Raw genomic sequence first — 57,671 nt, forward strand, 5'->3', positions numbered from 1 at the left:
GGAATCACGAGCGCCTACACGAGGCACTCGGATACAGAACTCCCAACGAGATAATCACCAGCTATAATCAAACACGGGTCAACGAACTGACCCCCGTATAAGAAGCGGAACAAAACCCAGTACGGTTCACATCTACTTCTTTTTTCATCGCTCTTACGGCAGCTAGCACTCTAATATCCGCTCGTTGCCTAAAATAACCGACAACTACCTCTAGTACCCAACTAGCATCCCGGGAAGCGCGGGGGATAGATTTTATCCGAGTAGGCGCGGTGGGCATAAGAATTTGGAAAACGTCGCTACGTTTTCCAACTCCTTGGGCGGGAGGAAAAACTTTTCCCTCGCGTCCTCAAGATATAGGAACTGTTACCCGAGGCGGGTGCTGGTTTGCTTGGCACCAATATCGTAGATAGCGATGCGAGCGGGATGCGCCTTTGCCCCTTGGCGCTCGCCCTCGGCAGGCTCTAACATCACCATCCGCGAGCCAACCGGCACCCCTAGGAATTGTGGGGTGGTCTGCACAGTAGAGGGAGTAGAAACCATTTTGCCGCTGAGCCACGAACTGGACACTTTTGACCATTGACCTTGCTCGAAGGTGGCGGCAGTCAAATGTACCCCGGGAAAGTCATCTGGCTCCAGGTTTTCCCCTTTACCTTGATACAGCATTATTACCTGTTTCGTTTTCGGGGCAGGCAGCGCAGGATCGATAGTTACCCGTGGCTGGCTGCCGGGAGCCCCGCTAATCTTTAACCCTTTAGGTAACTTGTCAAAAGATTTATCTATTTTCTTGGCCTGTTTCAGCGCGGAAACATTACTTAGATCCATGGCGCTAATCAGGTCGATCACGAACACCATCGTGGAGTTGGCGGGAATGCGTTTCGCGGCTTCGCCTTGGAATCCCAGTTGCGGAGGCACCGTGATCTGTACCCGGGAACCGAGCTTCTTGCCGATTAATGCCTGTTTCCAGCCCGGGATAACTTCGCTCATCGCGTATCCTTGGGCGGAGTCACCGACTCGGAAGGTACTCATCACGGTCTTGCCGTCCCACAAGTTACCTAAAGTATCCATGAGTACTTGGTCTTTGGCGGTCACGCTGCGCCCTTCGCCCTCGTATAGTACCCGTACCTGCAAACTGGTTGGTGCTTTCCCCGCACCGGACTCCATCTGGGGGGCTTGGCCTAACTCCCCGGTTACTGCCGGGAATTTTCCTTTTACCTCAGGAGCCGAGGCGTCGGAAGCGCTAGATGAACATCCGGAAAGTAGGGATATCGCTAAGGCAGCGACCAACGCCAAGACTATTACCCGAGCTGACCGTATCCGCTTCGGTTGGGAAGGAATGTTTTGAGTTTGCATGGCGGTGTCTACCAGCTCTTAGAGGGTACCCACGATATCCATTACTAGGGCGACCGCCTGCCCATCTTGCATCGTGCTTAAAGCCAGGCGGGAACCGACGTTTTTACCGACTAGTTCTTTGTCCAACTTCAATTCTGCCAGAGTTTTTTCTCCCTGCAGCGTCATCGGGGTGTTACTATCCCAGGTGGACACAGTCTTTCCTTGCTGATCTAGCCAACTTTGATGCACAATCACCACGTCATCGGCTTTCAGCGCGGCCCCGTTTCCGGTAGCAAGCACGCTCACGGCACGGTCTTTGGCGAGCTGCCCAGCGTTAACCTTCAATACGGGTTTCTCCCCCAATTTTCCGCTAACTTCTAGGCCGGGGAGAGTCTTTCCGGTAGCTTTGGCCTGTGCCAGCTGCTCTTCACCTTTCTTCATTTGCGAGGCAGAGAAACATTTCAAGGTATCGACCACGAACACCAGGGTTGATCCAGCAGGAATATCACCCATTGCCTGCTCCCCGTACCCCAATTCGGGTGGAATAACCAGGAGGGTGCGCGATCCCGGCTTGGCATTTTTAAGTCCCTGTCCCCAACCGGGAACTACTTGTTTTAACGAGAAAATAGCGGGATTTCCCCGGTCGAAACTGGAATCAAATTTCTTCCCGTCCCACAACTGGCCGTGATAGTTGACTTTCAGCACTGCGTCGGCACCGCAAGCCTCGCCCTCGCCAGCTTTAACGGTGCCAACTTTCAATTCTTTCGGTGCAGTCCCCTCTCCCGCACTGACTGTGGGGGTTTTCCCGTATTCGCCCTCAACTTTGACTCCGAAATCTGAGAAGGAACCATCGCTACTGCAGCCGGTGAGCCCTGCACCTAATAATGCACCTAGCAGGGCAATAGCAGCAACAGATGTAGAAAGTCTACGTTTCACAGCAAGATCCTAACTGTTTTTAGTGGAACGATTGGCCGCAGGCGCAAGAACCTACCGCATTCGGATTATCGATCGTGAAGCCTTGGCGTTCAATGGTGTCGGAAAAATCAATCGAGGCTCCGTCTAAGTAGGGGTTGGACATTTTATCTACCACTACCTCCACCCCGGGGGCGAACTCGACTACTGCGTCGCCGTCTAAGAGGCGCTCATCAAAATAAAGCTGATAGATCAGTCCCGAGCATCCTCCCGGCTGCACCGCTATCCGCAGGCGCAGATCATCGCGCCCTTCCTGGTCTAGCAGTGATTTCACTTTTTCAGTGGCGGCATCGGTCAAAGTTACTTTGTGGGTAGCTGTCTTTTCAGCCTGTTGTTCACTCATATCTGTTCCTCAAAATTTTCTAGATCAACTAAGTTAGTCCTTAGCCTAGTCCAAGGTGGCTCTAGTGGCTATTGCGACCAGGTACGCGCTAAGCGAAGTCCGGCCTCTTCCATACCGCCAGTATCGGTAGGGAATTGGTAGACGCCATCTATTCCCCGCTCGGCAATCTCGCCTCTACTCAGATTATTTTCACTGGTAACTACCACTATCGGCACCCCGAAGCGGTTGGCGAGGTCGCATAAATGCTCCAAGGGAGAGCCGGGAAGATTCCAGGGGGATAGCTCTTCAGTATTCGCCACTAGCAAATCTGTGGTTTCTAAAACTTGCGGCAGACTGGTTTGCTGATCCAGGAAATCTGCCGCAAAATCCAGGCGGGCTCCCAGCCTGCCTAATAGTTCTCCCACTCCCCAAGCGCATCCTCCTGTGGGCAGAACCCCCACTTGGGTACCTGGTGCAGGTTTTTTGCCTGAAAAATCCGAAATCTCAAGGTAGCGGCGGGTTCCGTATTTTTCGGCTTCTTTAAGCACGCTTTCCCAGTTTTCTTTAGTTTGTTGCGCAATCTTCGGGCTAGTTTTAGCGATCTGAGCTAGCACCCCGGAATTTGTTAGCAACGGTTTCTGGCTGCCGGTAACTACCGTCGCCCCAGCCAGATCCCGCGCTAAAGATTCCCAAACCTGTGGGCTCATTTGACCCGCGCCGTAAGTGGCCGCCACTCCCGTTAAGAATTGCCCAGGAAACGCCGGTAAATCCTCTAGATCCCCGGGAGGAAGCGCCCCCAGCGGCGAGTACTCACTTTGCAGGTTTTCTTTCCCGCAGACGGCGGGCAGATAGAGGCCTTTACCCGCTTTAAGTAGCATCGGTAAGGTGCTACCTGCCTTAGCAGGATCACTCGTCCTCGAAAATAGATCCGCTAGCGGATAGCCAGCGGCAACTTCCGGATACGCCCACGAATAGGGGACAACCTGCAGCTGGTCGCGACTTTTATGCTTTAGCCAGCCTGTCTTAAAGGCTTGCCCCCCTTTGCGGGCGCTGGTCTGCAGCGTGCTGGCTACTGCCAGAAGTATCTGCACTTAAATCTTTCCACCTAAACGAGCCAGGAACAGCGCCTCGGCGGTAATAGCATTCTTCAGGTCGCCTAAATCCTGGGATTCATTTTCTGAATGTGCGTTAGTGGCAGGATCTTCCACTCCGGTGATTAAGATATCGGCCTGCGGGAAAACCTGTGCCAGGTCAGCGGTCATGGGGATTGCTCCCCCGCACCCAATATCTACCGCGTCCTTATCCCAAGCACTTGATAGCGCCCATTTCATATCTTTTTCCGCCGCCGATGCTTGGGCTTGGTAGGACGGACCGCATTCGAGAATCTCGGTTTCTACCTCCGCTCCGAAGGGGGCATTTTCTTTCAAGAACCTGCTTAATGCTTGGGCACATTCGGCGCTATCGGTTCCGGGAGCAGTGCGCAAGGACAGCCGCAAACAGGTTTCCGGCACCAGGGCATTAGCGCTTTCGGCGCGAGAACGCTGATCCCAACCGATAACGCAAAGTGCCGGTTGGTTCCATAAACGCGCGGCCACATCCCCCTTTCCAGCTAGCTCAAAGCTCTCCACTACCTGGGCATCCGCCTTGAACAAGTCTTCCGGATAGTGAACATCAGCACTGGTAGATCCCCCAAGACCGGGTACTGCCAAGCTGCCATCGGGATTAAAGCATTTCGCGAGCAACAGGCTAGCAACCGTGACTGCATCTAGCACCGGGCCTCCAAAAGCTCCCGAATGCAGGGCAGTGTTCATTACTTTAACTTTCACATCCATACTGGCGACTCCCCGCAAAGTTGCGGTCAGAGCGGGTTCGCCTACCCGCCAGTTATCGGAATCGCAAACAATGATGGCATCAGCGGCTAAATCTTCCCGATATTTTTCAATAAAGTTCCGGAACGAGGGCGAGCCGATCTCTTCTTCGCCCTCAATAAAGCAAGTTACGTTAACCGGGCAGTTATCTGCCAAAGCGAGGAGCGTCCCGTAGTGCACCATTACCCCCGCTCCATCATCGGAGGTACCGCGCCCATACAGGCGGCCATTCTTTTCGGTAGCTACAAAGGGCTCAGTATTCCAGCGCTCGGCAGGTCCGGCCGGTTGGACATCATGGTGAGCATAAAGCAATACCGTTTTGGCCTGCGGATCTACAATCTTGCGGGCAATAACTGCCGGCATTCCTTCCTCACCAGTGGGGGTTGGTGCGGTTTTTACTTCCGTTTCCATCCCCAGGTTTGAAAATAACTGCGCCACATGCCGAGCCGATTTTTCTACTTCCGCGCGGGATGCAGAAGAAACTGAAGGAATCGCTACCAGTTTGGTTAGCTCACTCTTAACATCATCAAAAATACGGTCAGAAGCCGCTTTATAATCCGAAATATCACTCATGCTTGCCAGGTTACCCCGATACGCCCTCTTGAGGGAAAGGACAGCCACTACCGGCAAACTATCCCTGCAAACTAGGACAGATTTCCCCTGCCCGTCCTCGGCCGATAACCTGGACAGGTGAAACTTTTTGGACGTAACGAAGATGAAGAGATTGAGGCTCCGCTTGATAAGGGAGAGGGCAAAGGCCGCCCTACCCCAAAACGTAAAGAAGCGGAGGCAAAGAATCGCCGCCCCCTGATTGTAGACAAGAAAGAAGCCCGCAAGCGTCGCCGCGAGCAACGCGATAAGCTCTACAAGAAACAGCAAGCCGCCTTGGATGGCAAGGGAGATGAACGTTACCTTCCCTACAATGACCAAGGCCCGGTGCGCCGTTATATTCGCGATTTTGTAGATTCCCGTTTTGCTATCGGCGAGCTATTCATGCCGATAGTACTAGCCTTCCTAATCCTTTCGATCGCGTTTTCTCGCAACCAACAGTTGAACGCGATTTTGCTGTTTTCCATGTGGGCCTTACTGCTATTGGCGATTATCGAAGCCGTGGTCACCACCATGATAATTAATCGGGCGCTCCTGGGGGTTACCGGGGGGGATAAACGGGTAAAGAAAGGAAACGGGCGTTATATTCTGATGCGCCTGGCAAGTCCGCGCAGAATGCGTCGGCCGCGCCCTTCTGGCCCGCGCGGTCCGCGTCCCGATATTAATGAATACGCTGGTGATATTCGCTCCTATATGCGTTCTCGCGTCTAACGGGTTTTCCGCATCGGCAGAGCGGGAAGCTCTCTAGAAAGCTGTTTATTTAGCTTTCCCGCAAAGGAGGGCCCCTTATAGATCATGGCGGTAAACGCCTCTAGTAAGTCAGCTCCCGCGTCCAGGAACTGACGGGCACTGGTCTCGTCCTCAATTCCCCCGCACCCGATAACCAGGTAGTCATCTCCCAGTTCCTGGCGCAATAAACGCACCACTTCTAGGGCACGTTCTTTTAAGGGGGGTCCTGACAGCCCGCCCTCACCAAAATCGTGGTTAATGGTGGTGTTAGTGGCAATCACTCCCGCCAGTCCCACTTCTTTAACGATTTGCGCTAGTTCTTTTAACTGATCATTCCCTAAATCGGGAGCCAGCTTTACCAGCACCGGGACTTGCCTGCCCGCACTCTGCCTTCCCGCGGCAACTACCGCTTGCCCGATCTGCCGCAGTTGCTCGCTAGCTTGCAGGCTACGAAGTCCCGGCGTATTGGGAGAAGAAACGTTAATCACTAAATAGTCCGCATATTTCGCCAATTGCCACGCGCTGACGCGGTAATCTTCGGCTGCGTCAGCCAGCTCGGTAGTCTTATTCTTCCCTAGATTTACCCCCAAAATTAGGGATCTACCTGCCGCGCCACTTCTGAGCTTCTGCAGGCGATGCGCCATTTCCCGGGCACCCTGGTTATTGAAACCCATCCGGTTCCGCACTGCCCGCAGCGGTAATATCCTCCACAGGCGCGGCTTATCGTTTCCGGGTTGAGGACGCGGAGTTACCGTCCCAACCTCAACGAATGCGAACCCGAACGCTCCGAACTGCAGCGGAGCTAAGGCATCTTTGTCCATCCCCGCTGCCAGACCCAAATATCCGGGAACAGGCCTGGCCAGGGATTTCAATCCCCGCTCATCGCCTACCCAACCGCCTTTCAAGGTTCCTACTGATCCGGAGAAAAATATCCTGATCAATCCGGTTAGGCCGGGAACTCGAGAGATTAGATACAGGGCTTTCATCGTGGCGTTGTGACATTTTTCGGCATCGAAGCGCGCAATCAGGTGTTTGTATAAAAATCGGTACAGCACGCTTTCAATTGTACTGAAAAGCTGACGCCTCTACTTACGCGTAGCCGGGCTAGGTGCTTCACCTTTGCTGACTTTGGTGCTTTTGCGGACTAATCCCACCACAGGCACCAGCCAGGATGAGCCCACCGCGGATCCGCGCTATAGAGCTCATCGGGAGCACAAGCCTTGCCTAAAGCTAGTTTTTCCTGGTAGGTTTGCCAGATTTTTCGCTTCTGCTGGGATGCCGGCTCGCTCGCTCCTTCGGCTAAAGCTTCCACTACAAACATGGTGTCGACACTAACGCGTTCGTCCCAACGCGAAGAGCCGATCATATATCCCGAAAGATAAACCCGTCCCGGATTGGCAATACAGGCATTTAAGAAAGCTAGCAAAGTAGGGGCATCGTTTTGCCTATCGGCTAATGCGACTCGAGGAAGCGCGGCTCTAAGTTTTGCTGCCCCCTCAGCATCTAAACCGTGGAAACGCTGGTAGTCTCCGATTCCCTGTCCGGTAGCTAAATAGTTCTTTAAAATATTGGGAATCTTAGTCTCAGCTAACCAGCCGAGCGGCCCGTAAAGGCCGGAGGGTAGCTCCGGGTCGTCGTCCAACATATCTAGGACAATCTTGTCGCCATCCTCCCCCAAAAATTCCGGGGTAGACAGGGCGAAAAAATCGGATCCTTCCAGGCGTTCCCCCAGGACCGGTTTTTCGGATTTGCGGGTAGGTGGCGAAGTGGTGGTCATGGTTACTCCTTGTTAGTTGGTGGTTGAAAACAACTTTGGCGCGAACCTTAATACGGATGTAAATAAGAAATAACCAGACCAGGAAAACTTTTCGGGCTAAAAAATGTGGAAATCTTTCTGGCGGATTTAAGGTTCTAAACTAGTATCGTGTTGATTCCGCTTGCAGATTTGTCAGATCCTCGGGTACGTGATTTTACCCAGTTAAAAGATGTGAACCTGCGCAAGAGTTTAGAGGCCAAACACGGCCTGTATTTAGCGGAGAGTTTCTCCGTGATTTCCCGGGCGCTTGCTGCCGGACATAGGCCTCGCTCTGTACTAACCAGTGAGCATTGGTTGGATCGCTTGCAGGAGACCCTGGGAGAACGCGCTAGCGACATCCCTATTTTTGTGGCTGAAGATAAACAGATAGTCCGCCTTACGGGGTTCAGTATGCATCGCGGAGCTATCGCCGCGATGGAACGTCCTGCCCTGCCGGAACTGGGAACGGTATTGGAGGGGGCACGAGCAGTGTTGATCTTAGAAGATTTAGTAGACCATACTAATGTCGGCGCCGCGATTCGCTCGGCCGCTGCGATGGGATTTGATGCCATCCTGACCAGCCCTCATTGCGCTGACCCGCTCTATCGGCGAGCGGTTAGGGTTTCCATGGGAACTGTGTTTTCGCTACCTTGGACCCGGATTGATCAATGGCCCGATACTTCTGCTCTAAAAGAGCACGGTTTTACTGTCGCGGGACTAGCGCTGTCTGAACAGGCGATTTCCCTGCCAGATTTTTGCGCCTACCTACAAGGCGAGGTCGCGCAGGGGCTGAAACCGAAAGTGGCGCTAGTACTGGGCACGGAAGGCCCAGGCATGAGCGAGCCGGCGCTGAACCAGTGTGACCAGCTAGTGAAAATCCCGCTTAGTCATGGAGTAGATTCTTTGAATGTGGCTGCCGCGGGGGCAGTTGCTTGTTACGCAGTCAGCCAGGCATTAGCGGCAAAACCTGATAGGTTTACTCCTCCTAGCAGCGTTAGCTAATTAGCTGCCTCCTTGTCACGATGCCCTGCGGGGCGCCTTCCGCGCAAACCGCCGGCATATCAGCAAACATCCCCATCCCAATAGCCGGCGTATACGCCATAATTATCCGTATTGTGTCCTCCATGACTGTCGACTGCTCTGATTAGACGCAGTAGGCTGCGAAACCTTTCAGATATCTCAACTCCTTATTGATGGGACAAAACAATTGTTAAATCTCAATTGCTTAGAGCCAAAGTAATCCCGCCCACCAATTTTTAGACGAAAACATTCACATCGTGAGAGTGCCTTTAGGTGCGGAGCAACGATAAAAACATTTTTCTCCCGCTAACCGGGCAGGTCAGCGGGAGAAAACCCGGATATTATGCGCTATTTAGGCAGTTACTGCGGCGTGACGTCGAGGGGGCTGCTCACCTGGCTCCTCATCGGAATCTGTTTTCTTTTCCCAGGTGGGGCTACTCGCCCCTAACTGTTCTAAACTCACGCTCTTGGCAGCCCCACTGCTGGGAATCGTCATCACTGCGCCCTCGGAAGCAGGGGTAACCGTGCCGGAGGTGGCTGCTGCTCGAGTTTGCCCATTAGCGCCCTGTTTGGCTTTCTTATGTACCTTTTTGGCGCCAGCTGTCTTTGAGCCAGCTTTAGTTGCCGGCTTCTCAGCTGCGGCCGCGTCCTTGTTGTCGCGTTCTTTAGGCGCTGTAACCGCGTCCTGCTGATTTGCAGGTTCTTTAGCTTCCCTCTCCCCCAGATTCTGAGAGTGATGCTTGTCAGCTGGAGAAGCTGGCTGCTCTTCCAACTTAGAGCGATCCATATCTGGTTGCTCCTGGTGAGCCTTACTGGCAGCCGCCGCTACTTTAGCCATAGAGGCGCGGTTCTTCGAATCTGTTTTTGAGCGTTTCTCCTCCTTGCGCTCGCGTTTCTGCCCCTGAGCGCGCAGATTTTCATCGCTATTTGCCCCGTTTTCTACCGGGTGAGTGTGCACAATAAACCCGCGGCCTTCACAATGCTCACAAGGAGTCGAAAAGGCTTCTACCAGGCCTTCCCCTACCCGCTTGCGGGTCATTTGCACCAATCCCAGAGAGGTGACTTCGGTGACCTGATGGCGAGTACGATCCCGACCCAAGCATTCCACTAGGCGGCGCAGCACCAGATCTCGATTAGATTCCAGCACCATATCCACAAAGTCAATGACTACGATTCCGCCGATATCGCGAAGTCTCAGCTGCCGTACTATTTCCTCAGCAGATTCTAAGTTATTGCGGGTGACAGTCTCCTCTAAAGTCCCCCCGGAACCAGTGTATTTACCGGTGTTAACGTCAATAACCGTCATTGCTTCGGTACGATCAATAATCAGGTAGCCACCCGAAGGCAGCCACACCTTCCGATCCATCCCCTTCGCGAGTTGTTCATCAACGCGATGCGCCGCGAAAATATCGTCCGCACCCACCCATTGTTCAACTCGATCCCGCAGATCAGGGGCAAACTCTTTCACATAGGAATCAACCTGACCAAACGTTTCCTTGCCCTGCACAATCAGTTTTTGGAAATCTTCATTGAAAACGTCACGCACTACCCGCAAAGCTAGCTCAGGTTCACCATGCAGCAGGTAAGGAGCCGATTTTGAGGACGCCGCGTTCTTTTCAATTTTCTCCCACTGTTTTTGCAGGCGCTCCACGTCTTGGCGCAGTTGCTCTTCACTAGCCCCCTCAGCGGCGGTGCGGATAATTACCCCAAAATCCTTGGGGACAATAACTTTTAAGAGTTTTTTAAGCCGGCGCCGTTCTACCTCGGGTAATTTGCGGGAAATACCGGTCATCGACCCGCCTGGCACCAAAACCAGGAAACGCCCCGGCAAAGTTACTTGGGAGGTAAGCCGGGCTCCTTTATGTCCGATCGGATCTTTAGTTACCTGCACGGTAATCGAATCGCCGGATTTCAAAGCCTCCTCGATCCGCCGCGGCCGGCCTTTCATTCCCGCAACGTCCCAATTGACTTCCCCGGCATAGAGCACTGCGTTACGCCCGCGCCCTAAATCAACGAATGCCGCCTCCATAGAGGGCAACACGTTTTGCACTTTGCCGCGGTAAACCGACCCGACCATAGTGGTTTGAGTGTGGCGGGAAACATAGTGTTCCACTAACACGTTATCTTCCAGCACTGCTATTTGATTTAGCCCATCCTTAGAGCGGATCAGCATGGTGCGATCAACTGCTTCTCGCCGCGCCAAATACTCCGACTCGGTAATAACTTTGGGTCGGCGCCCTTCTTTGCGCCCCTCCCGGCGCCGCTGTTTCTTGGCCTCTAAACGGGTTGAACCTTTAACCTGTTCGATCTGGTCACTAGCATCTGCTGTTCCCCGGCTACGGCGCCGCCGGCGACGACGGCTGCTACCGTTATCGTCCTCGTCCGCCCCGCTGGGAGTGTTATTGGAGCGAGCGTTCTCGTCCCCTTCTTGCTTCGACTCTGATTGATCTGTGCGATTATCTTTGCCTTTGCCTGAGGACGCGGTCTCACTTTCGGAATTGTCGCTCTTACGAGACTTTTTCGTCCCGCGCGTCTTTTTGTCAGCTTTTGAGCTGTTAGACTGCGCGTTTTTCTCCCCTTGGTTATCGGCCTTTTTCTTGCTGTGCCGTTGCGGCTTAGCATCCTTTTCTATGTCCGCTTCTTCTGAGACACTCGGCTCAAAAGTAGGAGCGGCCGCGAACATGGGAGCCCCGAAAGCCGGAGCCGCCGGGAGCTGAGCGGGAGCTGGCGGAGCGGACTCAATCTTCTTGGGGGCAGAAAAAGTAGGCCCAGAAAAAAGCGTAGCTCCACTATTTTGAAAAGATTCTGTTTCGTTATTATTAGGGTTCTTCACCACTGATCTCACCTGGACGCGCCCGCATCAACGAATCCTATTTATTACGCCGCCCTCTAGGACGGAAGCCCTTGTTTACGCGAGGACATTCACCCCACGCCAAAGAGTTTTCCTAGGAAAATAGTCCCTCTGGGGTGACTCCCCCCGCGATGCGACGACAGAAATCAACCAAGATCATTATTCCATATTTCTTAATTCTGTCGTAAAACTGAGCTAATTCTTAGGGAATCCTGAAAAATGCTTAGCGACCGCCTGAAAAACAAGCTAATCTAAGTGACAACGTTGTCACTATGGACTTTGGTATCAGCAAGCTCATATCGGGCAACGACTTCTAAACCGACTAGAAACGGAAAGGCGAGCAGAATGACTATTGCTTCAACAGCATTAGATGCCACTATGTTGGCGCGATGGCAGTTCGGTATTACTACCGTCTACCATTTCATCCTGGTTCCGTTCACCATCGGCATGTCCCTCCTTGTTGCCATTATGCAAACGAAATGGCACAAAACCGGTGAGGAATATTGGCTGAAGGCGACACGGTTCTTCGGGAAACTGTTCCTAATTAACTTTGCACTCGGTGTGGCTACCGGTATCGTGCAAGAATTCCAGTTCGGTATGAACTGGTCTGAGTACTCCCGCTTCGTGGGCGACATCTTTGGTGCGCCGCTAGCGTGTGAGGCTCTAATCTCTTTCTTTATGGAGTCCACCTTCCTCGGATTGTGGATCTTCGGTTGGGGTCGACTATCAAAGAAAGCCCACCTCACCTGCGCCTGGCTAGTATTCGTAGGGGTAAACACTTCTGCCCTCTGGATTATCGGGGCAAACTCCTGGATGCAGCATCCGGTAGGCGCAACTTTCGATCCGGAAACCGGCCGTGCACAGCTGGACGGCCTATCCGGCTTCTTCCAGGTACTGCTTAACCCGGTACTATGGGCGGCCTACACTCACGTCCTGACTACCTCCTGGTTGCTGGTCGGTACCTTCGTTGCCGGCATTGCTATCTGGTGGATGGTTCGCTCGGCCAATGCCGGCGCCGAAACCGAGGCTCGGGATATTTGGCGTCCGATTGCTCGCTTCGGCATGGTGGTCATGATCGTTGGTGGCCTGTTAACTGCAGTCACCGGACACATTCAAGGCCAGCTAGTTGCCAAGGATCAGCCTGCAAAGATGGCTGCCGCCGAGGCTCTATGTGAGACTCCGAATGCCGGGCAGGGCGCACCCTTTACTATTGCTGCTTTTGGGCCACTGGACGCCACTTGTAAGGACATCACCAAGATTGGTGAAGTTCCCGGAGTCTACTCCTTCATGGCTACCAATAGCTTTACCGGCAAGGTAGAGGGTCTGGACACCCTGAACCAGAAGTACGGATCCATGTTCTCTGAGATCCTCAGCCAGCGCGGATACGATATGCACTCACAGCCGGTTGATTTCAGCCCGAACATTATCTTCAGCTTCTGGAGCTTCCGCTTGATGATGCTATTCGGCATCTTCTCGGCGGTTCTGGCGATTTGGGGTCTGGTTGCTACCAAGAACGGCAAGATTTCCAAGTCCACCGGATTGGGCAAGTTCGCAATCTGGTGTTTGCCGATGCCCTACCTCGCCACCACCTTTGGCTGGCTATTTACCGAATGGGGTCGTCAGCCCTTCATCGTGCATCCAGTCGATATGGAAGTCGATGGATCCTCGGTATTTATGCTTACCGAACATGGGCTCTCGTTCGCAGTCCCCGCATGGCAGGTACTGGTTACCCTGCTGGGCTTCACGCTTATCTACCTGGCACTAGGCATCGTCTGGTTCCTGTTGATTAAGCGTTACGTTAAGGAAGGTGTCCACGTCACTGCCAATGAAAAAGCAGTACATGGTGAGGACGCCGGCAAGAACCTCAGCTTCGCTTACTAAGTCAGATAGGAGATCAAAGAGATGACTATTCTTCAAGTTATTTGGTTCATCCTGATCGCCGTCCTGTGGACTGGCTATCTGGTATTGGAAGGGTTCGGCGTAGGCGCCGGTATGGTAATGCCGATGGTGGCCAAGACCGACCGGGAACGCACTCAGGTACAGAAAACCTTCGGCCCAGTTTGGGATGGTAACGAGGTTTGGTTGCTGACCGCTGGAGGCGCGACTTTCGCGGCCTTCCCGGAATGGTACGCCACCATGTTCTCTGGCATGTACCTGGCTCTGTTCCTCATCCTGTTCTGCTTAATCGTTCGTATCTGTGCGATTGAGTGGCGCACTAAGGTATCCTCGGCTGCCTGGCGTGGCCGCTGGGATAGCTGGCAGTCCATCGTAGCCTGGCTAGTTCCGATTCTGTTCGGGGTAGCATTTGCCAACCTGGTGCAGGGGATGAATATTGCGGTCACCCAGTTCAACACCCCAGGTGAAGCCGTGGCGGGAGCTGCTGACCTCAGCAAGCACGTACATAACTTCACTTCCCAGGGCGCTCCCCTAGGTAGCGTATTCCTATCGCTGCTCACCCCCTACACCATTGCGGGTGGGGTCATGCTAGCGTTGGTCTTCGCTACTCAGGGCTTGGCTTTCTTGGCGCTGCGCACTACCGGTGAAGTTCAGAACCGCGCTAAGAACCTGCTCGGAAAATTCGCGATTGCGGACACCGTGCTGGTAGCGATTGCCGCGCTATGGGGACAGTTCCTATACGCCTCCCAGGCTATGGCTTGGATCCCGCTGATCATTGCGGCTCTGGCTTTCATCGTTACCGTTATGATGGCGCTTCGCGGCTCCGAATGGGGTACTTTGCTCGCCCACTCCGTCGGGATCGCGGGAGCAGTAGCGTGGATCTTTACCGCGATGGCACCTAATGCGATGAAGTCTTCCATTAAGCCAGAGTTCTCTCTGACTATCTGGGATGCTTCCTCCTCGCAGTCCACTTTGGCGATTATGCTAGTGATCGCCCTGGTAGTAGTGCCCATCGTTTTGGGTTACACCTACTGGAGCTACACGCGGATGCCGCTGAAAGTTACCCTTGAGGAACTCGATGAAAACCCGGGCTTGCCTTGGGACAAGATTCGTCAGGGTGCTTCTTTCCTCGCGGAAAGCTAAACAAGTTATCAGTACCTATCAGGTAACTCCCAACTAGGTGCTCATCGATAAAACTAAATAAATAGTGCTGGTCTTGGCTATTTAGCCAAGACCAGCACTATTTTTACCTCCTGGAGACTATCGACCGCATAGAGGGGCTGGGGTAGAAAAAGCACTCGGAAAGAAGGCGCGGGGGTTAGGTTTTTCCTCCCGCCCAAGAATTCAGAAAACGTAGCGACGTTTTCTGAATTCTTATGCCCACCGCACCCACTCGGATAAAACCTAGCCCCCACACCCGGGTAACCGGTCTGGGTGAAAAAAGATGCGAGAGGGGACAAGCTATAAATCATTACCTTCAGAATCGGATACGTTCCTCTTTAGATGGCTTTCTATTCTGCCCTTGTCTTATATCTTGCAAGGCTCACCGGGGTCCCCCGAGCGCTTTTTTCACCCAGACCCGGAATGAGCGTGGGAGGAGAAAACCCTCTCCCGCGCACAACCTCAGCCTAGATTGGGATGCGTTTAGAGTTTTCAGGTTCGTGTGGGAAAATAGTCCCATTAAATGCACGGAGGATACTTGCCTTGAAACCACTTGATCCGAAACTGCTGAAATATGCTCGGTCAGCGCGTCTAGCCATCGCCATCACCGCAGTCACCGGCATTATGCAAGCAGGATTAGTTATCGCCCAATGTTTCCTAATTTCTGCCTTAATTTCTCCGGTAATATCTTTACGCCAGTCCTGGGATCAGGTTGCTCATTTCGCTTTTTGGCTGGCGATTGTTTCCCTGGCACGGGTAGGACTTACCTATTTTCGCTCCAATCATCAGCATAGAGCGGCTAAGAAAGCGATTCGCGAGCTGCGATCCCAAGTACTTGCCCACTGTCTGAAACTGGGGCCGCGTTGGCTGGCACGTAAAGGTACCGACACGGTAACGCTAGCTACCCGCGGCCTAGAAAAACTGGGGCCATATTTTATCGACTATATTCCGCAATTGATTTTGGCGGTTACAGTCACTCCCCTGGTTTTAGTAGTCATGGCGGTCATGGATTTTTGGTCAGCTCTGGTGGCGCTGATAACTATCCCCTTGATACCGGTTTTTATGGTGATTATCGGGATGATGACGCAAACTGCTTCGGATCGCCGCCTGGCCACAATGCAGCATTTAGGGCGGCAACTACTGGATCTTATTGCCGGTCTTGCCACTTTGAAAAGCCTGGGCAGGCACCGCGGACCGGAAAAACAGATTTCCTCCATTGGGAAAACCTATACCCAAACTACAATGGCGACTCTACGAATCGCGTTCTTGTCAGGAGCAGTACTGGAGTTTATTTCTATCCTGTCAGTAGCAATTGTGGCAGTTACCGTAGGTTTGCGGATGGTCAGTGGCGGCCTCGATCTGTATACCGGATTAATCGCAATTATGCTGGCTCCCGAGGTGTATGCGCCGGTACGAGAAGTTGGTAAATTCTTCCACGCTTCAGCTGATGGGCTGGCAGCTTCCCAATCGGCCTTTGAAATTCTGGAAACCCCGCCTGCTACCGGGGGCGACCAGCCGGCTCCTAATTTAAAAGAAACCACTATTACCTTGAGTGATCTGGGGATGCGCGCGCGGGGAGCCTGGGCGCCTAATGCCGTGAACTTGGTGATTGAACCGGCGACTATCACGGCCTTGGTAGGTAAATCCGGGGAAGGTAAAACCACTACCGTGATGGCGTTATTAAAACAGCTCTCTGCTGATCGCGGTCAGATTACCTTGACCACTTCTTCAGGTGAAACCATGGATTTAGCTGAGGTTACTGCGGATTCTTGGTGGGAGCAAACTTCCTGGCTACCCCAGATGCCGCTGCTATTGCCGGGAACGTTAGCCCAAAATATTGCGGAGAGTCCCACCCACTTGAAGGAACTATTTCCAAATGGGGAACCAGGTGAACAGGTGCGCCGTGCCGCTAGTCTTGCCGGCTTTGCAGAGGTAGTAGCAAAACTACCTGAAGGCTGGAACACGTTCTTGCGCGCTGGGGGCGAAGGCCTTTCGGTAGGTCAACGCCAGCGCCTAGCTTTGGTGCGCGCCCTGCTGTCCACCAAGCAGTTAATCGCCCTCGATGAGCCTTCTGCCCACCTAGATGCCCACTTGGTTTCCCAGGTGGCACAAGTAGTTGAGCAACTAAAAGATGCGGGTAAAACCGTGGTTTTAATTGCCCACCGCAAAGAACTAGCCCAGATAGCAGACCAGGTAGTACGGATATCCTCGGCGGCCTTTACCGCTGCGGAGACCGAGAAATATCAGGATAGCGAGCCGCAGGCAGCACGTGCCAGTGAAGCGGAGATTCCTGAATTCTTAGGATCGACCCGGGGGTTGGAATAAATGAAGACTTGGTTTATTACTGCCGAAGAACGCCAAGCACTCAAGCGGTCAATCAAACTATTGGAGCTTAAACCGCGAACTTTGTTCCTCGCCTGTTTCTTAGGTGCCGCGGGATTGGGTGCCTCGATTGCCCTGGGTGCTACCGCCGCCTGGTTGATTGCGCGTGCCTCGCAGATGCCTCCCGTCCTCTACCTAGAGGTTGCAGTAGTATCGGTGCGTTTCTTTGGGATTTCTAAAGCAGTTTTCCGCTATTTAGAGCGCTTGGCCTCCCACCAGTTGGGGGTCTCGGGGATGACTACTTTGCGCACTAATCTCTATAAGACCCTGTCCCACTCTGATACTGCCCGGATCGCAAGTTTGCGGCGCGGAGATATTCTTGACCGGATGGGAACCGATGTTGATAATATCGGCGATTTTGTGGTCAAAAGCCTGCTGCCAGCAATGGTAGCCACTATCGTGGGGGTAATTACGGTAGTGGGGATCTCGCTAGTAGATTGGCGCGCCGGCCTATTTTTGGCTCTGGGGCTGTTGCTTTCGGGAGTGGTAGGACCCCTATTTACTATTCGTTCTACCCGGATTGCCCAGCGCCAGGAAACTGAAAGCCGCTCCCGTATCTCCGAAGTGGCAATGACTATTGTTGATGGTGCCGCTCAAATCACGGTTGATGGGCAAACCCAGCAGGTACTGTCGGGATTATCCGAGCTTGAAGATCAGCTTTATGACGCTAAAGATGCTAGCGCAAAACCAGCAGCTTGGGCGGCTGCTATAGATGTGTTTGGCATGCTCATGGCGGTGATCATGGCCGCTTATTTCGGGATTTTTGCGGTCAATGAGCAAGCGATCCCCGAAGTTATGTTGGCGGTGCTGGCGCTTACTCCCCTGTCTGCTTTCGAGGGAACCGCCCAGTTGGGGCCGGCCGCTCAGCAGCTTGTTATCTCGGCAACTTCGGCGGTGAGAATCATGAATATGCTGCCGGCGGAAGCAGAAATAAAGGCGGAACAAGAGGAAGAAGAAAACGCTAATACCACTCTCGATCCCAGTGCAGCCCACATTTTAGAGGCTAAAGATCTTGCTATCGGCTGGCCTGGCGGCCCGGTGGTGGCTACTGATATCAATCTGCGTTTGGCTCCCGGGGATCACTTGGCAATTGTCGGCCAGTCGGGCATTGGGAAAACTACTTTGCTTTATACCCTGGCTGGCCTGTTGAAACCAGTTTCTGGCAGCGTAAAAATTGATGGGGTTGATGTTTTCTTGCTGCCCCGTCTGCAAGCGGCCGGAAGTTTCGTGATTACTCCCGAGGATGCCCATATTTTCGAGACCACCATTTTAGAAAACCTGCGGGTAGCCAATGGGGAGCTTACTGCTGCCGAGGGCGAAGAACTGCTCAAAGAAGCAGGCTTAGGCGAATGGCTAGCTTCTCTACCGGCAGGTATAGAAACCGAGTTAGGATCCGGAGCTACTACTATTTCGGGTGGAGAACGACGCCGTATTCTCTTGGCTCGCGCCTTGGCAGCGAAAGCACCGCTATTGGCGCTTGATGAGCCCGGAGAACACTTGGACCCCGAAACCGCTGATGCCTTGCTGCGAGATTTACTTACTGCCGGAAGTGAGGAACATAAACGCGGAGTCATCCTGGTAACCCATCGTCTCACCCCGCTCGACCAAGCTGACCAGGTGTTTATCATGGATAAACCGCATGGACGCCTAGATGAACCGGCTGCTTTCGTAGCTCAGGGAACCCATCGGGAGTTGGCCAAAAACCACCCCGGATATGCTTGGAGCCTACGTCAGGAGCAAGTCGATGCCTTCTAAGCAATCATCTTTCCCGGATCCCTCCTTAGAGCCAGAACCAAGGGAGACGCTTTCGTCTTCACAGCCAGATTCTTCTGCTGGGGAAAACCTTGATCTAGCACACCGCTCTCCCCTACCAGAAGATAGCACCCGTCTAATTTCCTCCGTGCTGCAAATGATGGGCAACCTGGAGCAAGATAAAGTCTTGCAGTCTTTTGTAGACCAAGCTTGTGAAGTTACTTCCTCTCCCTATGGCGCATTGTCTATTTTGGGTTCTCGCGGCGAAACTAGTGCTTTCTATACTCATGGGGTCAGTAAGCAGCAGCGCGAATCACTTGGTGAGCCTCCGGTAGGTCGCGGGATCATCGGGGACATTCCCCTGGATAACGGCATTATTTCCAATAATTTGCACTCCAATCCTCATTTCACTGGTTACCCGCCCACTCACCCGGAGATGACCAATTTTTTGGGAGTACCCCTGCGGATCCATGAACAGGTTTATGGACGCCTCTATTTGTGTAACCGTCCGGGCGGCTATAGCCAGCAAGACTTAGCTTATGTGTCGGGATTAGCGATCTTGGCGGCGGTAGCAGTAGAGAATTCGCGTCTCTACGAAGTCTCGCGATCCCGCGAACGTTGGACCCGAGTTTCTCAACAGCTCACTACGATCCTATTAGAGGGAACCGAAGAAGAGGACGCGCTCCAGTTCATTGCGAAATCTGTCCGGGAAGTAGCGGAGGCCGACACCGCGTTATTGATACTCCCTTCAGTGGGAGATTCCTGGGTGTGCGAAATTGCGTCTGGTTATGGTTCCGCAGACCTAATTGGAGTCACCTTTCCCCCGCATGGGCGGGCGCGCACGGTATTAGCAGAAGGTCAGGGTTTAATCGTCGATTCCTTAGCGCGAGCCACCACCCTACGGGTAAAGGAGTTATCTCGATTTGGGGCGGCGCTATATGCTCCCCTCCTGGCGGGTTCCCACGCGATTGGCGTTTTATTGCTGCTGCGTCTGCCGGATAAACCCGAGTTCGATCCGGCAGTATTAGAAATGGCGGAGCAGGTCGCGACCCAGGCAGCTTTAGCTTTGGAGATCGCCGGTGCCAAGCACGCTGCCAATATTGCCACATTGTTAGATGAGCGCGCCAAGATTGGTGAAGACCTGCATGATCTGGCAATTCAACAGCTTTTTGCAACTGGTATGCAATTGGAACGCATCCGAGCCGACTTCGCTAGGGGAGCCGATCTGGATGCGGAACGCGCTGAATCTTTGATGCAAGATGCTTTAGCTAGCGTTGATGATTCGGTTAAACAGATCCGCGCAATTGTCCACAACCTGCGAGAACCTGATGCGGCAGTGGATTTAGTGGAGCGGTTGCGCCGTGAAGCATCCTTGGCGCGTCGCCTGTTGGGGTTCGCGCCCTCTTTCGTTTTAAATATTGATGGCGAGACTCTCTCTGCCTCCGGTCCTTCCCATGAGGAAATATTGATTGCAGAGGCCGATCAACGGGTGGGACACGATATTTCTGATGACGTGGTGGCGGTGGTTCGCGAAACTTTATCTAATACCGCCCGCCATGCGGGCGCATCCTCGGCGCAAGTAGTGGTGAGCATTAACGGTATTGGCGCCAACGGCTGCGTACGGGTGGTGGTAACCGATGATGGTCACGGCCTAGATCCGGCAGTTACCAGACGCTCGGGCCTCGATAACCTGAAAAGTCGTGCCCGCCGCCATGGAGGCATCTGTTTTACCCAGCCCGCGTCTCCGCATGGCTTACAGGTAGTCTGGGAAGTGCCCCTAGGTTAGGGGCACTTCCCGCAAACTGACTGCTTCTAGAGTCCTACAGTTTTAGCGACCTCGGCGAGTTTTTCGGCGCTACGGGTCAGCGCGTCACGTTCGTCGAGGGTGATGGGCGGATCTAACACCCGCCCTACCCCGGAGCGCCCCACCAGGGTGGGAGCTGCCATACATACTCCAGAAATCCCATTCCAGTTATCTAGCAGTGACGATACCGTCAGCACCCGATCCTCATCACGCATAACTGCAGAAATAATATTGGTAACTGCCAAACCGATCGCGAAGTTAGTTACCCCTTTACCGTCGATAATCCGATAGGCCGATTCTACGACGTCTTTGGAGATCCGTTTACGCAACTTATCATCGAAGATTCCGCCGTTGATTGTGGCTCCCCAACGCGACAGCGGCACGTTCCCAATCTCAGCGCTGGACCACAAAGGTACCTCTGAGTCTCCATGTTCACCGGCGATATAGGCGTGAACATTTTGGACGGCCACTCCCGTTTCTTGGGAGATCAGGTAGCGCATCCGGGAAGTATCGAGCACGGTACCGGATCCAAATACCTGGTGCGAGGGCAAACCGCTCATCTTTAAGGCCATATAGGTGGCGATGTCTACCGGGTTAGAAACCAGAATATAGATGGCATCGGGCGCCACGTTTAACACTTTAGGCAGGATCGAGTTCATGATGTTCGCCATTGCCTGCACCATATCCAGGCGTGACTGTCCAGGTTTTTGCTGGGGACCGGCGGTAATCACGATGACGTCGGAGTCGCGGAGCACTTCCACATCATCGGATCCAGAGATTGAAGCTGCGGGGGTGAATTGGATCCCGTGGGCAAGGTCTAGCGCCTCCGCCTCAACTTTGGCTCTATTAATATCAAAGAGGGCGATTTCGCGCGCCGCGCCCTTGATTTGGCAGGCGTAAGCCAGTGCGGTTCCCACGAATCCGGCCCCTACAATCCCGACTTTTGAGCGGCGAGTAAGCATCGACGCGGGATAGAGGGAATTGGCACGTTCTTTGGACATTTTTTCTCCTTGGGGCGAATTAACTCTCACCTCATATTTTATCGTCGATGCCCTGCTGCTGTCGCCATATAAAGTCCTGGTGGCGAGGTGATATTGGATTCATTTCTTTCGCCAGGTCTGTCTTTGACAGTTTTACTATCCCTTTTCTTTCAGGCGCTTTAGTGCTCCGATAACTGTGCGATGATCAGTGGTGCGCCAAAATGGGGGCAGAGATTTTAGTAGATAGCCCGCATAGCGGGCACTAGTTAGACGTTGATCTAGCACGGCTACCACGCCTTTATCGCTGCGGGTACGGATTAATCTGCCGGCTCCCTGCGCCAATAGTAAGGCCGCGTGAGACAGAGATACCTCGGCAAATCCGCTGCGCCCAGCGGCCTCAGCCGCTCGGGTGCGGGCAGAAATATAGGGGTCATTTGGACGAGGGAAAGGGATACGATCGATGAGGACGAGCCGGCATTTATCGCCCGGTAAATCTACCCCCTGCCACAGGGAAAGAGTACCGAATAGGCAAGAGTTTTTACTGTCCGCAAAATCGGATATTAGCTGGTTTATTGGCGCTTCTCCCTGCAGAAAAACCTGTAAATCACTTTCTTGGGCGAAATATTCGGCGGCTTGCTCGGCAGCTTTAAGGGAAGAAAACAGCCCTAAAACCCCACCACCGGCGGCTTCAGCCAGTTCTAGGGCTCTTTCTAGCGCCGCTTCGCTGATCCCGGAGCGCCCTGGTCGCGGTAAATCTGCGGCCACATACAGTATTCCTTGCTTCCGATAGTTAAAGGGACTGCCCAGGTCACTTCCTTGCCAAACGTTCTTATCCCGGAATCCTAAACGAGTCGCAATCGCCTCAAAAGATCCCCCTAGTTGCATTGTGGCTGAGGTGAGCACGCAGGAATGCCCCTTAAATAGGTGGGCATAAAGATCCCCGCCCACATCCAAAGGGCCGCTATAGAGGCGGCGACTTCCAGATTTTTCTTCCGCAATCCAGGCGGCCGATTTTTCCGGGTCAAAGGCGGCAATAATCTCGCAAGCATCTAAGGCTTCTTCAATCTGCGCGAGGACGATGCGCTGCTTTACTCGTTTTTCATCCTCCTCGGCGCTGCTGGTTACTTCCGCGGAAATATCGGATAGCTCTATTTGCGCAGCGGTCAAGGTAGTTTCTAGTTTCTTTGGTAATTCGCTTAGTTCGCCCTCGTCAAGTCCCTCTATGATTTTCGTAAAATCCTTGGCCACTTGTTCTAAGGCAGTTACCGGTAGCTGGAAATGTTTACTGACTCCGCGCGCTACTTTTTCCATGGTGCTAGCTGCGAGGCTTACGCAGGCTTGAGAGCGGGCGCGAGAGGGCAGCTCGTGGGCTTCATCTACGATCAAGAGGTCAAACTCTGGTAGTAGCTCCGCGTGGGTAAGAGCCTCGATGGATAGCAATGCATGGTTGGTGATGATGATATCGGCGTCTTGGGCTTTCAGGCGGGCGTCGCGGGGGAAACAGTCCGTATAGAAACGGCAGGTTTTCCCTTGACATTGATTCGGGGAAATCGAGGCTTGCTGCCAGGCCGCTAGGGACACTCCGCGATCGAGTTCATCACGGTCACCACTTTCGGTTTCCTCTGCCCAGTCTCGCAGCCGCTGTAGCTGTTTACCGATATTGCTGGGTGAATATTCGGCGGCCTCATAACTGGGAAACAGCCCTTCGATTTCCTCGGGAGCCGCTAATTTCCAGCGGCAAATATAGTTTGACCAGCCCTTTAATACTGCTACCGTAGGGGGTGGATAACCGAGTTCGCGGCAGGCACCCACTACCGTGGGGATATCGCAGGTAAGCAGTTGCCGCTGCAAAGCCAGGGTGGCAGTAGAGATTACTACCCGGTCTCCGTGTTCGATTGCCCGTTGGAAGGCAGCCGCCAGGTAGGCGAGAGATTTTCCGGTACCGGTTCCTGCCCCCACCAATTGGCTGCCAGGAAGGGAAAACGAGCGGGCAACCAGGTTACACATCTGTACCTGTTCTGCCCTTTCACTGCCGCCAATCTGGTTAATGCAAGTACTGAGGATTCGCCGCGCCGCCTGGGCGTCTTTACCGCCGCCACCTTTGCCTTTATCAGCGGTGGCAACTAACGGGGAGGCTCCGGGACTGTCCATCTAGTTAGCCGCCTCAAGGATGGCTTGGGCGAGGGCGGGACCGGCGCGTCCTACTATGTGAGTACCGTTTTCTAAGTATTCCACTTTGTCTACGATTCCTTCCTCATGGAGCCTCGCCACCAGCGCTGATTGGTCATAGGGGATCACATAATCGATAGGTTTTGCTGGAGATGGTAAGGCGTTAGCGATTGCTTCGCGCAACTGAGCAATTCCCTGCCCGGTGCGAGTAGATAGCGGGATTCCCCCACCAATCGCAGACTGCAGGGCTCGCAGGTGCAGGGCGTCTACCAGGTCGGCTTTATTGAGGACGATAATCTCGGGGATCTGGGAAACCTGGGGTAGATCCGCTAACACTTCATGTACGGTTTCAACCTGTTGGACGGGATTGTGGTGACTGGCATCCACCACATGCACAATCAAATCGGCGTATTCGACTTCTTCCAAAGTGGAGCGGAAGGCTTCTACCAGTTCGTGCGGAAGTTCATCGATGAAACCTACGGTATCGGACAAAGTGTAGGCACGGCCATCAGGAGTTTCTGCTTGCCGTACCGTGGGATCCAGGGTGGCAAATAGAGCATCTTGCACCATTACATCCGCGTCTACCAGTACGTTTAACAGGGAAGATTTTCCGGCGTTAGTGTATCCCACGATCACTACCGAAGCCAGGGAGCTACTAAGACGCCCTTCACGTTTAGTGTCTCGGGATTTTTTCATCTGCTTGATTTCGCGGCGGAGTTTCGCGATTCGCTTGGTAATCCGGCGCCGGTCGGTTTCCAATTTGGTTTCGCCCGGGCCGCGCGCACCAATTCCCGCACCCCCGGATACGCGCCCTCCGGCTTGGCGAGACATTGACTGTCCCCAGCCGCGCAGACGCGGCAGTAAGTATTGCAGCTGCGCCAGTTCCACTTGGGCTTTACCTTCACGGGAGGAGGCATGCTGGGCGAAGATATCCAAGATTACCGCGGTACGGTCAATGACTTTCACTTTGACTTGGTCTTCTAGTCCCCGCCGTTGCGAGGGCTGTAACTGCGCATTTACGATCACAGTATCGGCTTCAAGCGCTGCTACCTGCTCAGCTAGTTCCTTGGCTTTCCCGCGCCCTACGAAAGTTGCAGCATCAGGGGAACTGCGTCGCTGCAGAGCCGCGCCTACTAGCTCGGCACCTGCAGTTTGGGCAAGCGCCGCCAGTTCCGATAGAGAATGTTGCGCCTTACGGCGATCGGAATCATAAATACCTACTAGGAATACTTTTTCGAGCTGTACCCGCCGATATTCGACTTCGGAAATATCTAGGTCGGAGGCTTGGTTACGTTGGAATTCTTCGCGTAGCTTTCGCGAGAAATCTCCGCCATGCGAACTTTGTTTCGTCAGGGCGGTACTCGCCCAATCCAGCAGCTCTAAGCCCCCTTGGGGGGTGTTTGCGTCTGCATAGTAAGAATAATGAGGGTTTTCGGGGGAATCCTTGAGGGCAGATCCGAGGTCGGAATCAGTTTCGCTCCGGTTCAAACTCCGACTACGCACGCGGCGCACCAGATCGTAGGCTCTATCCAGCTCTTGCTTACTGACTTCCGTTTCCGCAGGTATTTGTGCCGCCTCCCTCACTGTTCTTGGCTTATCTCATTTTCGCATGACCCCACGTAAGCTGCAAAAAGACGCGCGGTAAGTGCGGACGAATGATATCTTGCGGTCTATCGGGATGACCAGGTTAGATGCATATCACAGCCTGGGAAATTTGTTTCTTTCGCGCGATTAGGTATTCTTTAACAGGTCTAGGGCCTATAGCTCAGTTGGCTAGAGCGCCACGTTTACACCGTGGATGTCGGGGGTTCGAGTCCCTCTGGGCCCACAATGAGGAACCCGAACGGCACGAAAACCGTTCAGGTTTTCGTATTAGTGAGGGTGACGAAATTGTGTGTAATCCCGCAGGGATTACTAACACCAGGAGAGCTCGAACGGCAAGCAAGTTTACTTGCTTGCTAGTGAGAGTGAGGAAACGGCGCGTAATCCCGCCAGGGATTACTAACACCACGTAGGCGTATGTTGCGAAGCAACATTACAGACACAATTAAGAGTAGGGGCTAGTCTTGTGCATCGTCTCGTTCGTGGTGTGGGTGTTTTCCTCGGTCTCGTGATTGTGTGTCTAGCTTTTCTGCGGGCGGTTCAGCTGGAAAACATGCTTCCTCTGGACAGTGACGATGTTGGATACATTAACTTTCAGCACACATCCCTATCAACAGCACAGATTGATAAGGGGTTAGCGCAGCTTGGTAAAGAAAGTGGTGTAGAGCTCTTACAACTGTCTGGAACGGTTGGTACCCGGGAGGTTACTATTACCTCTCGGGCGGCCAATCAACCGTCGGCACCGCAGGCCATTAGCTTTTTTAGGCCTGGCAAGACAGGAACTTTATATCCTGCTGCAGGGCAGCCGACTCTGTCCCGATCTGGGATTTATACTGTCAAAGGCGATGGTGAACAAATTACGGCTATGAAGGCTTGGCTTAGCGGTGTGGGCGCTATCCATACCTGGGAGAACTTCACAGCCTTTCAAACCTATTTTCTTCCGTTGGCCTATCAAGGCATTATTCTTATCTTGGCGGTAGCCGTATTCTTGGTTGTTGCTATGATTTTTGGTTGGTTTACGACCCGTGCTGATTCTCGTATTGTGCGGCTAAGTGCAGGGTATTCCAAGACTCAGATAGTAAAAAGCGACAGCATTACACTAGTGTCCTTGGTTTTGTTGCCGACAAGCGTGACAATACTGGCTGGTTTCGGTGTCATTGCAGTCGTAGTTGGTGCAGCCGCCTTCCAAATGGTTATACCTCTTATAGTGCTTTTTATCTGCGCATTGTGTGCAATAGCGGTAGCAGTAACCATTATTTCCTATATGACGTTTCCTCGCCTTAGTGACTGGGTGGAGCGGCGATCGCTGGTAGCCGCTTTTTCATGGGTTGGAGCTGCGGTTTGTGCGGTGGCGATTGTGTTTTCACTGGCGGCGTTGCCTATTGTTTACCGAGCTTTTTTGATTGCTGGTGATAATCGGGAGGCTGCTAGGCAGGCATCGTATTTGCCGGAATATCACTCTGTAAGCTTCGGTGGGATTGTGGAAGAGCAGCGTGACTATGATCCGTTTGTTGTCCCCTTTGCTAAGCTAACTTCTCAATTGGAACGAAAGAATCAGGTCTTTTTGTTTAGCAAACAAAATGTTCCTCCCGAGGAGGCTGACACCCTACTGAAAAGTGGCTATGAGTCTATCGTGATTGTCACTCCTAATAGTTTAGCTGCGCTTGAAAAGATTCCTAATGGCTGTCGCTTTAGTGAAATAACCGGTGGGGCTCAGAGAGGGGTTGCGCATGATGTTACAGCGGATGCAACCTTGATTAATTCACAGGTAATGTCAAAGCTGAAGTTCTTCACCTGCAAAAATGATGCTAGCACTATAGCTATAGCTGGTCAGGGAATTTTCGCTCTTGCAAATAAGCCGTTGGTCGTAGTTGTTCCTGACATAAAGTCTGCATTCACCCCTGACACAGTCACTAGTATGGCCACTCTTGGAGCTATTGTTTTTCGTGATTCTCAAGCAGTGATAACGCAAGCGTCTTCGATTGGTTTAAACTTGACCAGCGATAGCACAGCGGATTCAATCGCGGTGTACGCTCAAGACCAACAACTGGGCTATTACGTGAGTCTGGCCTCGATAGCCACACTCATCTTCGCTGCTGGATTTAGCATGTTCATTAGCGCACAGCTATATGCTGCATCGCGTTTGCGTTCTCTTTTCCCACTTTATGTGGGAGGAAAGAGCATAGGCGCCCTAGTTCGTCCCCGGCTGGTTCTAGACTTCGTGTTCATCAGTGTTGGCACTGGAGTCTCTATAGTAACCGCCTCGACCTTGGGCCTGGAAACGCCATTGTTATACATCTGCATTTGTAGTGCGATTTTGTTTATCGTTGATATTGGCCTCCGTCGCTACGTCACGCACGCAACGTTGGCGCGGGTATGCCAAAGGAAGAGCTAATACATATGAAACTCAAAGTTGAAGACTTGACCATCAAAGTAGAAAAACGCGTTCTACTTTCCGGAGTGAACTTCGAGTTTCACGAAAGGCAATTGGTAGGACTAGTGGGCGCGAGTGGCTGTGGCAAGACCACACTGCTCAACACCCTCGGTCTGTTGCTGCCGGCACACAGCGGATCGATTTTCTACGATGGATCGAACGCTACCAAATGGAAGCAACGTCAAATCAGTAAGTTTTGGCGCGAACAAGCCTCGTTCGTAATTCAAGATGCGGGTATCGATGACGATGAAACTGTTGTTTACAACGTCACGCTAAAAAAATCCTTCTTTGGGCGAAATCCGGATCAACGTAGCGCTTTAGAAGCACTAGAGAAGGTAGGGCTATCGCAACGCGCTCACGATACGGCTCGCGTGCTCAGTGGAGGAGAACAACGCAGAGTTGCAATCGCGCGATCAATGTACCGAAAATCTTCTATCATCTTTGCTGATGAACCAACAGCCTCACTTGACGAGGAGAATCGTGCATTGGTGGAGTCCCTTCTAACCGAAGAAGCCCAACGAGGCGCACTCGTTATTGTATCTACTCACGACATGCGCCTCGCACAACACTGCACCTCACTGGTCAACCTCGAAAAATATCGACCAAACTAGCTCAATAACAACTGCTACCTTCCTCTTATCAAAGCATCCATAACCCGCATCAGGCTAAGAAAAAGCGGCCTTCAAACATGCGCCAGGTTAATATCCCGTGATTTTAAGGATGGGATTATGAAAACATTTACAAGGCGAGGTCCACCAGGAGTCTGTTTTACTCTAACGACTGCGCTCATAGCAGGATCATTATTAGTTACAGCACTTATGTGATATGTTGCATCCCTCTACCTCTTTAGGTCTATAGCTTTCGAGGAATAGTAATGCGTGTAGATATAGATGATCTCAGATTTAAATATCATGGTAGGGGTGAAACGCGTAAAATTTTTGACGGAGCTTCTGTCAGCTTTTCATCGGGTAACTTTTATGCGCTAATGGGGCCGTCAGGTTCAGGAAAGACTACGCTGTTCAGACTACTAACTAAAGAGCTAGAACCGGAAGGCGGGCAGATTCTGATTGGGAATAGGGATTTAGAAAAAATTTCTGCCCGCGAACTCCGGACTTCCATTCTTGGTCGAATTTTTCAAGACTACCTGCTAATTCCTTTCTTAAATCCGATTGAAAATTTGCTGCTGGCGCGAGAGATCAGCCACGGATCCGCAGGTAGGCGCGAACGCGATCTTGCCTTGCAGTTGCTGGCACGGGTTGGATTAGCAGGTCATAGCACTCAACCTGTTGAGTTGCTATCCGGTGGAGAACAACAACGCGTAGCTATTGCGCGCGCCTTGATGGGATCAGCTCGGATTCTTCTTGCAGATGAACCCACTGGCGCTTTGGATCGGGATAACACTGTTCAAATCGCACAGTTGCTAGCTAGTTTTGCTCACGACGAGGACATGCTGGTTATTGCGGGTACACATGATATGGAATTCGCTAGTTACGCTGACAAAGTTATTCATATCGGCAATTACGGTTTTGCTGTGGAGTAACGCTAATGGGTAAACAGCGGCTACGTCTGATCTTCAAGATGGCTATACACCGACCTGTGGACGCTTTGGGTACGGTGGTTATCGCGCTGGTGTTAGTGATGGTGTGCGCAAGTCTTAGTGGCTTTATTTCTGCCTATAGTCACGCCATTCAGCGCGGAGCGCAAAGTAGTTTCGGAGCGTATAGTCAACAGGTAAACGGCAACGAGGACGTTGCCGCTTTTATGCGGTCTTTACAAGATAAAGGCGAGGCAGTAGCTACTTCATATTCACGTCAGAATCTTCTAAAAACTAATACGAAAAAGGCTACGAGTGTAGACGTAACGATGCTCAGCGGCGCGGGCGACCTGGGGGTACTAGTTGCTGGACGCTATCCAGATAAGCCGGGTGAGCTATCGGTTAGCCGGGAGGTTGCTAAGAGATTACAGGCAAAGCCCGGGGATTACCTTGAACTCGTTGACGTAGAGCAAACGAGAAAGCAAGCCGCATTTACTCTAGTTGGAATCACCGAGAACCCCGCTTCCATTCATGAAGTCACCGCTATTGCTATTAGCGCTAATCAATCTATATTTAAATCCTCTGAAGTCTGGCTGACAAATAATGATTTGAAAACTATAGATGAGGTATTGAATCACGGTGGCGGAAATGTCGCGACAGTAACCTCGGTAATAGAGCGTGCTAATGCTAATGCGGTCAGCTATCAGGCAATATCGCCACAGGTTGCTTCACTGTTTCTAGGTCTGATTATCGTGGTGCTCTTGGTGGCAATTTATGCTGTCGATCGGCAGCGACGCCGCAGCGTATTCCAGGTATTGACCGCGTTAGGAGATACGCCAGGGCGAGCTGCTTTGACCACTTGTACCCAAACCACTTTGCTGGCATTAGTTGGCGGAGCAATTGGTTGGATATTAGCGTGTATATCGCTTCCCACCGTTTCGCGGTGGGTAGCAGCGTTTTTTGAGCAGCGTTGGAATCAGGTGGAATGGACTGCCGTGAGCATCGCTGCGCTAGCAACGCTGGTCATGATTACCCTGGGAGGAATACTGAGTGCAGGGGTAACAGTTTTATCTCTAAAACACCACAAGCGCGCTCACAGCGAGAGACTGTCACCTCGGGTACTGCTAATAGTAGGTATTGCGGGCACGGTAGCAACATTACTCCTGATAGTTTCTCGACAATTATTGATTTTTCCGCTGGGTCACCGCCTAGCGATGATTGTCGGAGCTCTAAGTATCCCCACCCTGGCATACGCACTCACATTATTTACGCGCAAGCGTAAAGTGACAGCTCGTTTAGGCAATCGCTTACAACAACTTACTTTAGGAGCGCTTGCAATAGTATTTGCTTTGAACTATTACGGAGCGCTCTATGCAAGTGGAGTAGCAGATTGGACTAATTGGCTAGGTCGGCAGATTAATGGTGAGGAAAGCTATCTGCAGGTCACAAGTGCTACCGAGCAGGCCGTAGACAATCTTTTGGAAAGATTACCCCAGTTAAAACCGCGCACCGCGGTATTTGGTGATGTCTCTACCAATGAGCAAATGTTCCGGATTACCGATAGCGAAGGTACTCAATGCTTTAAAACCGCTAAGTCTGTAGATGACTGTCCTCAATCTAACCTGGATTTTATTTATGTTGCCTCTGGAGGATTGGTTGATAAGAGTTTTATTAACCATGCTCCCAAAAGTTATGTAACCAATAAAGGTGCAGTTACTTTGATTGGCATCGGTATCGCTGACTCGACCATCACCAAAATGTCTACGGTAGGGGGACTTATCGGTGATCGTAACTTGGAAAATAACATTCTAAGCGGGTTGGTTATATCACCTGACTCCCCACTGCTTAACCAGTTAGGGGTCAAGAAACCTCAGTCTTACACTGCGATTATCACCGGTTTTGCCGCCTTACCCGATGAGGTGCAAGACGAGATACGTGCAAACCTGCTCATACAGGCTCCCTTCGCAACCATAACTGATTCTGAAGATCCGCAGGTTAGGCAAATACGTGCGCAAGCGGTAGCTCGCCAACTTTTAGCGGTAATCGTTTCCGGCGCGATACTACTAACCTTAGCGGCCGCTTTGGTCTCTAATCAGCAAATTGAACGGCGTCTAATCGAACTCACTGGCGGCGGTAGCAAGATTAAAGTCCGACTAGTTAAATCACTACTTATCTCCTACACGGTTTCAGTGGCTTGCGCAGTAATTTTAGGGCGTCTAGCCGCGATGGATCGAGTCCCCTTTATCCGCCTGAATTCAGCCGTTTCTCATGACTACGGTCTGGTGTGGACAATAGGATTGTCTAGCCTACTGTTCCTAATCCCCGCCCTCGTTATCGCAATTCGATCTAGCAATACTATCCCGCTAACCGGTTCGCCCAAATCTCCAAATAATCCTTAGCCGAACGGTACGAAAACCGTTTTGCCTATCCCCAATCACCGCTATACAAGAGGTCTGGGGTGGGGAAAGCGCTCGGGGGACCCCGGTGAGCCTCGCTGCGCTCAGCTCAAGCCCCCTCTCGCATCTTTTCCCGCCCCAGCACCCAGGGATTGAATGAGGGGGGACAAAATTGTGTGCAATCTTGCCAGGGGGATTACTATCGCTTTATGTATTACAGGTGGATACCGTTATTTTCTTCGCTGACGCTTACCGGGTTGATCGGCGGGTTATGGTGGTATGCCTTGGAGTCCACCACTTCTACCCCCACTTGGGTACCGGCTAGCGTGCTAGTTCTCGCATTTCTGTTTGCAGCTATAGGGATTGTTTTTGCGAGCAAAACTACCGCTTCCAAGGGCGCAAAAACTACTTACCTGACCGGAATGACGCTTTTCCTTGCGGGATTCGCGTCCTTTTATTTATTTTCCCAGCCTACAACGATAAACATTTTTGGGTTTATAGCAATTACAGCAGGCTTAATAGTCGCGAATCTAGCCGCGGGTTACCTTTACCGGGGTTCTCGGCAAAAGTAAATATTTCGCTGCTTAGCGGCCGCGGGAAACTATTTGGGTGCCCGCCCACTGGGGGGAAACCACGTCAGAGGTGGTGGGATTCATACCCGCCGTTTTCGCGGCCTCTTCGATTAGACGCGGATCAACCGCACCGGGATCGGAGGCAATCGGGCTGAGCACCCAGATCAATCCTCCCTCATCCATATTGCCCATCGCGTCCATCAACGCATCGGAGAGATCATCGGCCCCACCATCGTCATCGCGCCACCAGATCAGGGCACCATCGGTCATCGCGGTGAAATCTTCATCTTGGAGATCGTCGTCTATTTGATCCATTATGGCTTGGCGAAGATCTTCGTCGACGTCCTCGTCCCAACCAAATTCCTGAATGACTTGTTCTTTCTTAAACCCCATCTCCGATACGGATAGGGAACTTTCATGCCTTTCGCGTGTGGTTTCCACGCTCTCTAAGTTACATGATTAAAGCGTAAGGGGGAAACACGGACGCCAATATATAGAAAACTGCCAACTCTTTTACCTAGGTTTAGTAGCTTTAGCCTATTGCGCGCTCTTGCGCCCTCGTCATCTCCCCTACCTTCGGCTCTAAGGTTTTAGCGATCCTGGGGAACTCGCTTGCGCCGGATCTTGAGGTCTTGAGTAACTTCTGGGAACCCCTAGTGTCTACGGGTTCTCTACCGACCGGTTGGCTCCAGTAGCCAAAGCGCGAAAAATAGTTAACAATTGGCGAGTATGGTCTTTTCTGTTGGAGGAGCAACGAAACCTATGAGTGAGAATAAGGCGTCCCTGGACTCTGTACACCAGTTAGCTACCGCCCTGCCGGATCCGGATCCCCAAGAAACCCGCGAGTGGCTGGATTCTTTGGATGATTTGATTAAAGAGCGCGGTCCGGAGCGTACTCGCGATATTTTGTTGCGGATGCTTTCTCAAGCCGGCGAACAAAATGTGGCGGTGCCTGCCAATTTAAATACGCCTTTCACTAACACGATTAAGCCGCATGATGAACCGACTTTCCCCGGGGATGAACGCATCGAGCGGGACTATCGTCGCTGGATGCGCTGGAATGCCGCCGTGCAGGTTACCCGCGCGCAACGCCAAGGGGTGCATGTAGGGGGTCATATTTCTTCCTACGCCTCTATCTCTACTCTTTACGAGGTCGGGTTTAACCATTTCTTCCGCGGCAAGTCGCACCCGAGCGGCGGGGATCACGTCTTCTTCCAAGGGCACGCCTCCCCCGGTATTTACGCGCGGGCGTTCCTAGAGGGTCGGCTGTCTGAGGAGGATATGGATGGTTTCCGTCAGGAACTATCTCAAGCCCCTCACGGCCTGCCTTCTTACCCGCATCCGCGGCACCTGCCCGAGTTTTGGGAATACCCCACCGTGTCTATGGGGCTGGGACCGGCCGAGGCAATTACCCAGGCCTGGTTTGATACCTATTTAACTAACCGCGGAATCAAAGACTGTTCTGACCAGCACACTTGGGCTTTCCTGGGTGATGGAGAAATGGATGAACCGGAATCGCGGGGAATGTTGCAGCTAGCGGGGCAGCAAAAGCTCGACAACCTCACATTTGTCGTCAACTGCAACCTACAGCGCCTGGATGGCCCGGTGCGCGGTAACGGACAAATTATTCAGGAGCTTGAGGCATTTTTCCGAGGCGCCGGCTGGAACGTTATCAAAGTAATTTGGGGTCGCGGCTGGGATCGGCTGTTGGCTAAGGATCATGACCATGCGCTACTGAAAGTGATGACCGAATGCCTGGATGGTGACTACCAGACTTTCAAAGCTAATGATGGCGCTTACGTGCGTAAACATTTCTTCGGCCGGGATCCTCGCACCGCGAAAATGGTGGAAGATTGGACCGATGAGGAGATTTGGGATTTGCGGCGGGGCGGTCATGATTACCGCAAGGTTTACGCCGCCTATCATGCGGCGATGGCGCATAAGGGACAGCCGACTGTTATCTTGGCGCACACCATTAAGGGATATGTGCTGGGTGAGACCTTCGCGGGACGCAACTCCACTCACCAGATGAAGAAGCTGACCTTGAAAGATTTGAAGGCGCTACGCGACCGGCTGCATATTCCGATTACTGACGAGGAGCTGGATAAAGATCCGCAGCTACCTCCCTACTACCGTCCTGCCGAGGATCATCCATCCTTGCAGTATATGTTTGAGCGTCGCGAAAAGTTGGGCGGTTTTTTGCCTTCGCGTCCTAAAGAACGCAACCAGATGCAGCTTTCTTTGCCAGATGATTCCGTTTATGACGTCCTCAAAGGGGGTTCTGGGAAGCAGAAAGTTGCCACCACCATGGCGCTGGTGCGTCTAATGAAAGAGTTTTTGAAGGATGAAGACTTCGGCAAGCGGATTGTGCCGATTGTGCCGGATGAGGCGCGGACTTTCGGGATGGATTCTATGTTCCCCTCCGCGAAGATCTATAACACTTTGGGGATGAATTACACCGCAGTCGATGAAAATTTGATGCTGCATTATTCCGAGGGTAAAGATGGCCAGATTCTGCACCCCGGGATTAATGAGGCGGGAGCAGCGGCCGCTTTCCAGGTGGCTGGCACTTCCTATATGTCTAATGGGGAACCCACAATCCCGTTCTACCTGTTTTATTCAATGTTTGGTTTCCAGAGGACGGGTGACCAGTTCTGGGCAGCCGGAGACCAGTTGGCACGAGGTTTCGTGATTGGGGGAACCGCGGGGCGTACTACTTTGACCGGTGAGGGTCTGCAGCATGCCGATGGGCACTCCCCGATTATTGCCGCCACGAACCCGGCGTTTGTGCAATACGATCCGGCCTATGCTTACGAGTTGCGCCATATTATTCGTGACGGAATGCAGCGGATGTATGGAGATGGCTCCGATGGGCGCGACCAGAACGTCATGTACTATTTGACGGTTTACAACGAGGCGATTCACCAGCCCGCAGAACCCGAAGGAGTCGATGTTGAGGGAATTCTGCGCGGCATGTATGCCTTGACCGGTCATTATGAAAATGGCGGGCCGAAGGTAGAACTGCTGGCTTCGGGGATTTCGGTTCCTTGGGCGCTGCAGGCGCAAAAACTTTTGATGCAGGATTGGGGGGTTGATGCAGCAGTCTGGTCGGTGACCAGCTGGCATGAGCTGCGCCGGGACGGTATGGACAGCGATCGCCATAACCTGCTTCATGCGGATGAAGAGTATCGCTTGCCCTATGTTACTCAGCGGCTCCGTAACGCCACTGGACCGGTGATTGCGACTTCGGATTATGACCATCTGGTTCCCGATATGATTCGCCCCTGGGTGCCGGGACGATATAAGGTGCTGGGTGCTTCGGATTTCGGGTATTCCGATACCCGTGCCGCCGCGCGCCGCCACTTCTTGATTGATGCCGAATCCCTGGTGGTTCAGGCCTTGGAGGCTTTAAATGAGGACGGGATTCTGCAAGATCGTTCGGTGGTAACTCAGGCCTTGAATCGCTATGACCTACTAAATCCGAACGCTGGTTCTTCTGGCGAACAGTAATAGCTGATACTGATCGCTTCCTGGGGGCGCCCATTTTCCAATGGACGCCCCCTACTTTTTGGAGCTGACACCCCTTAGAACGCCCGCCAGAAATAACTATAGATACGCAGCTGCAGGTGAGATGTGGGAGGATAGCGCTATGGAAAAAACTGAAGTTTGTGCGGAGCAAATTGAGCGCGTATCGCAGATGGAGGCGGCGCTGGTGCGTCTCAATGACGCGATTGCAACTGTCGAGGGCGCCCTCGACACCTATGAACAGATGTGGGACGATTACCGCGCTTTGGATAAGTATTATTCCGGGAAAGCCTGGTGGGAGGATCTAGAAGCCGATAACCAGGGACTTTTGCCGGAAGATTTACCGCGCGGGGTTCTTTCCGAGGATGCACTCTATGACGCCCTCGGCGAGGCCGAAGCCCTCCGCCAGCGCCTAAAAGAAATCGCGTTAACTAGCCGAGTGTGCGAAAAACACCATCTCCCCGACTGAAAGTTACCTCCACGTCTCAACTACCGGGTAGAGCTCTGGACTTTCAGCGCCTATACTCTGTGAAACACCGCCGGTCAAAACCAGACTAGTGATTACCAGGAGCACAAAAATGCGCTTAAGTAAATTTTTTACCATTTGAAAACACCTCCCTTGATTTTTATCGATTCCGCATATTGATATGCGCCTGACACTTGCTGCATTGCGGCTTAACGGGTTAGCTGTACCCAAGAAAATGAACATTCTGGGTAGAAGGTGTTCGCGGTGGCAAATGCTCCGCCTAGTTACAAAGCGCCTCTTCTTTTCCAGCTCCTCCATCGCGCAAAAAGATGCGTGGAATACCGGTGGGGAGCGGGTAACTCCGACCTTGTAAGCCGGAGCTAGTTCGTCCCTCTCGTGAGAAACGAAAAAATCAGCAACCAACCTGAAATCGAGGTCTTTCATAAGATTTTGATTTTCTTGCATACTCCCTATGTAGGGCGCGAGCGCAAAAACCCAGGTGAAAGCTAAATTCCCACTGTGTAGTATTGGAAGTTTTGAGGAAAAGAGATTTTGTTAAGATTTCTGTGTGCGCAAGCAAAATTGGGATGATTGCCTTCCAAACGGGGATTACCAGATACCGCCTAGAACAAGATGCGAGAAGTACCCAATCAGCGACATTGTGCCCTGCGATATAGAACACTTGCGAATCCAAGGTAACCGTTGGACTCAGGCCGGAAGATTAACCGAATTTGTTTTTGTGCTCCAGGTCAGAAACGAAAACACTGGCAGGTGGCAAACGCACCTTTCGATAGACTGCACCCACTCCAACGCCCACATCCACTACTACAAAGACGGGGAGAGGGATGGGAACCCGCGCGAAACGATTAAGGTCCTTAACCGGGCAAGGGATGTTCAGGACGCATTGGGAATGGCTATACTAAGAATCAGGCAAGAAATTAATAAATTGGTGGAGGTGTGAAAGTGAACAAGGAATTGGCAGACTTCGAGAACGAAGTCCTCTACAACGTCATGCTCGGAAACACTACTCCAAAAGTTATTGATTCTAGGGGCCATACCCCGCTTATCGCTTGCCTAGAAAGCGAGACTGTTGGCACCCTGCTGGCTAGAATCGAAAGAGCCGGGGGCTGCGGAACCATCTACGCCCTATCCGAAACCGGCAAAGTAAGGGTAGTAGCCGCGCAAGACAAAGGGGCTAAGGCACCCAGCCTCACCGATCTAGAAGCAAGCACCTTAAGTGAGAACTCCTCTATCGGAATGTTCATCGACTATATCTCCACCCAAGAAGACGGGGTATATCTTACCGACGCAAAAATGCGTTCTTACGGCACCGCCGAACTGGCCAAGGTCTAATTCCCGCAATTCCAACTGCCGCTTACCGATCCATCAGCCGTGCGCGTAGCCACAAACGCGCCATTCCAAGGCAGACTTAGGCTCGCCCCCCCATGTCTGCCACCTACCGATATAGAAGCGTTAGTCCCAGAAGCATAGATAGTGAGCGTTCCGTTGCATGATCCAGTAAGGGTGGTACTTGCCCGCCTATCTACTGACGCTGGAGTCGGGGTCCTATGATCTGCCACAGCCGGCGGGTTATCTCGGTTAGTTACTGCCTTTGTAGCTTCAACCGCTCATGGTTTTCTCTTGCCTCGCTTCCGCGAATAGGAGCCATTCCCAGAAACGAAAAGAGCCAATTGCGTTTCCGGCATTCTCCCCTGACGGTGATTAGCTGGATATGCGTAAAAGTTCACCTCTCCGACCCGCACCTGTTCCCTAATCTCCGCTACTAAACCGGATCCTGGATTGTCACCGCCTGGAGCGATTGGAACTATTACGCTTAAGGCTAACGCCCCTAGGGCAGCTAGCAGCACCAAGCGTTTCGATACTCTTTGCATCATCTTGGAAAACCCTCCTTACGTCTATTTAGTGTTTCCACTATGGGTAATGCGTAAATAGGTTTCCAAGAATAAAAGCGCTGGTGGAAAGGTTTTGAGGTCGGGCGGGAATTGCGCCCAGATACACTTGTAGCCCCAGCAAAACGCCGGGGCTACGAGGTATTAAGCGTTCAGTTTTCTAGCAGGGCCAGGTGTTGCCCTCGCTATCTCCGCATCCGGAAACTTCGAATTGGTTATTTCCCTTGTACGTCCATTTCGAGCTGTCATCTTTGTAGCTTTTGCTTTCCCCGACTTTCCATTCGCCAGAATTGCCTGCCTTAGCCTTAGTCCCGGAGCGGCGAGGAGCTTGGTACTGCCGCTTAGGCTGAGCTTTCTTCTGGTAGGTGCGTGACTTGGGCTGAGCTTTCACCGGGGCAGGAGCCTGTGCCTTATTAGCCTTAGCAGGAGCCTCCGCCTCTGCCTTAGCTTTAGCTTCCGCCTCCGCTTTCGCCCTCGCCGGATGGTCCCGAGCAATCTTCTTATCACGCTCAGCGTTCAAAGCCTGCTTTTCCCTATCCATATCAGAGACAGTCGGCACCTTGTACACCGGAGCACTCACATTAGCATTACCCGCGCACCCAGCAAGCCCCACCCCCAACGCCACGCTTGCCAGCACTAACATAAGTTTTTGAGTTTTCATTTCTCCATTCCTTTCTTGAGCCTAAATGTTTACCTCACCACCTATGTAGGGCGCGGAGACAAAAAGCCTGGCGAGAACCTTATGGCATCATTGTAGTTTTTTAAGAATAGGATAATTGGCAAACCACGTTACTAGTTCGAGAAAGACCCCAGGAAAAACGGTCGCGACATGCCGAAATAATGCGATTTACCCATGGTCAAAACCGGTTAAGACTCCTGGGGGAACCAGTTTCTTTCCTTAGATGCCACCCCTTGTTGCATATACGCAACTCAGGTAGTTTTATTGCATTTATGCAACTCCTGATGTGAAAAACCCCTGCCAAGCACCCCTAAAGCGCTACTTATCCTCGAGATATGAATTGTTTTTGCGAGTACCACCTAATTTGATGCTTATTACCCGTGATACAGGCTCACCAGCTGCCCCAGAGTTTCACATTCGGCGATCTGGGTATCGGAACGTTTTTCACCCAGTTCTCCCTCAAGCCGTGCTATCACCGCGTACAGAGACAGATCGTCGAAATCCAACTGCGCCCTCAACTCCGTCGCCGGCTGCAGATCCGCCTGTTCACTGCCAGTTTCCGCGGCAACGGCCTCTAGCAGAGAAGCTATAACCGCTGGTTCACCACTAAAGTTTTCCCAGGCAGGAGGAATATTTCCCGAGGACGCATCCGAATTACTAGCGTTACTTTCCCCAGAAACCGCCTCAGATTCCGGGGCAGCACCAGACCCAGTTGTGTCCTCTCCCCCGGTTTCATTCACCGCGCCGCCGGGCAGGTTTTTACCAAAATCGGCGAGCGCCGCTAGCGCATCAGCATCTAGCGCCATCTCAGCCCACTCGATGTAGCCAGCGCACGGGAGCGCCCGCTCCCGCGTAGCGGAAAGGTTCGAGTTCTTCGTCCCAAGCGGTTCCCAGCGCCAAATCCAGTAGGCGACGCAATTCTTCTTGACTGCCTTGGGCAAGCGCCGAGCGCACGCGATCTTCCGGGATCACCACATTGCCCACCACATCGGTTTGGGCATGAAAAATCCCCAAGTCTGGAGTGTATGACCAGCGTCCCCCATTGTTGTTTACGGAGGCGTCCTCGGTAACCTCGAAACGCAAATGTTCCCATCCGCGCAGTGCGGAGGCTAGTTTAGCACCAGTCCCAGCCCTGCCGACCCAGGAAAGCTCCGAGCGGAACATCCCGGGTTGAGCCGGTTGTTCCGTCCACTCTAGGTTGACGCGTTGATCTAGAACTGCTCCAACCGCCCATTCCACGTGACTAGACAGCGCACGAGGGCATGAGTGTACGAAAAGTACACCGCGGGTGTAATCCTTGTTCATCGCTTCTCCTTTAGTGATCGCAAGGTTCGTCTTCCCCAACGGCCTGTGCACACTACAGAGTGATGACACGCGGTGTCTCAGTTTCTATTTTGCCCTCGATAGCGATTTTCAACAACCCCAAAAGCCTCTGACCGGCAATTTTGTGACTACTGAGGCCAATGTGGCACCTGTGGTTTACCGATCGAGAGAAAACACGAGAAGAGGCTTGAGCGATAGCTCGGGGGCTGGGTTTGATCCGAGCAGGTGCGGTGGGCATAAGAATTCGGAAAACGCCGCTACGTTTTCCGAATTCCTGGGCAGGAGGACAAACCCAGCCCCCGCGCTAACTAACAGCCACCAGGCTCATAGCACGGGTCGAGGTCGGGAAAAGATACGAGAGGGGGCTTGAGCATAAGCGTGGAGGCGGATTTATGCCGAGGGGTAGGCTCCGGGCACTAAATCCGTGAAAATGCCAAAGCATTTTCCGGATTTCGGGGCGCGAGGCAAAATCCGCCTCCGCGCTCCCCACAACAAGCTTTTACCAGCTACAGACCTTTTTCGCGAATCTCTTTAAAGGCTTTCCGACGCGTTAACCGATCGAGGCGATCAAGATAAAGATGACCATCTAAGTGGTCACATTCATGCTGAATGCAACGCCCCATAAGCTCTTCGCCTTCGACCACTTTCGGCTTGCCATCCAGGTCAATCCCTTCGGCACGCGCATACCAGGCGCGCTGACAGGGGAAGAACAGTCCCGGCACCGACAGGCAACCCTCGTCGCCATCTTGGTATTCGTCTTTTGAAACCTCTACCAGACGGGGATTAAGAATATAGTCGACTTCCCCGTCAATGTTCCAGGAGAAAGCCCGCAGCCCCACGCCAATCTGATTAGCGGCCAGCCCGGCACGCCCATCGGCATCTACCGTTTCTAGCAAGTCTTCTACCAACTGTTTTATATGTTCATCGATTTCGCCCACCGGTTCACAGGGGGTGCGCAAAATCGGATCTCCGATTACTCTGATTTCTCGAAATGCCATTTCCTATTCCTCCTCGCTGCCCGCTGCCGCCGCAGCCGGAACGATTTTTTCTGCCCGCGCATAGGCTTCCGCGAGATCCTGGTGCACCTGGTCATTTACATATTGGAAGGCATCTACAACTGCGATTTCACGGCGTTCACCAGTGGCACGACACCGTACTTCCACGGTTCCTTCTTTCAATCCGCGCCCGATCACTACCAGCCAGGGCATGCCCAGCAGTTCCGCATCCTTGAATTTAACCCCGGCAGAGACTTTCTTGCGGTCATCGATCAAAGTATCGATCCCGGCGGCGGTGAGCTGGTCGCCTAGCGTTTGCGCGGCCTCGAAAAGTTCTGTCCCTTTGCCGGTCACCAGTGCATGCACTTGGAAGGGCGCCACATTAGTTGGCCATTTCAGCCCGACCTCGTCGTGGTATTCCTCGGCGATAGCGGCCATTACCCGGGAAACCCCGATTCCGTAGGATCCCATGGTTACTACCTGGGATTTCCCGTTTTGATCGAGCACGTTTAGCCCTAGCGCCTCGGAATATTTTGTTCCGAGGGCGAAGATATGCCCGATTTCGATTCCGCGGGCGGTCTGCAAGGCTCCAGAACCATCGGGAGCCGGATCCCCATCTCGCACTTCCGCAGCTTCAATAAAGCCGTCAGCGCGGAAATCTCTGCCCGCCACCAAGTGATAAAGGTGGGTGTCTTCTTTGCCGGCGCCCGCGATCCATTCGGTACCTTCTACTACCCGCGGATCTAGGAGGCAGCGGGGGCTGCCAGAAATGTTTCCGTCCTCATTAATTTTGCGATCCGGATGGTCTGGCCCGGCGCAGGTAGGCCCAGTAAAGCCCGGTACGATATTGGGGTAGGCGGCCATATCTTCCGGGGTCGCCATTTCTACGTCTGCCCCCAAGGAGGCTTCGAGGCGCCGCATATCAATTTCGCGATCTCCGGGTACGCCCAGGAGCAGCACTTCCCGTTTACCATCGGCATAAGTCGCGGCAACCATGAAGGCTTTCAAAGTGTCAGCTTTAGTCCATGCTCTGCCATCTTCGCGGGGGAAATGCTCGTTCGAGTAATCCACCAATGCTTCTATAGTGTGTGCACCGGGGGTTTTACGTTCAATCGCGGCGGGAAGTTGCGAATAATCTTGCGGCTCGGGGGCAATAGTGGTCACGGCCTCCACATTGGCGGCATACCCGCCCTCGGAGCGCACAAAAGTATCTTCCCCAATAGCACAAGGGAAAATGAACTCTTCAGAGCGCGATCCTCCCATAGCGCCCGCCATCGCGGAACAAATCACGAAATCTAGCCCTAACCGCGAGTAAATCCGCTGATATGCGCGGCGTTGCTGCTGATAGGATGCCTCTAGCCCCTCGTCGTCAATGTTGAAAGAGTAGGCGTCCTTCATAATGAATTCGCGGCCGCGAATCAGACCTGCCCGAGGGCGCGCCTCGTCCCGATATTTTTCTTTGATCTGGTAGAGGACGACCGGCAGATCTTTATAGGACGAATAAAAGTCTTTCACCAACAGGGTGAACATTTCTTCGTGAGTGGGCGCCAATAGATAGTCAGCGCCTTTGCGGTCTTGCAGTTTAAACAGGGAGGGCCCGAACTCTTCCCAGCGGTTGGTCGCTTCATAGGGTTCGCGGGGCAACAGCGCGGGGAAAGCTACCTCGAGGGCGCCGATGCGATCCATTTCTTCGCGTACTACCTGCTCTACGCGCCGAATCGTGCGCAACCCTAGCGGGGTCCACGTATAGATTCCGGGTGCAGCACGGCGAATATAACCGGCGCGCACCAGCAGTTTATGGGAATCCACTTCGGCATCTACCGGGTCTTCCCGCAAAGTCCTAACAAAATAAGTCGACATATTGTAAGCCACGTTCGCCAGTTTAGTAGATGATGCAAAGGAACCTAAACCGCGCCGTTCCGGCAGGAATCAACAATACTTTTTATCCGGATACCGGTGCTAACGCTAGCCAAAAGTTACGCGCGAGCGAGAAGTTTTTCCTCCCGCCCAAAAACTCGCCGATGCCCACGGCATCTGCGAGTTTTACGCCCACCTAACCTGATCGGATAAAACTTCTCTCTCGCGCTCGCGGTTACGGCGGTAGCAAGATACGGAACCCCGGGTTGAAGCACCAAGAGCAAACTTGCGTTGACAATTCCTGCAAGGAGCAGCGCGGGGAAAAATAAAAAGACGGGCGGGTTAAACGGGGAGAGCTTGGTTTTATTCGAGCAGGTTGACTTTATTCAAGTGGTTTCAACTTCAGATACCCGGCTATTCAAAAGGAAAGCGGTAAGACCCTTGAGCTTAGGAATTCGGTAAACGTCGCTAGGGGGTTGGGGTTTTCGTAGAGGAGTGGGAAAAGATCGGGCTTAGGTTGGCATTAAGCGGGGAGGATTGGTTTTATCCGAGCGGGCGCGGTGGGCATAAGAATTCGGGAAACGTGGCTACGTTTGCCGAATTCTTGGGCAGGAGGAAAAAACCAATCCTCCCCGCGGGAAAAGATGCGAGAGGGAGAGTGATACTAAGCGCGTGGGCAGATTTATGCCGAAGGGTAGGCTCCGGGCGTTAAATCCGTGAAAATGCCAAGGCATTTTCACGGATTTCGGGGCGCGAGGTAAAATCTGCTCACGCGCGTTACCGGGGTTCCCCGAGTACTTTTCCCACTCCTGCCTAGAGAAACTAGGCGATTACCTCGACTTCACCGGAGCCTTCTTCTAGACCTAGTAGCTCGGCTTGACGATGCGCCTCCGCAATCAGGGTAGGCACGATTTCCTCTTCGGGAACCGTCTTAATCACTTCGCCTTTAATAAAGATTTTTCCTTTACCGTTACCGCTGGCTACCCCCAGGTCGGCTTCCCGCGCCTCGCCGGGACCGTTCACGATACACCCCATAACCGCAACTCGCAGCGGCACTTTAATCTCGTCCTTCAGCGCATCAGTAACGGCGTTTGCCAACTTGTAAACATCGACTTGGGCGCGTCCGCAGGAGGGGCAGGAAACAATCTCCAGGGTGCGTTCTTTTAGCCCCATAGATTGCAGGATTTCAATCCCGACTTTTATTTCCTCCACCGGATCAGCAGATAGCGACACCCGGATAGTATCCCCGATGCCTTGACGAAGCAGCGCCCCGAAGGCGGTCGCCGATTTGATAGTGCCTTGGAAAGCCGGGCCTGCCTCGGTTACTCCCAAGTGTAGCGGCCAATCCCCCATTTCACTGAGCAGTTCGTAGGCGCGAATCATAGTCACCGGGTCATGGTGTTTAACCGATATCGCAAAGTCGTGGAAATCGTATTGCTCGAACAGGCGTGCCTCATTAACCGCGGATTCTGCCAAAGCCTCCGGGGTAGCTTTCCCATGGCGTGCCATTACCCGCGGATCGAGGGAACCGGCATTAATTCCAATCCGCAGGGCGGTGCCGTGCTGGCGGGCGCATTTGGTGATTTCTTCCACCTGGTCATCGAATTTGCGGATATTACCGGGGTTTACCCGCACCCCCGCGCAGCCGCCCTCAATCGCGGCGAACACATATTTGGGTTGGAAATGAATGTCGGCGACTACTGGAATAGTAGATTTTTGGGCGATTACCGGCAGCGCCTCCGCATCATCTGCGCTGGGGCAGGCTACCCGCACAATATCGCACCCGGCGGCCGTTAACGCCGCTATCTGCTGCAAGGTGGCACCAATATCGGTGGTTTTGGTGGTACACATGGACTGTACGCTGATTGGGGCATCTCCCCCAATACCTACGTCTCCGCAGCGAATCTTGCGAGTTTTTTTTCGCGGGAAACCCGCGGGCTTTACTTCCGGCATTCCTAGTTCAACACTCACGTTCCTATTATGACGCTTTCAGACACTAAAGCCCTAGTTTCTGGAAAGAATAACGCTTTTACCTGCGCTATTTCCCCGGCCTATTTTACAGTAATCACTGAGGGCGAAAGACCGCCAGTATTAAACGATGACCGCTCCCCATAACTCAATAACTAAGGTAAGCGAATGGGGTCAACAATATCCGCCACCATCAGTAGCACGGTCATCGCTATCAACAGTCCTGCCACCACGTAGGTCAACGGCACAGCTTTCGCGGCATCAATGGGGCCAGGAGCGGGGCGCGAACGGAGCCGCGCATAGCAGTTCTTGATTCCTTGCCAGCAGGCACCGGCAATATGTCCGCCATCTAAGGGCGGCAGCGGAATCAGGTTGAATACAAACAGCGCCATATTTAGGGAAGCTAGCAGGGAAAGTAAGCCTCCGGCGCGACCTGCCAGGGTCACCTGGGTTGAGGGCGCAGAACCGATCTCTCCCGCGATTCTACCTACTCCCAGGACTGACATGATTCCGGAGCTATCGCGCGGGGTGTCAGTGAAGACTGCAACTCCCACCTCCCACACTGCTACCGGCAGTTTCAAGACTACTGCTCCGGTTTGATAGAACATTTGCCACATGGTTTGCCCGTAGGTGGCCAGCCCCGTGCTTTGACGCACCGAACGCGCATAAAGCCCGGCTTTCCCATCTACCCCGGATAGGTGCAGTTCAATCACTTCCCCGCCGCGCTGGACTGACACGGTGGCATCCCCATGGGTAGCGTTAGCATATTTTCGCAGGTCTTCCCAGGTGTTAATTTTCTTACCATCCCAGGCGACTAACTTATCTCCCGGTTTAATCCCGGCCTTGGCTGCCGGGGAGGGTTGGGCTCCCTCCTGGCCGCAATCAACCACCTGTCCTGCTTTCAAGCAAACGGCTTTATCAACAGTGGTAGTGGGGGTGGCAATCCCAATCCCCAGCATTGCTATCGCCATCAGTACGAACGCTAAAAATAGGTTCATCACTGGCCCGCCGACCATCACCATTAGGCGCTGGGATACCGGCAGGTTGTAAAAGCCGCGGTGGCGCTGAGTTGAAGGAATCTCGGAAAGCGAGGCGTCGCGGGCTTCTTGCGACCAGGTAGGAACCAAGTTTTCGGCTTCCTCCGGGTCGAGGGCGCGCGCCTGGCGTACTGAAAGTTTCTTGCCGTCCAGTTTGTAGGCAAACTGATCCGGGTCACCCGGGCCGTACATTCCCAGGATGCGGCAATAACCCCCTAGAAGGAAGGCTTTAACTCCGTATTCGGTTTCCCCGCGTTTACGTGAAAACAGGGTGGGACCGAACCCAATCATGAACTGGGGAACTAGCGCCCCAAATTTTTTAGCCGGTAGCAGGTGCCCACATTCATGCAGACCAATAGAGATAATCAGTCCGATAACCAGAATTATTATTCCCAGCAAAAAAGCCATGGGGATAGCCTACCTAGCGTTCATGACAATTTCCTGAGCCTTAGTTTTCGCCCAGGTTTGCGCAGCCATAATTTGCCCTAAATCTGGATTCTCCACCCCGGTATGTTCGGACAATACTCGCGCTAGCGAATCCACTATTTGCAGGTAGGGCAAGCTTCCATCCAGGAAGGCATCTACGAATATTTCATTGGCGGCGTTATAAACCGCCGGGTGAGAAGCGGAGGCCGCCACTGCTTGGCGCGCCAGTTTTATTGCCGGGAAAGTTTCATGATCTACCGGTTCGAATTGCCACTGCTGGACTTGAGTAAAATCCAGGGGGGTAACAGTTTTTTCTAGGCGGTTCGGCCAATCCAGTCCCAGGGCGATCGGCAGGCGCATATCGGGCGGGGAGGCCTGCAAAATACTGGCGCCATCAATCCAAGTTACCCCGGAGTGAATAATCGATTGGGGATGAATCACCGGCACAATATCTTCGGGCGTAACATCGAATAAAAGGTGAGCTTCTATCAGTTCCAAACCCTTGTTTACCAGGGTGGAAGAGTTGATAGTCACCACCGGCCCCATTGACCAAGTGGGGTGATTGAGGGCTTGCTGCGCGCTGACCTCAGCTAAATCTGCACGTTTCTTTCCCCGGAAAGGACCGCCAGAGGCAGTAAGGATAATCTGGCTTACTTCACTGTAACCATCCTGGTTTACGCTGGTTAACCCCTTATGGTGGACACCACTAGCTAAGGCTTGCGCAATCGCCGAATGTTCAGAATCTACCGGTACGATTTGGCCAGGGCGCTGGCAGGCAGCTTTAACTAAGGCGCCGCCCACAATCAAAGATTCTTTATTTGCCAGCGCTAAGGTAGCCCCACTATCCAAGGCGGCCAAAGTAGGAGCCAGCCCCACCCCGCCGGTAATCCCATTGAGGACTACCGCTTGCCGGCTGGCTCTCCTCGCTGCTCGGGCACTAGCATCGTCTCCTGTCAAAATCTCGGCTTGATATTTATTTGCGCCAGGAAGTTCCGCAGCTAGCGCAGTCACGAATTCCTCGCCCCTATCTAAGGAAATCGCCACAATTTCGGGGCGGAAACGGGCAGCTTGCCGCGCCAGTAACGTAAGGTTAGCCCCACCAGCGCTGAGGGCGCGCACACAAAACCGCCCCGGATTTTGAGCGATTACCTCCAGTGCTTGCGTACCGATAGATCCCGTGGATCCCAAAATGAAAACGTCGCGCACTGCCCCTCCCCGATTCGAAAGATATTTTGCCGGTTATTGCCCGAAGGCAAACAGTTATTCCACCGCCAGCAGTACTTCTACCGCTCGCGAGAGATAGGCATCGACTACGCCCTCTTTATAAGCCTTTTCATTCTTTGCAGTCTTAAAAGTGGCACTGCGAATCTCGGCGGAGGTGATTCCCTTATCCGAGTCAAAATACTGTGCGAGCCGGTCGAGTAGTTCATCCACCTGGGTGGCGTCATAGCCTTTACCGTTTGGGTGAGCGAAACGTTTGCCCCGCGGACGGAGCATCCGCGGATAAAGGGTAGTTGCTCGCTGCGCTACCCTTTCCATCCAGGCTTGCGAACCGTTAACTGCTACATTGTCTGCTCGGTCACGCCGCACGAAAGCGGCTTCCAGACGATCCATAGCCTGGTCGATCGCGGCAGTTTGATATCCGCGACGCACTAGGTCAAAGTGGGCACCCCGCACCTGGGCGGCCGAGAATTTTTCAGCCGGCACCCCGCCCTCATAGGCTTTGCGAGCATCCGCAAAAAACTCGTCTACCTGGGAGGGGTCGTATCCCCGCGTAAAAAAACCGGCCCTAGGAAAGTTGTTCTCGCTCATTTGCCAGTCCTCTCCTTCCGAGATTTAGTTGCCAATTGACCACACGCTCCGTCAATATCTTGTCCCCGAGTATCGCGGATAGTGGTGGTGATACCTTTACGTTCCAGAGTATCTACAAATTCTGCTTGCGCGTGGGATTCACTCGCCGTCCAGATAGATCCGGGGGTGGGATTTAACGGAATCGGGTTCACATGCGCCCAGCCGTGCCCGCGAGCATTCAGCAAATCTGCGAGCAGTCCCGCTCTCCACGCCTGGTCGTTCATGTTCTTGATCAGGGCGTATTCGATGGAGACCCGCCGGCCGGTAGCTTTAAAATAATCGTAAGCAGCGTCTAGCAGTTCGCTAACCTGGAAGCGAGAATTTATTGGAATTAGCTCATCACGCAATTCGTCATCGGGAGCGTGCAGGGAAATCGCCAAGGTGACCGGGATTTTCTCTTCCGTTAGCTTCTTGATTCCGGGCACCAGCCCCACAGTAGAAACCGTGATTCCCCGCGCGGACATTCCGAACCCTTCCGGGGGCTCGGCAATCAAGCGGCGAATCGCGCCCAGCACTGCCCGATAGTTAACCATGGGCTCTCCCATCCCCATGAACACCACGTTGGAGAGGTTGCAGGGATCTCCGCCTAGTTCGCCCTCCTGACACACCTTACGTGCCAGGCGCACCTGTTCTACGATTTCAGCGGTTGAAAGGTTACGGGTCAGCCCCATTTGTCCGGTGGCGCAAAAGGGGCAAGCCATTCCGCATCCCACTTCGCAAGAAATACAGAGGGTAGCGCGGGAGGGATAGCGCATTAGTACCGACTCTACTTCGGCGCCATCAAATAGTCGCCACAGGTATTTGTGAGTCATTCCCTGATCACCGCTACGCTCCACGACTTGCTGAACTAGCTGCGGAAATGCCAGCTCCGCGAGTTTCTCCCGCCCGGTAGCGGGCAGATCAGACATTTGGCGCGGATCGGTAGTTAGGTGCGTGAAATAGTGACGGGATAATTGGTCGGCTCTAAAGGGCGGAAAACCGGCCTCTTTTAGCATTTGTTTGCGTCCCGCCAGATCAAAATCGGCCAAATGCGCCGGAGGTTTAGTCCGTTTAGTTGCTTGGAAACGCAGCACGGGGCGCGCATCCGGGGTGCTAGCTCCCTCAGGGGCCTGGTCGGTGGGCATTACTTGCCAGGGATCGCGCCGCGGTTTGGCTCGGCGCATCAACTCTTTATCGCTCGTGGAGCCGCTAGCCTTATCAGCGAAGCGTCCGCCCTTCAAAGATGCCCGGGATCCGTCCTTTTGTCGCTTTTGAGCCGATCCTGGTTGCGCTAGCTTTGCCATTTAGAGTTTGCCATCCTTTAAAAGATACCCAAGGACACCAGGAAAAAGAGGGGCACGGTGATGAGTAGCGAGTCCAGGCGATCCATCACTCCGCCATGACCAGGTAGTAAATTACCCATGTCTTTAAGTTGCAGATCCCGCTTTATTAAGGACTCTCCTAAATCTCCGCAGGTAGCAACCATGGGAGTGAGAATCCCTAGCACTGCGATTGCCCAAACCTGAGTTCCGGTCGCCCAAACCGCAACTGCGGCGGCGAGTGTACACATCACTACGGAACCGGCGAACCCTTCCCAAGATTTTGCGGGCGAAACCGCCGGAGCCAGAGGGTGCTTACCTTTAAGTACCCCCGCCGCGTAGCCACCAATGTCATTACATATGGTGATCACAATCCACACTATTATCGGAGCGGGGTGATGGGGATTATGCAGCATAATGACCACAAAAGATGCCAAGAAAGGCAAATAGATGGCAACAAAACCGGTCACTAAGAGGTCGCGAGTCGCAAACTTGGAAGGGCCGGAACTCAAGCGCCAGATAGCACAAGCTATCAAAGTAGCTAGTAGCGCCGCCCATACCCCCTCCGGTCCTAAGAGATAGGCGCAGACCAGCATCCCGATACTGCCCACCACCAGGGGTGGTAAACACAGTTTTACCCTAATCCGAGATACGGCTCGCGCCATCTCAAATTCGGCCATCACCGCCACCACCATGATGAACACCAAAAAACATACCGGTGGTGCCAGGAGCAAGGCTAACACCAAGGCACCCAGGCCTACCCCCACCGCAATCGAGGCCGGTAGGTTGCGACCTGCCCGCGACTTTTTCGGTTTTGCGAGCGCATTCTTGGTAGGTTCTGGGTTCATCAAAGAGACAGATCCCTCGCCTTGGATCGGGGGACGGTGGTTCAACTATATCTCCATTAGTTCTTTTTCTTTGGCTTCTAACAGAGCATCCATCGTGTCCACCTGTTTCTTCGTCAAAGCCTCGATTTCTTTTTCTGCACGCGTTACTTCGTCCTCGCCGGCATCGCCATCTTTCTTTAGCTTGCCCAGCTGATCCAGGGCTTTACGGCGAATACCGCGAATAGATACGCGACCTTCCTCGGCTTTTTGTCCCGCAAGTTTTACGTAGTCGCGGCGACGTTCCTCGGTTAGTTCCGGCAAGGTTACCCGAATATGGTTTCCCTCGTCAGTGGGGTTTACCCCCAGGTCGCTGTCCCGAACCGCCTTGATGACATCGTTAGTGGAGGACTTGTCATAGGGGGAAATCAGCACGGTGCGCGGCTCCGGGATATTGATGGTAGCTAGTTGCTGCAAAGGCGTGGGCGCCCCATAGTATTCCACCATAATCGGGTTAAACATGGCAGCGTTGGCACGCCCGGTGCGAATCGCAGTGAATTCTTCCCGGGAGAACTCGATGGCTTTTTCCATCTTCTCCTCAGCTTCGAGCAGAATATCGTCAATCACTTGGTTACTCCTTGTCAGCAGAAACTAATGTACCGATTGTCTCACCTAACAGCGCCGAAGTAACGTTGCCGGGCTCAGACATTCCAAATACCCGAGTATTTAGTTTGTTATCCATACAGAGACTGAAAGCAGTGGCATCCATAACCTTCAGTTCCTTCTGGAGAGCTTCTTGATAGGTTAAATGATCAAATCGGGTAGCGGTGGGGTCAGTCTTCGGGTCTGCACTATAAACCCCATCAACGCCGTTTTTACCTACCAATAGCTCTTGGCAATGGGTTTCGAGGGCGCGCTGGGCACTTACCGTGTCGGTAGAGAAGAACGGTAGGCCGGATCCGGCACCGAAGATTACTACCCGACCTTTCTCCATATGGCGTACCGCTTTTAAGGGGATATAGGGTTCGGCGATTTGTCCCATAGTGATGGCGGTCTGTACCCGGGTAGTTACCCCTGCCTGTTCTAAGAGATCCTGCAAGGCCAGGGAATTCATTACCGTTCCTAGCATTCCCATATAGTCGGCGCGTGCTCGATCGAGGCCGCGCTGGGAAAGCTCGGCGCCCCGGAAAAAGTTTCCGCCCCCAACTACCACTGCGACCTGGACTCCTTGTTCAACGGCCGCCCCAATCTGGTGAGCTACCGAATTGATTACGTCGAGATCCATGCCAACTTGGCCGCCCCCAAAGACTTCGCCGGACACTTTCAGCATCACTCTGCGTTGTTTATTTCCGACTTCTTGGTTCACCCTTATCCCCTTAATATTGTTGTTTCCTTGAGGGCAATATGCCTGTTACTACCTTAACCCGAAGCGTTAAAGCTGGGGTGCTTCTCCCTTGCAATCTTGCTATTTACTGGAGGCAAATCCCCAATTAACTGTCTCGATATAAAGATGTGGCCTCAGGATTTCCCTGAGGCCACATCACTATTTGCTTAAGAACCTACGTGGAAGCGGGCGAAAGCAGTAACTTTCCCACCCGAGGCTTTCACTATCTGCCCTACCGACTTCTTCGGATCTTTCGCAAAATCCTGGTCTAGCAGGCAGTTGTCTTTGTAGAACGATCCCATCCGGCCTTCCACGATCTTGTCAACGATCTTTTCCGGCTTGCCCTCTTTCAGGGTCATTTCCCGCAGAGTTTCGCGTTCCTTATCCAGTTCCGCCTGGGGAACTTCTTCGCGGTCAATGAAACGGGGGTCATAAGCGGCGATGTGCAGTGCGATATCGTGCGCCACGTCTGCGCCGGCTTTATCGGTGGCTACCAGTACCCCGACCTGTGCAGGCAGATCCGCGGAGGAGTAGTGCAGGTAGCTGGTTACGGCCTCGCCATCAATCCGGGTTACCTTACCCAAAACAATGTTTTCAGAGAAGAGGGCGCCGATTTCCTCTACCTTTTCTTTAACGGTGCCTTCGCCACATTTTGCTTCCAGCAGTTCCTCGCGAGTGCTTACCCCGCTGTCAACCAGCGCTTGCATGATTTCTTCGGCGGCCTCCACGAACTTGGGGGACTTGCCCACAAAGTCAGTTTCGGAGTTCAGCTCTACCATTACGCCGGCCTGTCCGTCCGCGGTGTCCAGCACTTTCGCCATCACCAGACCATTCGCAGTGGAACGATCTTCTCGCTTAGCCAGGGATTTCTTACCCGCTAAACGGATCGCCTTTACCGCTGCTTCCTTGTCGCCGTTTGCCTCTTCCAGTGCCTTCTTAACTTCCATCAGACCGGCGCCGGTCAGTTCGCGCAGTTCCTTAATGTCTTGCATCGAAATAGCCATCAGTATGTTCCTCTCGTTAACGATCCTTAGCGGATTATTCAGACTTTTCTGCTTCGACGGGGGCTTTTTCCTCTTCCGCGGAAGCGGCGGGCTCTTCGGCTTTCTTTTCTTCGCCCTCTTCGCTATTTGCGGTACCCTCTAGCAGTTCCCGCTCCCAATCAGCCAAGGGTTCATCACTGGCCGGAGCGGTTTCTTCGCTGGAAGAAGCCTCTTGCTCGCTAGTTTCTTTCTTAGCTGCCGCCTTTTGCGAGCGAGCAATTAAGCCATCGGCGCAGGCATCGGCAATAATCCGGGTGAGCAGCGCTACCGAGCGGATAGCGTCATCATTGCCGGGAATGCCGAACTCGATCTCATCCGGATCACAGTTGGTATCCAAAATCGCTACGATCGGGATGTTCAGCTTGTTGGCTTCTGCTACTGCCAAGTGCTCTTTATTGGTGTCAACGATCCAAACAGCGGAGGGGATACGCGCCATATCGCGGATACCACCTAGAGTGCGGGAAAGCTTGTCTTTCTCGCGGCTCATCATCAACAGTTCTTTCTTAGTGCGCCCCGAACCGGCTACATCGTCGAAGTCGATTTGTTCAAGTTCTTTTAGACGCTGCAAACGCTTGTGCACGGTCCCAAAGTTGGTTAGCATTCCGCCCAACCAACGCTGGTTAACATAGGGCATCCCTACCCGCTCAGCTTGCTCCGCAATGGAGTCTTGTGCTTGCTTCTTGGTGCCGACAAACAGGATATTTCCCCCGCGCAGCACGGTTTGCCGCACGAAATCGTAGGCGCGATTAATGCCGTCGAGAGACTGCGCCAAATCGATTACATAAATACCGTTGCGATCAGTCAAGATGAAGGGTTTCATCTTGGGGTTCCAACGCCGGGTTTGATGTCCAAAGTGTACGCCGCTCTTGAGCAGCTCAGACATGGTTACTACCGCCATGACTTCCTTTCAGTGCGCTAAGGCGCACGTATTTTGGGGCTATCTGCCCCGCTTACGGTTTCCATTCGGTTCCTGGCACGACGTCCACTGACACCTGTTTCAGCCACAAGATCATTTTTGGGTTACCCCAAAAAGACCCCACCAAAAACAGGACCGAAGCCAGCGTGACCCAGCTGGGCTGGTAGTCGTACGCGAAGTCACCTGGCAATCCAGGTGCTAAGAGCTAGCTTAGCGGGAAATCATAGCCTACCCCAAGCTGAAAGCGGCACTGAACAGTGTTAACCTGCTGACAGTTTCCCAGATTGTGCCGGTAGGGTTACTTTTTCTAGTTATCCCCACAGGCACATAGTTATCGCTTTTGCTTACCAAGTTATTTAGGAGTTTCTCCCAGGGCTTACCGCGTTCAAGCTGGAGGGTATGAAGCGATCTTCTCCCCCACCCCTGCTAATACTAGCGGCGCTATCCGCCATTTGTCTGCTGGCATCTGCTCCTGCTCCGCCAGTTGCGGTCGCCGTGCGTACCGCGAGTAACGCCCAGCTGGTAGATCTGCGACAACTATCCGGCGAAATTGGGTTCTACCATTGGCCCAGTCGCTCTCCCGTGAAGATACTACGCCCTTTCACTCCCCCGGCATCTCCCTGGGGCAGCGGGCACCGCGGAGTTGATTTAAACATTCCTGCAGGCAGTGAGGTTTATAGCGCCCGCGAGGGAACCGTATTTTTTGTGGGAACCATCGCGGGCAGCCCCAGCATCTCAATTAAACATTCAGCGCTGATACGTACCACCTATACCCCGGTCAAAAGTGATTTAACGGTAGGGACGGCAGTGGCGGCCGGCCAAAAGATTGAAACCCTTCAGGCGGGGCACCCGGGGCTGCATTTTGGGGCAAAAATTGATGACCATCACTATCTAAATCCCCTCCTGCTAATCTTTGGACCTATCCGACTCCTGCCCGATCCCTAAAATCAGGAGCTAGTATCTGCCCCGTTTTCCGGGGATAGCTGTACTGGTATCGGCTGCTACCAGGCCGCTGTCTGCAGATACCCAGCCACGAGCTTCTCTGACTAAAAACCGGCATTAACTTCCCATATACAGGCACCGAACAGCATTTTTAGGCAGTTTAGGCACGGGGAAACGCCTGCTGATAGGCACCAATTATGCGATGAGCATCCACATGGGTATAACGCTGCGTTGTAGACAGCGCAGAGTGTCCTAACATTTCCTGGATTACCCGCAGGTCTGCTCCCCCTTCCAACATATGGGAAGCCATTGAGTGGCGCAGGCCATGCGGCCCTAAATCGGGTACTCCCGCCAAGGCACAGGCGCGGTGCAGTCGTCCCCGCACGATCCTTTCCGAAACTGCTCCCCCTTGTGCCCCCAAAAAGAGGGCGTCACTCGATGCAGACTTTTGGAGCTCTCCCCGCGCCGCTTGCAGGTAAAACCGGAGGGCTTTGGCGGCCTGAGGGCTGAAGGGGACTATTCGCTCTTTTGAGCCTTTACCCCACAGGCGTACAGTGCGGGCTTCGAAATCAATATCTTCCGGAAGTAGGGCACATATTTCCCCCACCCGCGCCCCGGTTGCATAAATCAATTCGAAAATCGCCCAATCACGAGCCATGACCGCATCATTATCTGCTTGGCTTTCGCACCAGGCAAGTAGTTGTTTTGCTTGGTCAATCGACAGCAAGTGGGGCAGATTTTTCGCAGTTTTCGGGGTACGCAATTGTTTCGCAAAATCCGTTTCCACCACTTGATTCTGTTTCGCCCATTTAGAGAAGGCACGCAACGCAGCTATCTTTCGCGCAATGGTGGTATTCGATTGCCCTTCCGCGCGCAGCTGCGCTAACCAGTTCCGCGCCGCCGGTAAGGAGCAGGCAGGCAGAATAGATTCTTCTTCTTTGATATGGCAATGATCCAGCCATCCGCGCAGATCTGCCAGATACGCTTTTATTGAGGCTTCAGAAAATGCTTTCGCATATTTCAGGTAGTGACGATAATCTTCAAGTACTTGCCCCCGCTTGGCTGCTCGCATTCTTAGACCCCCGCCTTTTTCCATTTACCGGCTACCTGAATCACTCGCCCCTCCATTTCCAGGTTACCCATTGCCGCGACAACTTCCCCGATAGCTGCCCCGCTGGCACGCGCAATTGCCTCGATATTGGCGGGGCTGCGTAGCGGAGTAGCATCCAGAATCCGCCCGCTCAAAGGATCTAAACCGTCAAGATAACCGCTTTTCACTCGGCCTCTTTCAGTATTTACCGTCCCCAAAGGCGCAATCATTTCTAAAACGTCCTCTGCACCGCTAATTAGAGTAGCGCCATCCCGAATTATTTGGTTGGAGCCTGCCCATTCGGGTTGATTTATTGGCCCGGGCACTGCCCCTACCTGACGACCTAGCTCTATGGCATGCCGGGCAGTATTGAGCGCCCCCGACCGAAAACCAGCCTGGATCACTACGGTTGCAGCTGATAGTGCCGCGATTAGGCGATTTCGATCTAAGAATCGCCAGCGCGTAGGACGCGCCCCAGGCGGGTATTGGCTAAGCAACAGACCGCTGCGAGAAATCTGTTTAAACAGATCACTATTGGCAGCAGGATAGGGACGATCCAGGCCTCCGGCAAGTAGAGCGATCGTAGGAGCCGAGGCACGCAGGCACGCCTGGTGAATCAGGCAATCCACCCCGTAAGCACCTCCGGAAACCAAAGTGATCCCTTCGCTAGCGCAGCGCCAAGCAAGTTCGGTGGCGACATCGTGGCCGAGGGCGGAAACTGCACGCGCCCCCACCATCGCAACGGTTTTGCCGCAGTCCCGGTTCATTAGAGAAGTATCCCCGATCGCCCACAGCGCCCAGGGGGCATTGCTGACGTTATTAAACGCGGTTGGCCAATCGGGATCCCGGCGAGTAACTAACTTAAAACGCCCCTTTGCTAGTAGCTTTTCTAGCGCCGGTAAGTCGAGTACTTCCAGGCGGCTGCGCCACCGGGCAAAACTCTTATCCCATTTATCAGTGCCGGTGCGCCGCAATAGTTCTACCGGTAGATAAGTGTGCCAGCGCTCGGGATCATCACTGGCCGCGCGCCGGGCATTTTTTAACGCGGCAACCGGTCCGAGTTCATTAAGGAGCAAATCGGCGGCCGGATCACCCGCCTCAGTCAGCCGGGACCAACTGGCACAAGCCAGACGGTACTGGTAATTATCATCCATACTTGCCTCTCTTTCCACGATGCGATCCCGCTAATTGGGGCGCTGTGAATTTCTAAGTGAATACGCCAAACCAAAATCTTCTCGGCTGGGTTTATCGCGTCCTTGTAAATCAGCAACCGTCCAGGCTACCCGGCAAATCCGGTCAGCTCCCCGCATAGAGATCCGTCCCGAACCCACCAGCCGATCTAAACGTTCTTTCGTGCCCGTATCGAGCGTGTGCTTCAAAACTCGGCTCGGAACCCGCGCATTAAGGGCGACTCCTTGCTCTTTCCAACGCCGCTGCGCGCGCTGGCGGGCAACTAACACCCGCTCCCGTACTGTTTTGCTGCTTTCTGGAAACTCGGTAGTGGTTAAATCAGCAATCTTGGGGCGCTCTACCCGGCACTGCAGGTCGATGCGATCCATCAGGGGCCCAGAAAGCTTGGCTAAATAGCGTACTCGCTGATAGGGGGTACATTTACACTCTTCCCCTAGCTGTCCCCACATTCCGCAAGGACACGGATTTGCCGCAATCACCAACTGGAAAGCAGCCGGAAAACTGGTTACCGCTCGGGAGCGATGCACCGTGATCTTTGCAGTTTCTAGAGGCTGCCTTAAAGCATCTAAACTGCGGGATTGAAACTCGGGAGCTTCATCAAGGAAGAGGACGCCGCGATGCGCTAAGGAAATCGCGCCCGGCGCGGCAATGCCGCTACCTCCTCCGATTAACGCCGGTAGCGTAGCAGAATGATGCGGGGCGATAAAGGGCGGACAACGCATCAGTCCCTGAGCAGGTATGAAAGTACCCGCTAAGGAGTGAATAGAAG

The 57,671-nt window shown here is 53.2% G+C and carries 50 protein-coding genes and 1 tRNA gene (1 of these 51 running past the window's edge); 18 read left to right on the forward strand and 33 right to left on the reverse strand.

Going from position 1 to position 57,671, the window contains the following annotated elements; translation table 11 throughout:
- Positions 1-363: 363 nt before the first annotated feature.
- From L0M99_RS05380 to L0M99_RS05400, 5 genes are all read right to left on the reverse strand, one after another.
- Complete coding sequence (locus tag L0M99_RS05380; RefSeq protein WP_238128005.1) at positions 364-1,350, reverse strand: FKBP-type peptidyl-prolyl cis-trans isomerase; 987 nt, start codon at positions 1,348-1,350, stop codon at positions 364-366.
- An 18-nt stretch (positions 1,351-1,368) separates the two neighbouring features.
- Positions 1,369-2,265 (reverse strand): FKBP-type peptidyl-prolyl cis-trans isomerase, encoded by an 897-nt coding sequence (locus tag L0M99_RS05385; RefSeq protein WP_238128006.1) that lies wholly within the window; start codon positions 2,263-2,265, stop codon positions 1,369-1,371.
- A gap of 19 nt (positions 2,266-2,284) precedes the next feature.
- Complete coding sequence (locus tag L0M99_RS05390) at positions 2,285-2,644, reverse strand: HesB/IscA family protein (protein WP_024059151.1); 360 nt, start codon at positions 2,642-2,644, stop codon at positions 2,285-2,287.
- A gap of 68 nt (positions 2,645-2,712) precedes the next feature.
- The gene (locus tag L0M99_RS05395; RefSeq protein ID WP_238128007.1) at positions 2,713-3,714 is read right to left on the reverse strand and encodes a hypothetical protein; all 1,002 of its coding nucleotides are present in this window, start codon (positions 3,712-3,714) and stop codon (positions 2,713-2,715) included.
- Positions 3,715-5,064, reverse strand: a complete 1,350-nt coding sequence (locus tag L0M99_RS05400) for a M20/M25/M40 family metallo-hydrolase (RefSeq protein WP_024059153.1) — start codon at positions 5,062-5,064, stop codon at positions 3,715-3,717.
- A gap of 117 nt (positions 5,065-5,181) precedes the next feature.
- Between L0M99_RS05400 and L0M99_RS05405 the strand changes: the two genes are divergently transcribed.
- Entirely contained in the window at positions 5,182-5,811 is a 630-nt protein-coding gene (locus L0M99_RS05405; RefSeq protein ID WP_238128008.1) for a DUF3043 domain-containing protein, read from the forward strand.
- Here the strand turns inward: L0M99_RS05405 and L0M99_RS05410 are convergent.
- Both L0M99_RS05410 and L0M99_RS05415 read right to left on the reverse strand, forming a co-directional pair.
- Positions 5,808-6,884 (reverse strand): quinone-dependent dihydroorotate dehydrogenase, encoded by a 1,077-nt coding sequence (locus L0M99_RS05410; RefSeq protein WP_238128009.1) that lies wholly within the window; start codon positions 6,882-6,884, stop codon positions 5,808-5,810. The two genes, L0M99_RS05405 and L0M99_RS05410, sit on opposite strands and share 4 nt — an antisense overlap.
- Before the next feature lie 89 nt (positions 6,885-6,973).
- Positions 6,974-7,606, reverse strand: a complete 633-nt coding sequence (locus L0M99_RS05415; RefSeq protein WP_238128010.1) for a hypothetical protein — start codon at positions 7,604-7,606, stop codon at positions 6,974-6,976.
- 147 nt (positions 7,607-7,753) lie between these two features.
- Between L0M99_RS05415 and L0M99_RS05420 the strand changes: the two genes are divergently transcribed.
- A complete protein-coding gene (locus tag L0M99_RS05420) occupies positions 7,754-8,626 on the forward strand; it encodes a TrmH family RNA methyltransferase (RefSeq protein WP_238128011.1) in 873 nt (290 codons plus the stop codon).
- Here L0M99_RS05420 and L0M99_RS09845 read toward each other — a convergent pair.
- Together L0M99_RS09845 and L0M99_RS05425 are read right to left on the reverse strand one after the other, a co-directional pair.
- Positions 8,619-8,750: a hypothetical protein gene (locus L0M99_RS09845; RefSeq protein WP_283217083.1), complete on the reverse strand. Its 132-nt coding sequence runs from the start codon at positions 8,748-8,750 to the stop codon at positions 8,619-8,621. The two genes, L0M99_RS05420 and L0M99_RS09845, sit on opposite strands and share 8 nt — an antisense overlap.
- Before the next feature lie 246 nt (positions 8,751-8,996).
- A complete protein-coding gene (locus tag L0M99_RS05425) occupies positions 8,997-11,480 on the reverse strand; it encodes an Rne/Rng family ribonuclease (protein WP_425304307.1) in 2,484 nt (827 codons plus the stop codon).
- 360 nt (positions 11,481-11,840) lie between these two features.
- Between L0M99_RS05425 and L0M99_RS05430 the strand changes: the two genes are divergently transcribed.
- The 5 genes from L0M99_RS05430 to L0M99_RS05450 all read left to right on the forward strand — a co-directional run bounded on the left by L0M99_RS05430 (position 11,841) and on the right by L0M99_RS05450 (position 20,472).
- On the forward strand, positions 11,841-13,376 hold the full coding sequence (locus L0M99_RS05430; protein WP_024059161.1) for a cytochrome ubiquinol oxidase subunit I: 1,536 nt from the start codon (positions 11,841-11,843) through the stop codon (positions 13,374-13,376).
- A 21-nt stretch (positions 13,377-13,397) separates the two neighbouring features.
- Positions 13,398-14,534 (forward strand): cytochrome d ubiquinol oxidase subunit II, encoded by a 1,137-nt coding sequence (cydB, locus tag L0M99_RS05435; RefSeq protein WP_238128012.1) that lies wholly within the window; start codon positions 13,398-13,400, stop codon positions 14,532-14,534.
- Positions 14,535-15,095: 561 nt separating this feature from the next.
- A complete protein-coding gene (cydD, locus tag L0M99_RS05440) occupies positions 15,096-16,877 on the forward strand; it encodes a thiol reductant ABC exporter subunit CydD (protein ID WP_238128013.1) in 1,782 nt (593 codons plus the stop codon).
- Positions 16,878-18,689 carry a thiol reductant ABC exporter subunit CydC gene (cydC, locus tag L0M99_RS05445; protein WP_238128014.1) on the forward strand — a complete coding sequence of 604 codons (1,812 nt, stop codon included), beginning with the start codon at positions 16,878-16,880 and terminating at the stop codon, positions 18,687-18,689.
- Positions 18,679-20,472 carry a GAF domain-containing sensor histidine kinase gene (locus L0M99_RS05450; RefSeq protein WP_238128015.1) on the forward strand — a complete coding sequence of 598 codons (1,794 nt, stop codon included), beginning with the start codon at positions 18,679-18,681 and terminating at the stop codon, positions 20,470-20,472. Before cydC ends, L0M99_RS05450 begins: the two co-directional genes overlap by 11 nt.
- Positions 20,473-20,498: 26 nt before the next feature.
- On the opposite strand, the gene L0M99_RS05455 is transcribed toward L0M99_RS05450, so the two are convergent.
- The 3 genes from L0M99_RS05455 to hflX form a co-directional block, all read right to left on the reverse strand.
- On the reverse strand, positions 20,499-21,491 hold the full coding sequence (locus L0M99_RS05455) for an L-lactate dehydrogenase (RefSeq protein ID WP_024059167.1): 993 nt from the start codon (positions 21,489-21,491) through the stop codon (positions 20,499-20,501).
- Positions 21,492-21,626: 135 nt separating this feature from the next.
- On the reverse strand, positions 21,627-23,621 hold the full coding sequence (locus L0M99_RS05460; protein WP_238128016.1) for an ATP-dependent DNA helicase: 1,995 nt from the start codon (positions 23,619-23,621) through the stop codon (positions 21,627-21,629).
- The gene (gene hflX / locus L0M99_RS05465) at positions 23,622-25,223 is read right to left on the reverse strand and encodes a GTPase HflX (RefSeq protein WP_238128017.1); all 1,602 of its coding nucleotides are present in this window, start codon (positions 25,221-25,223) and stop codon (positions 23,622-23,624) included.
- Between the two features lie 170 nt (positions 25,224-25,393).
- Here hflX and L0M99_RS05470 point away from each other — a divergent pair.
- The 5 genes from L0M99_RS05470 to L0M99_RS05490 all read left to right on the forward strand — a co-directional run bounded on the left by L0M99_RS05470 (position 25,394) and on the right by L0M99_RS05490 (position 31,608).
- A tRNA-Val gene (locus tag L0M99_RS05470) sits at positions 25,394-25,467 on the forward strand.
- A 240-nt stretch (positions 25,468-25,707) separates the two neighbouring features.
- The gene (locus L0M99_RS05475) at positions 25,708-27,636 is read left to right on the forward strand and encodes a hypothetical protein (RefSeq protein WP_238128018.1); all 1,929 of its coding nucleotides are present in this window, start codon (positions 25,708-25,710) and stop codon (positions 27,634-27,636) included.
- A gap of 5 nt (positions 27,637-27,641) precedes the next feature.
- Complete coding sequence (locus tag L0M99_RS05480; protein ID WP_024059175.1) at positions 27,642-28,286, forward strand: ABC transporter ATP-binding protein; 645 nt, start codon at positions 27,642-27,644, stop codon at positions 28,284-28,286.
- 263 nt (positions 28,287-28,549) lie between these two features.
- Positions 28,550-29,215: an ATP-binding cassette domain-containing protein gene (locus L0M99_RS05485; RefSeq protein WP_215523450.1), complete on the forward strand. Its 666-nt coding sequence runs from the start codon at positions 28,550-28,552 to the stop codon at positions 29,213-29,215.
- 5 nt (positions 29,216-29,220) lie between these two features.
- Complete coding sequence (locus tag L0M99_RS05490) at positions 29,221-31,608, forward strand: FtsX-like permease family protein (protein WP_238128019.1); 2,388 nt, start codon at positions 29,221-29,223, stop codon at positions 31,606-31,608.
- Positions 31,609-32,189: 581 nt separating this feature from the next.
- Here the strand turns inward: L0M99_RS05490 and L0M99_RS05495 are convergent.
- Positions 32,190-32,618 carry a DUF3052 domain-containing protein gene (locus L0M99_RS05495; RefSeq protein WP_038109107.1) on the reverse strand — a complete coding sequence of 143 codons (429 nt, stop codon included), beginning with the start codon at positions 32,616-32,618 and terminating at the stop codon, positions 32,190-32,192.
- A 321-nt stretch (positions 32,619-32,939) separates the two neighbouring features.
- Here L0M99_RS05495 and aceE point away from each other — a divergent pair, with 321 nt between their 5' ends.
- Both aceE and L0M99_RS05505 read left to right on the forward strand, forming a co-directional pair.
- Positions 32,940-35,687 (forward strand): pyruvate dehydrogenase (acetyl-transferring), homodimeric type, encoded by a 2,748-nt coding sequence (gene aceE, locus L0M99_RS05500; RefSeq protein WP_238128020.1) that lies wholly within the window; start codon positions 32,940-32,942, stop codon positions 35,685-35,687.
- Positions 35,688-35,826: 139 nt separating this feature from the next.
- Complete coding sequence (locus L0M99_RS05505; RefSeq protein WP_024059178.1) at positions 35,827-36,171, forward strand: DUF4298 domain-containing protein; 345 nt, start codon at positions 35,827-35,829, stop codon at positions 36,169-36,171.
- A 3-nt stretch (positions 36,172-36,174) separates the two neighbouring features.
- Here L0M99_RS05505 and L0M99_RS05510 read toward each other — a convergent pair whose 3' ends face one another.
- Entirely contained in the window at positions 36,175-36,612 is a 438-nt protein-coding gene (locus L0M99_RS05510) for a hypothetical protein (protein WP_238128021.1), read from the reverse strand.
- A gap of 217 nt (positions 36,613-36,829) precedes the next feature.
- On the opposite strand from L0M99_RS05510, the gene L0M99_RS09995 reads away from it, so the two are divergent.
- Together L0M99_RS09995 and L0M99_RS05515 are read left to right on the forward strand one after the other, a co-directional pair.
- Positions 36,830-37,129 (forward strand): DUF7718 family protein, encoded by a 300-nt coding sequence (locus L0M99_RS09995; protein WP_425304308.1) that lies wholly within the window; start codon positions 36,830-36,832, stop codon positions 37,127-37,129.
- Between the two features lie 2 nt (positions 37,130-37,131).
- Entirely contained in the window at positions 37,132-37,521 is a 390-nt protein-coding gene (locus tag L0M99_RS05515; protein ID WP_238128022.1) for a hypothetical protein, read from the forward strand.
- A 275-nt stretch (positions 37,522-37,796) separates the two neighbouring features.
- Here the strand turns inward: L0M99_RS05515 and L0M99_RS05520 are convergent, their stop codons facing one another.
- From L0M99_RS05520 to ispG, 7 genes are all read right to left on the reverse strand, one after another.
- The gene (locus L0M99_RS05520; protein ID WP_024059181.1) at positions 37,797-38,063 is read right to left on the reverse strand and encodes a hypothetical protein; all 267 of its coding nucleotides are present in this window, start codon (positions 38,061-38,063) and stop codon (positions 37,797-37,799) included.
- Positions 38,064-38,238: 175 nt separating this feature from the next.
- Positions 38,239-38,739 carry a hypothetical protein gene (locus L0M99_RS05525; protein WP_024059182.1) on the reverse strand — a complete coding sequence of 167 codons (501 nt, stop codon included), beginning with the start codon at positions 38,737-38,739 and terminating at the stop codon, positions 38,239-38,241.
- Between the two features lie 392 nt (positions 38,740-39,131).
- Positions 39,132-39,563 (reverse strand): acyl carrier protein, encoded by a 432-nt coding sequence (locus L0M99_RS05530; RefSeq protein WP_024059183.1) that lies wholly within the window; start codon positions 39,561-39,563, stop codon positions 39,132-39,134.
- 1 nt (position 39,564) lies between these two features.
- The gene (locus tag L0M99_RS05535) at positions 39,565-40,062 is read right to left on the reverse strand and encodes a DUF3145 domain-containing protein (protein WP_238128023.1); all 498 of its coding nucleotides are present in this window, start codon (positions 40,060-40,062) and stop codon (positions 39,565-39,567) included.
- Positions 40,063-40,586: 524 nt separating this feature from the next.
- Entirely contained in the window at positions 40,587-41,078 is a 492-nt protein-coding gene (def, locus tag L0M99_RS05540) for a peptide deformylase (RefSeq protein ID WP_238128024.1), read from the reverse strand.
- A 3-nt stretch (positions 41,079-41,081) separates the two neighbouring features.
- Positions 41,082-42,947 (reverse strand): proline--tRNA ligase, encoded by a 1,866-nt coding sequence (locus L0M99_RS05545; RefSeq protein WP_238128025.1) that lies wholly within the window; start codon positions 42,945-42,947, stop codon positions 41,082-41,084.
- 807 nt (positions 42,948-43,754) lie between these two features.
- The gene (ispG, locus tag L0M99_RS05550) at positions 43,755-44,885 is read right to left on the reverse strand and encodes a flavodoxin-dependent (E)-4-hydroxy-3-methylbut-2-enyl-diphosphate synthase (protein ID WP_238128058.1); all 1,131 of its coding nucleotides are present in this window, start codon (positions 44,883-44,885) and stop codon (positions 43,755-43,757) included.
- 27 nt (positions 44,886-44,912) lie between these two features.
- Here ispG and L0M99_RS09850 point away from each other — a divergent pair, with 27 nt between their 5' ends.
- Positions 44,913-45,047, forward strand: coding sequence for a hypothetical protein (locus tag L0M99_RS09850; RefSeq protein WP_278605853.1), 135 nt, complete (start codon positions 44,913-44,915; stop codon positions 45,045-45,047).
- Between the two features lie 8 nt (positions 45,048-45,055).
- Here L0M99_RS09850 and L0M99_RS05555 read toward each other — a convergent pair whose 3' ends face one another.
- From L0M99_RS05555 to rpsB, 9 genes are all read right to left on the reverse strand, one after another.
- Entirely contained in the window at positions 45,056-46,345 is a 1,290-nt protein-coding gene (locus L0M99_RS05555) for a M50 family metallopeptidase (RefSeq protein ID WP_238128026.1), read from the reverse strand.
- A gap of 9 nt (positions 46,346-46,354) precedes the next feature.
- Entirely contained in the window at positions 46,355-47,569 is a 1,215-nt protein-coding gene (dxr, locus tag L0M99_RS05560) for a 1-deoxy-D-xylulose-5-phosphate reductoisomerase (protein ID WP_238128027.1), read from the reverse strand.
- 54 nt (positions 47,570-47,623) lie between these two features.
- Positions 47,624-48,175, reverse strand: coding sequence for a DivIVA domain-containing protein (locus L0M99_RS05565; protein WP_238128028.1), 552 nt, complete (start codon positions 48,173-48,175; stop codon positions 47,624-47,626).
- Positions 48,172-49,377, reverse strand: a complete 1,206-nt coding sequence (rlmN, locus tag L0M99_RS05570) for a 23S rRNA (adenine(2503)-C(2))-methyltransferase RlmN (RefSeq protein ID WP_238128059.1) — start codon at positions 49,375-49,377, stop codon at positions 48,172-48,174. Before rlmN ends, L0M99_RS05565 begins: the two co-directional genes overlap by 4 nt.
- A gap of 137 nt (positions 49,378-49,514) precedes the next feature.
- Positions 49,515-50,360, reverse strand: a complete 846-nt coding sequence (locus L0M99_RS05575) for a phosphatidate cytidylyltransferase (RefSeq protein WP_238128029.1) — start codon at positions 50,358-50,360, stop codon at positions 49,515-49,517.
- Positions 50,361-50,405: 45 nt separating this feature from the next.
- Positions 50,406-50,963, reverse strand: a complete 558-nt coding sequence (gene frr / locus L0M99_RS05580) for a ribosome recycling factor (protein WP_238128030.1) — start codon at positions 50,961-50,963, stop codon at positions 50,406-50,408.
- A gap of 4 nt (positions 50,964-50,967) precedes the next feature.
- Positions 50,968-51,666 carry a UMP kinase gene (pyrH, locus tag L0M99_RS05585; protein ID WP_238128060.1) on the reverse strand — a complete coding sequence of 233 codons (699 nt, stop codon included), beginning with the start codon at positions 51,664-51,666 and terminating at the stop codon, positions 50,968-50,970.
- Between the two features lie 221 nt (positions 51,667-51,887).
- Positions 51,888-52,727, reverse strand: a complete 840-nt coding sequence (tsf, locus tag L0M99_RS05590) for a translation elongation factor Ts (RefSeq protein ID WP_399336750.1) — start codon at positions 52,725-52,727, stop codon at positions 51,888-51,890.
- 31 nt (positions 52,728-52,758) lie between these two features.
- Entirely contained in the window at positions 52,759-53,661 is a 903-nt protein-coding gene (gene rpsB, locus L0M99_RS05595; RefSeq protein WP_238128032.1) for a 30S ribosomal protein S2, read from the reverse strand.
- A 417-nt stretch (positions 53,662-54,078) separates the two neighbouring features.
- Here rpsB and L0M99_RS05600 point away from each other — a divergent pair, with 417 nt between their 5' ends.
- Entirely contained in the window at positions 54,079-54,624 is a 546-nt protein-coding gene (locus tag L0M99_RS05600; protein WP_238128033.1) for a M23 family metallopeptidase, read from the forward strand.
- A 157-nt stretch (positions 54,625-54,781) separates the two neighbouring features.
- On the opposite strand, the gene L0M99_RS05605 is transcribed toward L0M99_RS05600, so the two are convergent.
- The 3 genes in view from L0M99_RS05605 to L0M99_RS05615 are tightly spaced (at most 30 nt apart) and all read right to left on the reverse strand, a layout consistent with a single transcriptional unit that may run on beyond the window.
- Entirely contained in the window at positions 54,782-55,717 is a 936-nt protein-coding gene (locus tag L0M99_RS05605; RefSeq protein ID WP_238128034.1) for a tyrosine-type recombinase/integrase, read from the reverse strand.
- On the reverse strand, positions 55,696-56,865 hold the full coding sequence (dprA, locus tag L0M99_RS05610; RefSeq protein WP_238128035.1) for a DNA-processing protein DprA: 1,170 nt from the start codon (positions 56,863-56,865) through the stop codon (positions 55,696-55,698). The genes L0M99_RS05605 and dprA overlap by 22 nt, the downstream gene beginning before the upstream one ends.
- Before the next feature lie 30 nt (positions 56,866-56,895).
- Positions 56,896-57,671, reverse strand: the end of a protein-coding gene (locus tag L0M99_RS05615; RefSeq protein WP_238128036.1) for a YifB family Mg chelatase-like AAA ATPase. The gene runs 778 nt beyond the window's last position; only the last 776 of its 1,554 coding nucleotides appear in the window; the start codon falls outside the window, past its right edge — the gene reads right to left on this strand; its stop codon occupies positions 56,896-56,898.

The sequence above is a fragment of the Varibaculum cambriense genome (assembly GCF_022133705.1).
Lineage (GTDB): Bacteria > Actinomycetota > Actinomycetes > Actinomycetales > Actinomycetaceae > Varibaculum > Varibaculum cambriense_A.

Excerpts from the sequence above, each read along its gene's own strand:
- cydC (WP_238128014.1), top strand. The coding sequence starts at position 16,878 with ATGAAGACTTGGTTTATTACTGCCGAAGAACGCCAAGCACTCAAGCGG.
- def (WP_238128024.1), bottom strand. The coding sequence starts at position 41,078 with ATGGCATTTCGAGAAATCAGAGTAATCGGAGATCCGATTTTGCGCACC.
- L0M99_RS05485 (WP_215523450.1), top strand. The coding sequence starts at position 28,550 with ATGCGTGTAGATATAGATGATCTCAGATTTAAATATCATGGTAGGGGT.
- L0M99_RS09845 (WP_283217083.1), bottom strand. The coding sequence starts at position 8,750 with ATGGAGGACACAATACGGATAATTATGGCGTATACGCCGGCTATTGGG.
- rpsB (WP_238128032.1), bottom strand. The coding sequence starts at position 53,661 with ATGGCGGTAGTAACCATGTCTGAGCTGCTCAAGAGCGGCGTACACTTT.
- ispG (WP_238128058.1), bottom strand. The coding sequence starts at position 44,885 with ATGCCGGAAGTAAAGCCCGCGGGTTTCCCGCGAAAAAAAACTCGCAAG.
- L0M99_RS05450 (WP_238128015.1), top strand. The coding sequence starts at position 18,679 with ATGCCTTCTAAGCAATCATCTTTCCCGGATCCCTCCTTAGAGCCAGAA.
- L0M99_RS05605 (WP_238128034.1), bottom strand. The coding sequence starts at position 55,717 with ATGGAAAAAGGCGGGGGTCTAAGAATGCGAGCAGCCAAGCGGGGGCAA.
- L0M99_RS05380 (WP_238128005.1), bottom strand. The coding sequence starts at position 1,350 with ATGCAAACTCAAAACATTCCTTCCCAACCGAAGCGGATACGGTCAGCT.
- L0M99_RS05400 (WP_024059153.1), bottom strand. The coding sequence starts at position 5,064 with ATGAGTGATATTTCGGATTATAAAGCGGCTTCTGACCGTATTTTTGAT.
- L0M99_RS09850 (WP_278605853.1), top strand. The coding sequence starts at position 44,913 with ATGACGCTTTCAGACACTAAAGCCCTAGTTTCTGGAAAGAATAACGCT.
- L0M99_RS05565 (WP_238128028.1), bottom strand. The coding sequence starts at position 48,175 with ATGAGCGAGAACAACTTTCCTAGGGCCGGTTTTTTTACGCGGGGATAC.
- cydB (WP_238128012.1), top strand. The coding sequence starts at position 13,398 with ATGACTATTCTTCAAGTTATTTGGTTCATCCTGATCGCCGTCCTGTGG.
- L0M99_RS05575 (WP_238128029.1), bottom strand. The coding sequence starts at position 50,360 with ATGAACCCAGAACCTACCAAGAATGCGCTCGCAAAACCGAAAAAGTCG.
- pyrH (WP_238128060.1), bottom strand. The coding sequence starts at position 51,666 with ATGCTGAAAGTGTCCGGCGAAGTCTTTGGGGGCGGCCAAGTTGGCATG.
- L0M99_RS05430 (WP_024059161.1), top strand. The coding sequence starts at position 11,841 with ATGACTATTGCTTCAACAGCATTAGATGCCACTATGTTGGCGCGATGG.
- L0M99_RS05415 (WP_238128010.1), bottom strand. The coding sequence starts at position 7,606 with ATGACCACCACTTCGCCACCTACCCGCAAATCCGAAAAACCGGTCCTG.
- dprA (WP_238128035.1), bottom strand. The coding sequence starts at position 56,865 with ATGGATGATAATTACCAGTACCGTCTGGCTTGTGCCAGTTGGTCCCGG.
- L0M99_RS05530 (WP_024059183.1), bottom strand. The coding sequence starts at position 39,563 with ATGGCGCTAGATGCTGATGCGCTAGCGGCGCTCGCCGATTTTGGTAAA.
- L0M99_RS05535 (WP_238128023.1), bottom strand. The coding sequence starts at position 40,062 with ATGAACAAGGATTACACCCGCGGTGTACTTTTCGTACACTCATGCCCT.
- L0M99_RS05480 (WP_024059175.1), top strand. The coding sequence starts at position 27,642 with ATGAAACTCAAAGTTGAAGACTTGACCATCAAAGTAGAAAAACGCGTT.
- L0M99_RS05490 (WP_238128019.1), top strand. The coding sequence starts at position 29,221 with ATGGGTAAACAGCGGCTACGTCTGATCTTCAAGATGGCTATACACCGA.
- rlmN (WP_238128059.1), bottom strand. The coding sequence starts at position 49,377 with ATGCGCCGAGCCAAACCGCGGCGCGATCCCTGGCAAGTAATGCCCACC.
- L0M99_RS05555 (WP_238128026.1), bottom strand. The coding sequence starts at position 46,345 with ATGGCTTTTTTGCTGGGAATAATAATTCTGGTTATCGGACTGATTATC.
- L0M99_RS05525 (WP_024059182.1), bottom strand. The coding sequence starts at position 38,739 with ATGAAAACTCAAAAACTTATGTTAGTGCTGGCAAGCGTGGCGTTGGGG.
- L0M99_RS05505 (WP_024059178.1), top strand. The coding sequence starts at position 35,827 with ATGGAAAAAACTGAAGTTTGTGCGGAGCAAATTGAGCGCGTATCGCAG.
- L0M99_RS05510 (WP_238128021.1), bottom strand. The coding sequence starts at position 36,612 with ATGAAAGACCTCGATTTCAGGTTGGTTGCTGATTTTTTCGTTTCTCAC.
- L0M99_RS05600 (WP_238128033.1), top strand. The coding sequence starts at position 54,079 with ATGAAGCGATCTTCTCCCCCACCCCTGCTAATACTAGCGGCGCTATCC.
- aceE (WP_238128020.1), top strand. The coding sequence starts at position 32,940 with ATGAGTGAGAATAAGGCGTCCCTGGACTCTGTACACCAGTTAGCTACC.
- L0M99_RS05455 (WP_024059167.1), bottom strand. The coding sequence starts at position 21,491 with ATGTCCAAAGAACGTGCCAATTCCCTCTATCCCGCGTCGATGCTTACT.
- L0M99_RS05460 (WP_238128016.1), bottom strand. The coding sequence starts at position 23,621 with ATGGACAGTCCCGGAGCCTCCCCGTTAGTTGCCACCGCTGATAAAGGC.
- L0M99_RS05390 (WP_024059151.1), bottom strand. The coding sequence starts at position 2,644 with ATGAGTGAACAACAGGCTGAAAAGACAGCTACCCACAAAGTAACTTTG.
- L0M99_RS05520 (WP_024059181.1), bottom strand. The coding sequence starts at position 38,063 with ATGATGCAAAGAGTATCGAAACGCTTGGTGCTGCTAGCTGCCCTAGGG.